At 38.1% G+C, this 52,499-nt stretch carries 45 protein-coding genes and 1 pseudogene; 13 read left to right on the forward strand and 33 right to left on the reverse strand.

Annotated elements, in window-relative coordinates; translation table 11 throughout:
- Positions 1–721 precede the first annotated feature (721 nt).
- On the forward strand, positions 722–865 hold the full coding sequence (locus AC27IF_RS18225) for a hypothetical protein (RefSeq protein ID WP_487055776.1): 144 nt from the start codon (positions 722–724) through the stop codon (positions 863–865).
- A gap of 73 nt (positions 866–938) precedes the next feature.
- On the opposite strand, the gene sucD is transcribed toward AC27IF_RS18225, so the two are convergent.
- From sucD to sdhC, 8 genes are all read right to left on the reverse strand, one after another.
- The gene (sucD, locus tag AC27IF_RS18230; RefSeq protein WP_487055777.1) at positions 939–1,811 is read right to left on the reverse strand and encodes a succinate--CoA ligase subunit alpha; all 873 of its coding nucleotides are present in this window, start codon (positions 1,809–1,811) and stop codon (positions 939–941) included.
- Positions 1,811–2,977, reverse strand: a complete 1,167-nt coding sequence (gene sucC, locus AC27IF_RS18235) for an ADP-forming succinate--CoA ligase subunit beta (RefSeq protein ID WP_487055778.1) — start codon at positions 2,975–2,977, stop codon at positions 1,811–1,813. The genes sucD and sucC overlap by 1 nt, the downstream gene beginning before the upstream one ends.
- A gap of 187 nt (positions 2,978–3,164) precedes the next feature.
- Positions 3,165–4,634, reverse strand: coding sequence for a 2-oxoglutarate dehydrogenase complex dihydrolipoyllysine-residue succinyltransferase (gene odhB / locus AC27IF_RS18240; RefSeq protein WP_487055779.1), 1,470 nt, complete (start codon positions 4,632–4,634; stop codon positions 3,165–3,167).
- A gap of 98 nt (positions 4,635–4,732) precedes the next feature.
- Entirely contained in the window at positions 4,733–7,534 is a 2,802-nt protein-coding gene (sucA, locus tag AC27IF_RS18245) for a 2-oxoglutarate dehydrogenase E1 component (RefSeq protein ID WP_487055780.1), read from the reverse strand.
- Positions 7,535–7,706: 172 nt separating this feature from the next.
- Entirely contained in the window at positions 7,707–8,414 is a 708-nt protein-coding gene (locus tag AC27IF_RS18250; protein WP_487055781.1) for a succinate dehydrogenase iron-sulfur subunit, read from the reverse strand.
- Between the two features lie 12 nt (positions 8,415–8,426).
- On the reverse strand, positions 8,427–10,196 hold the full coding sequence (gene sdhA, locus AC27IF_RS18255; protein WP_487055782.1) for a succinate dehydrogenase flavoprotein subunit: 1,770 nt from the start codon (positions 10,194–10,196) through the stop codon (positions 8,427–8,429).
- The gene (gene sdhD, locus AC27IF_RS18260; RefSeq protein ID WP_487055783.1) at positions 10,197–10,544 is read right to left on the reverse strand and encodes a succinate dehydrogenase, hydrophobic membrane anchor protein; all 348 of its coding nucleotides are present in this window, start codon (positions 10,542–10,544) and stop codon (positions 10,197–10,199) included.
- Positions 10,538–10,912 carry a succinate dehydrogenase, cytochrome b556 subunit gene (sdhC, locus tag AC27IF_RS18265; RefSeq protein WP_487055784.1) on the reverse strand — a complete coding sequence of 125 codons (375 nt, stop codon included), beginning with the start codon at positions 10,910–10,912 and terminating at the stop codon, positions 10,538–10,540. The genes sdhD and sdhC overlap by 7 nt, the downstream gene beginning before the upstream one ends.
- Positions 10,913–11,579: 667 nt before the next feature.
- Between sdhC and AC27IF_RS18270 the strand changes: the two genes are divergently transcribed.
- Positions 11,580–12,866, forward strand: coding sequence for a citrate synthase (locus AC27IF_RS18270; RefSeq protein ID WP_487055785.1), 1,287 nt, complete (start codon positions 11,580–11,582; stop codon positions 12,864–12,866).
- Between the two features lie 260 nt (positions 12,867–13,126).
- Here AC27IF_RS18270 and AC27IF_RS18275 read toward each other — a convergent pair whose 3' ends face one another.
- Positions 13,127–14,113, reverse strand: a complete 987-nt coding sequence (locus AC27IF_RS18275) for a GlxA family transcriptional regulator (protein ID WP_487055786.1) — start codon at positions 14,111–14,113, stop codon at positions 13,127–13,129.
- Between the two features lie 140 nt (positions 14,114–14,253).
- Between AC27IF_RS18275 and AC27IF_RS18280 the strand changes: the two genes are divergently transcribed.
- The gene (locus AC27IF_RS18280) at positions 14,254–14,517 is read left to right on the forward strand and encodes a hypothetical protein (RefSeq protein ID WP_487055787.1); all 264 of its coding nucleotides are present in this window, start codon (positions 14,254–14,256) and stop codon (positions 14,515–14,517) included.
- Positions 14,518–14,584: 67 nt separating this feature from the next.
- Entirely contained in the window at positions 14,585–15,409 is an 825-nt protein-coding gene (gene tcdA, locus AC27IF_RS18285) for a tRNA cyclic N6-threonylcarbamoyladenosine(37) synthase TcdA (protein WP_487055788.1), read from the forward strand.
- Positions 15,410–15,450: 41 nt separating this feature from the next.
- On the opposite strand, the gene AC27IF_RS18290 is transcribed toward tcdA, so the two are convergent.
- On the reverse strand, positions 15,451–17,169 hold the full coding sequence (locus AC27IF_RS18290) for a SufS family cysteine desulfurase (RefSeq protein WP_487055789.1): 1,719 nt from the start codon (positions 17,167–17,169) through the stop codon (positions 15,451–15,453).
- 170 nt (positions 17,170–17,339) lie between these two features.
- Here AC27IF_RS18290 and AC27IF_RS18295 point away from each other — a divergent pair, with 170 nt between their 5' ends.
- On the forward strand, positions 17,340–17,615 hold the full coding sequence (locus AC27IF_RS18295) for a hypothetical protein (protein ID WP_487055790.1): 276 nt from the start codon (positions 17,340–17,342) through the stop codon (positions 17,613–17,615).
- A gap of 27 nt (positions 17,616–17,642) precedes the next feature.
- Here AC27IF_RS18295 and AC27IF_RS18300 read toward each other — a convergent pair whose 3' ends face one another.
- The 3 genes from AC27IF_RS18300 to pnp all read right to left on the reverse strand — a co-directional run bounded on the left by AC27IF_RS18300 (position 17,643) and on the right by pnp (position 22,417).
- Positions 17,643–19,133, reverse strand: coding sequence for a tetratricopeptide repeat protein (locus AC27IF_RS18300; protein WP_487055791.1), 1,491 nt, complete (start codon positions 19,131–19,133; stop codon positions 17,643–17,645).
- Between the two features lie 66 nt (positions 19,134–19,199).
- Positions 19,200–20,126 (reverse strand): lipoprotein NlpI, encoded by a 927-nt coding sequence (gene nlpI, locus AC27IF_RS18305; RefSeq protein ID WP_487055792.1) that lies wholly within the window; start codon positions 20,124–20,126, stop codon positions 19,200–19,202.
- 167 nt (positions 20,127–20,293) lie between these two features.
- Entirely contained in the window at positions 20,294–22,417 is a 2,124-nt protein-coding gene (gene pnp / locus AC27IF_RS18310; protein WP_487055793.1) for a polyribonucleotide nucleotidyltransferase, read from the reverse strand.
- Positions 22,418–22,823: 406 nt separating this feature from the next.
- On the opposite strand from pnp, the pseudogene AC27IF_RS18315 reads away from it, so the two are divergent.
- Positions 22,824–23,038, forward strand: a pseudogene (locus AC27IF_RS18315) (hypothetical protein).
- A 9-nt stretch (positions 23,039–23,047) separates the two neighbouring features.
- Here the strand turns inward: AC27IF_RS18315 and AC27IF_RS18320 are convergent.
- Together AC27IF_RS18320 and AC27IF_RS18325 are read right to left on the reverse strand one after the other, a co-directional pair.
- The gene (locus AC27IF_RS18320) at positions 23,048–23,482 is read right to left on the reverse strand and encodes a VOC family protein (RefSeq protein WP_487055794.1); all 435 of its coding nucleotides are present in this window, start codon (positions 23,480–23,482) and stop codon (positions 23,048–23,050) included.
- A 28-nt stretch (positions 23,483–23,510) separates the two neighbouring features.
- Positions 23,511–25,358 (reverse strand): serine/threonine protein kinase, encoded by a 1,848-nt coding sequence (locus AC27IF_RS18325; RefSeq protein WP_487055795.1) that lies wholly within the window; start codon positions 25,356–25,358, stop codon positions 23,511–23,513.
- 102 nt (positions 25,359–25,460) lie between these two features.
- On the opposite strand from AC27IF_RS18325, the gene AC27IF_RS18330 reads away from it, so the two are divergent.
- On the forward strand, positions 25,461–25,994 hold the full coding sequence (locus AC27IF_RS18330; protein ID WP_487055796.1) for an SRPBCC family protein: 534 nt from the start codon (positions 25,461–25,463) through the stop codon (positions 25,992–25,994).
- Positions 25,995–26,064: 70 nt separating this feature from the next.
- Here AC27IF_RS18330 and AC27IF_RS18335 read toward each other — a convergent pair whose 3' ends face one another.
- The 7 genes from AC27IF_RS18335 to seqA form a co-directional block, all read right to left on the reverse strand.
- Complete coding sequence (locus tag AC27IF_RS18335) at positions 26,065–27,324, reverse strand: 2-oxo acid dehydrogenase subunit E2 (protein ID WP_487055797.1); 1,260 nt, start codon at positions 27,322–27,324, stop codon at positions 26,065–26,067.
- A gap of 22 nt (positions 27,325–27,346) precedes the next feature.
- On the reverse strand, positions 27,347–28,324 hold the full coding sequence (locus AC27IF_RS18340; protein ID WP_487055798.1) for an alpha-ketoacid dehydrogenase subunit beta: 978 nt from the start codon (positions 28,322–28,324) through the stop codon (positions 27,347–27,349).
- Between the two features lie 2 nt (positions 28,325–28,326).
- Positions 28,327–29,508: a thiamine pyrophosphate-dependent dehydrogenase E1 component subunit alpha gene (locus AC27IF_RS18345; protein ID WP_487055799.1), complete on the reverse strand. Its 1,182-nt coding sequence runs from the start codon at positions 29,506–29,508 to the stop codon at positions 28,327–28,329.
- Between the two features lie 363 nt (positions 29,509–29,871).
- The gene (locus AC27IF_RS18350) at positions 29,872–30,210 is read right to left on the reverse strand and encodes a DUF3718 domain-containing protein (protein ID WP_487055800.1); all 339 of its coding nucleotides are present in this window, start codon (positions 30,208–30,210) and stop codon (positions 29,872–29,874) included.
- 464 nt (positions 30,211–30,674) lie between these two features.
- Positions 30,675–31,763 (reverse strand): succinylglutamate desuccinylase, encoded by a 1,089-nt coding sequence (gene astE, locus AC27IF_RS18355; protein WP_487055801.1) that lies wholly within the window; start codon positions 31,761–31,763, stop codon positions 30,675–30,677.
- 83 nt (positions 31,764–31,846) lie between these two features.
- Entirely contained in the window at positions 31,847–33,511 is a 1,665-nt protein-coding gene (gene pgm / locus AC27IF_RS18360; protein WP_487055802.1) for a phosphoglucomutase (alpha-D-glucose-1,6-bisphosphate-dependent), read from the reverse strand.
- 65 nt (positions 33,512–33,576) lie between these two features.
- Positions 33,577–34,149 (reverse strand): replication initiation negative regulator SeqA, encoded by a 573-nt coding sequence (gene seqA / locus AC27IF_RS18365; RefSeq protein ID WP_487055803.1) that lies wholly within the window; start codon positions 34,147–34,149, stop codon positions 33,577–33,579.
- A 141-nt stretch (positions 34,150–34,290) separates the two neighbouring features.
- On the opposite strand from seqA, the gene AC27IF_RS18370 reads away from it, so the two are divergent.
- The 5 genes from AC27IF_RS18370 (at position 34,291) to fur (ending at position 36,893) form a co-directional block, all read left to right on the forward strand.
- Positions 34,291–35,058: an alpha/beta fold hydrolase gene (locus tag AC27IF_RS18370; RefSeq protein WP_487055804.1), complete on the forward strand. Its 768-nt coding sequence runs from the start codon at positions 34,291–34,293 to the stop codon at positions 35,056–35,058.
- A 150-nt stretch (positions 35,059–35,208) separates the two neighbouring features.
- A complete protein-coding gene (locus AC27IF_RS18375) occupies positions 35,209–35,430 on the forward strand; it encodes a DUF2788 domain-containing protein (protein WP_487055805.1) in 222 nt (73 codons plus the stop codon).
- The gene (gene ybfE / locus AC27IF_RS18380) at positions 35,430–35,711 is read left to right on the forward strand and encodes a LexA regulated protein (protein ID WP_487055806.1); all 282 of its coding nucleotides are present in this window, start codon (positions 35,430–35,432) and stop codon (positions 35,709–35,711) included. The genes AC27IF_RS18375 and ybfE overlap by 1 nt, the downstream gene beginning before the upstream one ends.
- A gap of 31 nt (positions 35,712–35,742) precedes the next feature.
- Entirely contained in the window at positions 35,743–36,267 is a 525-nt protein-coding gene (gene fldA / locus AC27IF_RS18385; RefSeq protein ID WP_487055807.1) for a flavodoxin FldA, read from the forward strand.
- 182 nt (positions 36,268–36,449) lie between these two features.
- The gene (fur, locus tag AC27IF_RS18390; RefSeq protein ID WP_487055808.1) at positions 36,450–36,893 is read left to right on the forward strand and encodes a ferric iron uptake transcriptional regulator; all 444 of its coding nucleotides are present in this window, start codon (positions 36,450–36,452) and stop codon (positions 36,891–36,893) included.
- 91 nt (positions 36,894–36,984) lie between these two features.
- On the opposite strand, the gene AC27IF_RS18395 is transcribed toward fur, so the two are convergent.
- The gene (locus AC27IF_RS18395; RefSeq protein WP_487055809.1) at positions 36,985–37,554 is read right to left on the reverse strand and encodes a PhnA domain-containing protein; all 570 of its coding nucleotides are present in this window, start codon (positions 37,552–37,554) and stop codon (positions 36,985–36,987) included.
- Between the two features lie 217 nt (positions 37,555–37,771).
- Here AC27IF_RS18395 and sstT point away from each other — a divergent pair, with 217 nt between their 5' ends.
- Positions 37,772–39,007 (forward strand): serine/threonine transporter SstT, encoded by a 1,236-nt coding sequence (gene sstT, locus AC27IF_RS18400; RefSeq protein WP_487055810.1) that lies wholly within the window; start codon positions 37,772–37,774, stop codon positions 39,005–39,007.
- Positions 39,008–39,151: 144 nt separating this feature from the next.
- Here sstT and tilS read toward each other — a convergent pair whose 3' ends face one another.
- The 10 genes from tilS to bamA all read right to left on the reverse strand — a co-directional run bounded on the left by tilS (position 39,152) and on the right by bamA (position 52,471).
- A complete protein-coding gene (gene tilS / locus AC27IF_RS18405) occupies positions 39,152–40,513 on the reverse strand; it encodes a tRNA lysidine(34) synthetase TilS (RefSeq protein ID WP_487055811.1) in 1,362 nt (453 codons plus the stop codon).
- A 56-nt stretch (positions 40,514–40,569) separates the two neighbouring features.
- Entirely contained in the window at positions 40,570–41,526 is a 957-nt protein-coding gene (accA, locus tag AC27IF_RS18410) for an acetyl-CoA carboxylase carboxyl transferase subunit alpha (protein ID WP_487055812.1), read from the reverse strand.
- Between the two features lie 73 nt (positions 41,527–41,599).
- Positions 41,600–45,142 carry a DNA polymerase III subunit alpha gene (gene dnaE, locus AC27IF_RS18415; protein ID WP_487055813.1) on the reverse strand — a complete coding sequence of 1,181 codons (3,543 nt, stop codon included), beginning with the start codon at positions 45,140–45,142 and terminating at the stop codon, positions 41,600–41,602.
- Entirely contained in the window at positions 45,135–45,773 is a 639-nt protein-coding gene (gene rnhB / locus AC27IF_RS18420) for a ribonuclease HII (protein ID WP_487055814.1), read from the reverse strand. The genes dnaE and rnhB overlap by 8 nt, the downstream gene beginning before the upstream one ends.
- A 4-nt stretch (positions 45,774–45,777) precedes the next feature.
- Positions 45,778–46,962: a lipid-A-disaccharide synthase gene (gene lpxB, locus AC27IF_RS18425; protein WP_487055815.1), complete on the reverse strand. Its 1,185-nt coding sequence runs from the start codon at positions 46,960–46,962 to the stop codon at positions 45,778–45,780.
- 5 nt (positions 46,963–46,967) lie between these two features.
- The gene (lpxA, locus tag AC27IF_RS18430) at positions 46,968–47,738 is read right to left on the reverse strand and encodes an acyl-ACP--UDP-N-acetylglucosamine O-acyltransferase (protein WP_487055816.1); all 771 of its coding nucleotides are present in this window, start codon (positions 47,736–47,738) and stop codon (positions 46,968–46,970) included.
- Between the two features lie 33 nt (positions 47,739–47,771).
- Entirely contained in the window at positions 47,772–48,254 is a 483-nt protein-coding gene (gene fabZ, locus AC27IF_RS18435; RefSeq protein ID WP_487055817.1) for a 3-hydroxyacyl-ACP dehydratase FabZ, read from the reverse strand.
- Positions 48,255–48,334: 80 nt separating this feature from the next.
- Positions 48,335–49,411 (reverse strand): UDP-3-O-(3-hydroxymyristoyl)glucosamine N-acyltransferase, encoded by a 1,077-nt coding sequence (lpxD, locus tag AC27IF_RS18440; protein ID WP_487055818.1) that lies wholly within the window; start codon positions 49,409–49,411, stop codon positions 48,335–48,337.
- On the reverse strand, positions 49,412–49,930 hold the full coding sequence (locus tag AC27IF_RS18445) for an OmpH/Skp family outer membrane protein (RefSeq protein ID WP_487055819.1): 519 nt from the start codon (positions 49,928–49,930) through the stop codon (positions 49,412–49,414). It lies immediately after the preceding gene.
- A gap of 66 nt (positions 49,931–49,996) precedes the next feature.
- Positions 49,997–52,471: an outer membrane protein assembly factor BamA gene (gene bamA, locus AC27IF_RS18450; protein ID WP_487055820.1), complete on the reverse strand. Its 2,475-nt coding sequence runs from the start codon at positions 52,469–52,471 to the stop codon at positions 49,997–49,999.
- Positions 52,472–52,499: the final 28 nt, after the last annotated feature.

Below are 52,499 nucleotides of genomic sequence, written 5' to 3' on the forward strand. Positions count from 1 at the left end.
GTAATTCACTCACTGAGATGGGTATAGGGTGTTTTTGGAAACAGCAGCGTGCACCACTACCACCATCCTTATTTGGATTGCAATAAAACAAAAGACAAAAACAAAAACAAAAATTTACTACCCCTTCCCTAACCACAAACTCCAACGTCTGCGTGTACAAACGCTGAAATGAACGAAAGTGTTCACGTATGTTCATCATGGATGATGAACAAAGCGATGTAGGGCATGGATGCCCGTTCAGCGCTGTTACGTCGAAAACACTTGAGGGAATGAAAGATCACGTTTGGATCGCAGCGTCGGGGGAGTCCAGAGGGGGCTCGGCGTTAAGCCCCCTCTGGGTGCTGTCGCCACCGCGACAAAGGTAAAGCAGATATAAATATTGTTAATGGATTTTTCTAATTGAATCTAACAATTAGAAAAGTTCAAAAAACATACAAACATATATTTTAGCTTATTGTATGGATAGGCATACAGTAGTATAATGGAAATTGACTTATTGAGCTTTAGGCTTGCTATGCTCATATACGAAAAAACCCTAAGTGACGCCAATCACAAAGGGTTGATATACCAAAACCTACGACGGTGATGTATATGACGCAAAGTTTACTAAATTTAATAAACTTTGCAAGTTTAAGTTTACTTTAAGTTAGAAAATAGCCACAAGACTAAGCAACGATTATTGCTAGTTCTGTGAAAACTAAACTTTATTAAGGTAAATAAAATGACTAAGAAAACAAATGTCAAAGTAGTTAAAATTACTCGAGGAAGAGATTCCAAGACTGGGCAATTTATTCCAATTAAAACAGCAAAAAGAAGAAAAGCTACTGCCACTGTTGATAATATGAAGCGGATAATAATAGACTAATTTTTTAAACTCCATAAAAAAACCCGCTAGATAGCGGGTTTTTTATTAAGATTTACAAGCTATAAGCGTTAGCCTACCAACCTGTTTTCTCTGTAAGTGCTTTACCGATATCCGCTAAAGAACGAACCGTCTTAACACCAGCCGCTTCTAAAGCAGCAAACTTCTCATCAGCCGTACCTTTACCACCAGCGATAATCGCGCCAGCGTGACCCATACGCTTACCTTCTGGTGCAGTAACACCAGCAATGTAAGATACTACAGGTTTAGTAACGTTAGCTTTGATGTACTCAGCAGCTTCTTCTTCTGCAGTACCACCAATTTCACCAATCATTACGATTGCTTCAGTTTGGTCATCAGCTTGGAACATTTCTAATACGTCAATGAAGTTAGTTCCTGGGATAGGGTCACCACCAATACCTACACAAGTAGATTGGCCAAAACCAGCATCAGTAGTTTGTTTTACGGCTTCGTACGTTAACGTACCAGAACGTGAAACAATACCAACTTTACCTGGCTTGTGGATGTGACCTGGCATGATACCGATCTTTGTTTCGCCCGGAGTGATAACACCTGGACAGTTAGGACCAATCATGCGAACGCCAGATTCGTTAAGCTTAACTTTAACGTCAACCATATCTAAAGTTGGGATACCTTCAGTGATAGTTACGATAAGCTCGATGCCAGCATCGATAGCTTCTAAGATAGCGTCTTTACAAAATGGAGCTGGAACGTAAATAACAGTTGCTGTTGCGCCAGTAGCTTCTACTGCTTCACGAACTGTGTTAAATACTGGTAAACCAAGGTGCGTTTGACCGCCTTTACCTGGGCTTACGCCACCAACCATTTGTGTACCGTAGTCAATTGCTTGCTCTGAGTGGAAAGTACCTTGACCACCAGTGAAACCTTGACAGATAACTTTAGTATCTTTGTTAATTAATACAGACATTATTTGCCCTCCGCAGCTGCAACAACTTTGTTCGCTGCATCTGTTAATGATTCAGCAGCAATGATATCTACGTCAGAGTTTTTAAGTACTTCACGACCTAGTTCAGCGTTAGTACCTTCTAAACGTACAACAACTGGCACTTGAACACCAACTTCTTTAACTGCACCGATGATGCCTTCAGCGATCATGTCACAACGAACGATACCACCAAAGATGTTAACTAAAACAGCTTTAACGTTGTCGTCACTTAAAATGATTTTGAATGCTTCAGCAACACGTTCTTTAGTAGCACCGCCGCCAACATCTAGGAAGTTAGCTGGCTTGCCGCCGTGTAAATTAACGATATCCATTGTACCCATTGCAAGGCCAGCACCGTTAACCATACAACCAACGTTACCGTCTAGGGCTACGTAGTTTAATTCCCATTGTGCAGCATGTGCTTCACGCTCATCTTCTTGAGATGGATCATGGAAAGTACGGATTTTAGGTTGACGGTATAAAGCATTACCATCGATACCAATTTTACCGTCTAAACAGTGAAGGTTACCTTCGTCTGTAATAACTAACGGGTTGATTTCAAGTAAAGCAAAATCATGATCGTTGAACATGTTTGCAAGACCCATGAAGATCTTAACAAATTGCTTCATTTGTGTAGGGTTTAAACCTAACTTGAAGCCTAACTCACGTGCTTGGTAAGCTTGTGGGCCTACTAGTGGATCAATTTCAGCTTTGTGAATTAATTCAGGTGTTTCTTCAGCAACTGTTTCAATCTCAACACCACCTTCGGTAGAGGCCATGAAAACAACTTTTTGTGAAGCACGGTCAACAACAGCACCAAGGTATAATTCGTTAGCGATGTCTGTACAGCTTTCTACTAAAATTTTAGAAACTGGTTGTCCGTTCTCATCTGTTTGATAAGTAACTAAGTTCTTACCTAACCAATGTTGAGCGAAATCTTTGATCTCTTCTTTAGTTTTAACTAGCTTAACGCCGCCAGCTTTACCACGGCCGCCCGCGTGTACTTGAGTTTTAACAACCCACATATCGCCGCCAATTTTGTCAGCAGCTTCTGCAGCTTCTTGAGGGGTATCGCAAGCGAAACCTTCAGAAACTGGTAAACCATATTCAGCGAATAATTGTTTCGCTTGATACTCATGCAAATTCATGGTGTTTTATCCATTTATCTGTAAATGAAAGCTAGCGTTATCTCTTCTATTGATTAAAACTAAAAAAGTTAACAAGAGCCAATGAAAAGTTGACAAATTATAGTATAAAAGCTCTAGTGACGGTAGCCAAAAGAGCTAATACTATAGTCTACTTAATACTTATTTTTGCCTGCAATATAGCTAAATGCTATACATCTAAAAGCAGACGAGTTGGATCTTCTAGTAATTCTTTAATTGTCACTAGGAAACCAACTGATTCTTTACCATCAATTAAACGATGATCGTAAGAAAGCGCTAAATACATCATTGGCAAAATTTCTACTTTGCCATCTACAGCCATAGGTCTGTCTTGTATTTTGTGCATTCCTAAAATACCAGCTTGAGGTAAATTTAGAATTGGTGTTGAAAGTAGTGAACCAAATACACCACCGTTTGTGATTGTGAAGTTACCGCCAGTCATATCAGCCATAGCTAATTTACCGTCACGGCCTTTAATCGCTAAGTCACGAATACCATTTTCGATACCCGCCATACTTAATTGATCAGAATCACGTAATACTGGAGTCACTAGACCACGAGGTGTAGAAACCGCAATAGAGATATCGAAGAAGTTATGATAAACAATATCATCACCGTCAATTGAAGCATTTACCGCAGGGTAGCGTTTTAGTGCTTCTGTAACAGCTTTCACGTAGAAAGACATGAAACCTAAACGTGTATCATGAGTTTTTTCAAAGATGTCTTTATATTGCTTACGTAAGTCCATGATAGGCTTCATGTTAACTTCGTTAAAAGTGGTTAACATTGCCGTTGAGTTTTTCGCTTCTAATAAACGTGTGGCAATCGTTTTACGTAAACGTGTCATTGGAACACGTTTTTGAGTGCGCTCACCTAAATCTTGTGCTGCTGGAGCTGGTGCAGCTTTAGCTGGTGCAGGAGCTGCTTTTGCAGCTAGTGCCGACTCAACATCTTCTTTAGAGATACGACCGCCTTTACCTGAGCCTTTAACATCGCTTGCAGATAAACCTTTCTCCGTCATAAGACGACGAACAGATGGGCTAGCTAAATCATCAGAGCTTACAGCATCTTCAGAAGTTGCTGTAGCAGTAGTGTTAGCCGTTGCGCCAGCATTTAGTTCACCAATTTTTTGTGCACCTAAAACCGTATCGCCTTCAACGTGAATAATTTTTCCAATTACACCGCTTTCTTGAGCAACAACTTCAAGTACTACTTTATCAGTTTCAATATCAACTAAATTTTGGTCAACTGATACGCTATCACCTTCAGCTACATGCCATGAAGCAACGGTTGCATCAGCAACTGATTCCGGTAATACCGGTACCACGATATCAATAACTTTAGTTGCGCCAGTGCTTGCAGCAACTGGAGCTGCAGCAGGAGCTTCTGCTGGTGCTGCGCCACCTTCTGAAAAAGTACCAATAACTTGGTCGCCTAATACAGTAGCACCTTCAGCTTGACTGATATCTGTTAATACGCCATCAGCAGTAGCAGGTACTTCAAGCACTACTTTATCAGTTTCAATATCTACTAATACTTGGTCACGGCTAAATTTTTCACCTACTTGAACATGCCAAGTAGCAACAGTCGCATCAGCAACTGATTCTGGTAATACCGGAACTTTAATTTCGGTTGTCATTTTTTTTATTCCTTACAAACTTTCGTTGTACACTAAAGAGTTAATCTAATCTTATCTAACATTAGCGCTTGAGTACCAAGCGCTGATTTTATTTAATGTTAGTCCAATGTTAACGCTTGAGTGACAAGCGCTTGTTGTTCTTTCACATGCATAGACATATAACCACACGCTGGTGCGGCAGAGGCATTACGGCCGGCATACGTCAAATACGTTCCTTCAGGGATAGCTGCTCTAAAATGATGCTGAGAACAGTACCAAGCACCTTGGTTTTGCGGCTCTTCCTGACACCAAACAAATTGCTTCACGTGTTGATAATCTTTTATCGCCGCTTGAAGTTCTTGTTCAGGGAATGGGTATAATTGCTCAATACGAATAATGGCAATATTGTTAAGCTCGTTTTTACGACGTTGTTCAAGTAATTCGTAGTAAACCTTACCACTACAAAAAACAACACGTTCTACGGCTTTAGGATCTAATTCATCAATTTCACCAATGACATTTTTAAATTCACCTGTTGCTAATTCTTCTAATGAAGACACAGCTAACGGATGACGTAATAATGACTTAGGTGACATCACGACAAGAGGACGACGCATAGGACGAACCACTTGACGGCGAAGCATATTAAATACTTGCGCTGGTGTTGATGGTACACAGACTTGCATGTTGTGATCAGCACAAAGTTGCAAGAAGCGTTCTAGTCTAGCAGATGAATGCTCTGGTCCTTGACCTTCATAGCCGTGTGGTAAAAGCATAGTTAAACCACATAAACGGCCCCACTTTTGCTCACCTGAACTAATGAATTGATCAAAAACGACTTGCGCACAGTTAGCAAAATCACCGAATTGTGCTTCCCAAATTGTTAAACCAGCAGGCTCTGCTGTGGTGTAACCATATTCGAAAGCCAGTACAGACACTTCTGATAATACTGAGTCATGTACATCGAAAGGACCTTGTCCTTCACGGATATTTTGTAATGGCAAGTAAGTGCTAGCATCTTCTTGGTTATGCAATACAGCATGACGATGGAAGAAAGTACCACGACCGGCATCTTGACCAGTTATACGAACTCGCTCACCTGCATCAACGATTGAAGCATAAGCAATGTTTTCAGCCATACCCCAGTCAATTAACTTTTCACCAGTGGCCATTTTCATGCGATCATCATAGATCTTTTTAACACGAGAATGCACTGGGTGGCTGTCAGGGAAACTTGAGACTTTAACAGCTAATTCTTTTAGCTTATCTAGGCTAATTTCTTTCGAGTAATCATCATCCCAATCGTGACCAAGATAAGGTGTCCAATCTACTGAATGCTCAGTCATCGGGCGCCATTGCTCTACTGTACACTGACCTTCGTCAAGTAACTTACGGTAATAAGCAGTTAACTCGTCAACTTTTGCTTTAGGTAAACTACCCTCACCAATTAATTGATCAGCGTATAATTGACGCGGTGTTGCGTGCTTTTTAACGATTTTATACATTAGTGGCTGTGTAGCACTTGGCTCATCAGCTTCGTTATGACCATGACGGCGATAACACACTAAATCGATAACTACATCACGCTTAAATTCATTGCGATAGTCTAAAGCAATTTGTGTCGCCAAGATAACCGCTTCTGGATCATCACCATTAACATGAAGTATTGGTGCCTGTACCATTTTAGCGATTTCAGTACAGTACTCGCCACTGCGAGTATCTTCCGCTTTTGAAGTAGTAAAGCCAACTTGGTTGTTGACAACTATTCGTACCGTACCACCCACTTTAAATGCACGCGCTTGCGACATATTAAAGGTTTCTTGTACAACACCTTGACCAGCAATAGCTGAATCACCATGAATGGTAATAGGTAGTACTAAATCACCTTGATTACAGTCACGTCTGTCTAAACGAGCACGTACTGAACCGATAACCACAGGGTTAACAATTTCAAGATGAGAAGGGTTAAATGCTAAGGCTAAATGGACATTGCCGCCTGGGGTAACAAAATCAGACGAATAACCTTGGTGATATTTAACGTCACCAGATCCTAATGCTTCATCATGTTTACCGCCAAACTCATCAAATAATTTTGACGGGTTCTTGCCCATAACGTTCACGAGAACATTTAAGCGACCACGGTGAGCCATACCCATTACTACTTCTTTAGTGCCTGCAGCACCTGCACGAGTAATAAGCTCTTTTAACATAGGAACAAGTGCATCTCCGCCTTCTAATGAGAAGCGTTTAGCACCCGGGAATTTTGCACCTAGATATTTTTCTAAGCCATCAGCAGCGATTAAACCTTTTAAGATTTCAGTTTTTTCATCAACACTTAAAGTTAACTGTGATTGAATAGATTCAATGCGATTTTGCAACCAACGTTTTTCGTCAGTTGAAGTGATGTGCATATATTCTGCGCCTAGAGAACTACAATATGTCTTTCTCAGCGTTTTATATAACTCACCTAACTTCATTGAATCTTGACCAACCGCTAATGAACCGACGTTGTACTCTTTGTCGAAATCATTTTCTGAAAGATCATGATGTGATAGCTGAAGATCGCGGACTTTATCACGCTGCCAAAATCCTAAAGGATCTAAGTTAGCGTTTTGATGTCCACGAACCCTAAAAGCATTGATAAGTTGTAAAACTTTAACTTGCTTGGCGTCACCGCCAGAAGACACAACCTGTTTCTTCTGTTGCTTAGCTAAAACTTTAAATTCATCGCGAATAGTGCTGTGGCGATATTCCACTTCACTACCTTCAACTTTAGGAAGTTCTGAAAAGATTTCTCGCCATTCTGCTGAAACAGAATCAGAGTTATCTAGGTATGATTCGTACAATTCTTCAATATAAACGATGTTACCACCGTTTAAGTGGGAAGACTCTAGCCAAGCCTTCATTACACCTTCTGGCATTGCCTTTTCCTTTGATCGGGGGGTAAAGCAACTAAAATAAATAACCACCAAATTCAAGCGGCTACGGTTAAATTGTAATAACGCGTGTTTATTAAAGTAAACACGCAAAAACTTTATAACAATACCTAAACAGTTCGCAAAGGTATTTCCTCTATATTGTTACGCTGAACAGTTAAACTGCTCGGCTTAATAACATAGATTTTATGTGGCCAATGGCTTTAGTTGGGTTTAATCCTTTTGGACAAACATCAACACAGTTCATAATGCCATGACAACGGAATACACTGTATGCATCTTGTAAACCATCTAAACGTTCTTCGGTTGCAGTATCACGGCTATCAATTAAGAAACGATAGGCATGTAGTAAACCTGCTGGACCGATGAATTTATCAGGGTTCCACCAAAATGATGGACAAGATGTTGAACAACAAGCACATAAAATACACTCATAAAGACCGTCTAATTTGTCACGCTCTTCAATAGATTGTAAGTTTTCACGAGCAGGCTGCTGAGCATCGTTAATTAAGTATGGCTTAATTTTTTCATACTGCTCATAAAACTGACTCATATCAATGATTAAGTCACGTACTACCGGTAAACCAGGTAAAGGACGTAAGATGATTTTCTTCGCCTTTAATTCTGATAATGGTGTAATACAGGCTAAACCATTTTTGCCATTCATATTTAAACCATCAGAGCCACAAACACCTTCACGACATGAGCGACGGAATGATAAGCTTGAATCTTGTTCTTTTAGAAGAATAAGTGCATCAAGTACCATTAAATCAGAGCCATCTGGGATCTCTAATTCATACTCTTTCATGTAAGGTTTAGCATCTACATCAGGATTATAACGGTAAATCGAAAATATCTGTTTCATCGTTCGTACCCCTTAGTAAACACGTGCTTTCGGAGGGAAAGCTTCGCGGTGAACAGGTTTCATATTAACATCACGCTTACTCATCTCTTCACTTTCAGGAGTGTAGATTGAGTGACATAACCAGTTTTCATCATCACGTTCTGTGAAATCTTGTCTTGCATGAGCACCACGAGATTCAGTACGGTAATTTGCAGCTTTAGCTGAACAGAAAGCAGTTTCCATTAAGTTATCTAATTCTAAACATTCAATACGTTGAGTGTTAAATTCAGATGACTTATCGTCTAATTTAGCATTTTGAAGGCGTTCACGAATTTCAGTTAATTCCTTCATACCTTGTGCCATTGCTTCACCTTCGCGGAATACCGAGAAGTTCATTTGCATACACTGCTGTAAATCTTTACGAATCTGTACTGGATCTTCACCTGTAGTTGATGACTCCCAACGATTAGTACGAGCTAGAGAGGCTTCTAAATCAGACTCTGAAGCATCTTTACCGTTTTGAGTATCGTTTAAGTAAGTACCTAAGAAGTTACCTGCTGCACGTCCAAATACCACTAAATCTAGTAATGAGTTACCACCTAAGCGGTTAGCACCATGAACTGATACACAAGCAATTTCACCAACGGCAAATAAACCTTCAACGATTGTTTCTTTACCATCGCTGCCAATATTAAGCGCTTGGCCATTTACATTACAAGGCACACCACCCATTTGGTAGTGACATGTAGGTATAACCGGGATAGGTTCATCTGCTGGGTCAATATGAGCAAACGTTTTAGATAAATCACAAACACCTGGTAGACGTTTGTATAACGTTTCACGGCCTAAATGATCAAGCTTAAGTTTGATATGAGGACCATACTGTGGATGGTCACAACCACGACCTTCACGTATCTCTGTCATCATTGAACGAGCAACAACATCACGACCGGCTAAATCTTTAGCATTTGGTGCGTAACGTTCCATAAAGCGTTCGCCATCTTTGTTAAGAAGGTAACCACCTTCTCCACGACAACCTTCAGTTACTAGCACACCAGCACCTGCGATTCCCGTTGGATGGAACTGCCACATTTCCATGTCTTGCATTTGAATGCCAGCACGAAGTGACATACCAACACCGTCACCCGTATTAATATGAGCATTAGTCGTTGATGCGAAGATACGACCTGCACCACCTGTTGCTAATACCGTTGCACGGGCTTTAAAGTAAACTACTTCACCTGTTTCAATACAAATAGCTGTGGTACCAACTACAGCGCCGTCGCTATTTTTAACTAAATCTAAGGCGTACCACTCAGAGTAAACGTTAGTTTTGTTTTTAACATTTTGCTGATATAAACAATGCAATAATGCATGGCCTGTACGGTCAGCTGCTGCTGCTGTACGAGCGGCTTGTTCACCACCAAAGTTTTTAGATTGACCACCGAAAGGACGTTGATACACTTTGCCTTCTTCGGTACGAGAAAAAGGTAAGCCCATTCTCTCTAATTCGATTACTGACTCTGGGCCAGTTTTACACATGTATTCAATTGCGTCTTGGTCACCGATATAATCAGAGCCTTTAACGGTATCGTACATATGTTGTTCCCAATGATCTTCATGTGCATTACCTAAAGCAACGGTAATACCACCTTGAGCTGATACTGTATGAGAACGAGTTGGGAAAACTTTAGAAATCAAGGCACATGATTTGCCTGACTCTGAAATTGCTAATGCTGCGCGCATACCTGCGCCGCCTGCGCCAATTACTATGGCGTCAAATTCACGAATTGGAACGCTCACTTACACACCCCACACAATTGAGAAGCCAAACACTACGTAGGCTAATAACAAAACTGAAAAGAAAAACTGCAATGCAGCACGTAAGAACGCTGGTTTGATATAATCTGACAATACTTGCCAAACACCAATTTTAGCGTGCACAAGTAGCGCTAACAAGGCTAACAATGTGGCGATTTTTACGGGCATACAAGCAAAGAACCCTTGCCAAACATCATAAGTAACACTTGGTGTTATTACAAAAAAACCAGCAAGTAGTAAGGTGTATAGTACAAGTATAATTGCACTAGCTCTTAAAAGTATAAAATCATGCACACCATTTCGGCCTGCTGAAGCGACGACATTTACCATAACCAAACTCCTATCACTGCCGATACAGCTAACCAAATAACGATAATTAATTTGGCACTCGTATTACCTGAAGTTAATTCTTCAAAATGACCTAGGTCCATTAACAAGTGTCGAACACCCGCTAAGACATGGTAAGTCAATGCTGATAAGCAGCCAAAGATAATAAATTTAAAGAAAAAGCCTTCAAGACATTCTTGAATGCTAGCAAATCCTTCAGCAGAAGAGAGAGAGGTTGAAAGGGTCAATAATAAGATGCCAATTGCAAATACCATAATTACACCAGATATACGGTGTAAGATTGAAGCATTAGCAGCTGGGTGCATCTTTATTGTAGATAGATCTATATTTACAGGACGTTGTTTTTTCACAATTGTTGCCTAAAGAGCTCGAAAGCCTTCAACTTTTATTATTGTTACTCATGAACTACCTTTTAGAATTTAGTTTTCATTTCAAATGACGCAAAATAAATACTAAAGAGATTACTAATAAGTAATTCCCGAAATGAACGGTAACTGCTTTTATCAATAACAGCGACTAGGCCGTATTATAGTTCACAGCCGCACTAATATTAACGAATATCAGTTTGCTTAGCTAAGAATTTCTATTAATACTTTCGTATAAGAAAAAAGTAATAATTAATAAATATTCATTCTTAATGAATAAGAAGTTCACTTCCTATTTTTCAGTAATTCGCTAAGCAATAAAAAACAATCACAGAACGGGCTAGATTATATAGCCGATAGTCAATAAATACAATTTTCCTGCAAGAGTAATAACTTGTGTTTTAAACTAACGGTTATTTTTTAATCTATTTTATGACTGTCATCAAACTTTAGTCTAATGGCTATTACAATTTATTCTAGAATTAAGGTAGAATGTCGGCAGTTTGATTTACCCAAGCGACGTTATAAAACTGACTAATTTTTCATTTTTTTTGAATTTAGTACTAATATTCTTTTAATCAGTGAAGTACTAACTCGTAAGTCAGATTGTCACAAATAAATTGCAAATTAAAATTGATAGGGGATAAAAAATATGGCTGAATCTAAAGCCTCACTAAGTATTGACGGTAAAGAAATTACCGAACTGCCCATTCTTAAAGGCACCGCAGGTACTGATGTAATTGATATTAGAACCTTAGGTGGTCATGGCTTTTTCACTTACGACCCTGGCTTTTTAGCAACTGCTTCATGTGAGTCGTCAATCACATTTATTGATGGTGGTAAGGGTGTATTACAACACCGTGGTTATCCTATTGATAGCTTAGCTAAAGAAGCTGATTACTTAGAAGTTTGTTACATTCTACTTAATGGTAATGCACCTACCCAAGATGAATATGAAGAGTTTAAAGGCATCATCACTAACCATACAATGGTGCATGAAAAGCTAGTACATTTCTTCCAAGGTTTCTTACCTGATGCACATCCAATGGCTATGCTTTGTGGTGTTGTTGGCGCGTTATCTTCTTTTTATCACAGTGACTTAGATATCACTGATAATGAGCAGCGTAAACGTAGCGCACACCGCTTAATTGCTAAAATGCCAACTATTTCAGCAATGGCGTATAAATACAGTGTAGGGCAACCTTTTGTATACCCACGCAACGACTTAACCTACGCTGAAAACTTCTTACACATGATGTTCTCTGTGCCTGCTGAAGAATACAAAGTAAGCCCTATCGTTGCTAGTGCAATGGATAGAATCTTTACTCTTCATGCTGATCACGAGCAAAACGCTTCAACGTCAACAGTACGTTTAGCCGGCTCTTCAGGTGCTAACCCTTATGCTTGTATAGCAGCAGGTGTAGCTTCATTATGGGGCCCTGCACACGGCGGCGCAAATGAAGCATGTTTAACTATGCTTGAAGAAATTGGCAGCTTAGACAGAGTTGATGAATTCGTTGCAAAAGCCAAAGATAAGAATGACCCGTTCCGCTTAATGGGCTTTGGTCATCGTGTTTATAAAAACTTTGACCCTCGTGCGACAGTAATGCGTGAAACATGTCATGAAGTATTGCAAGAGCTTGGTATTAACGATCCGTTACTTGATGTTGCAATGGCATTAGAAAAAGTTGCATTAGAAGACCCATACTTCATTGAGAAGAAACTTTACCCGAATGTAGACTTCTACTCAGGTATTATCCTTAAAGCTATTGGTATCCCAACCAGTATGTTTACGGTAATCTTCGCTATGTCTAGAACCGTAGGTTGGATTGCTCATTGGGATGAGATGTTATCTCAACCAGGACAAAAAATCGGTCGTCCTCGTCAAAAATATACTGGCGAAATCAATCGTGAGTTCGTACCTTTATCTAAAAGATAAAAGTAGATCACATATATTATTACCAATTTAAAAATTTGGTAATAACGCATAAAAAAGGTAGCATTTGCTACCTTTTTTATTGCCATAATTTTATAATTATTCACTTTAAAATACGGAAACCACACTTACAAAGGTTGATTTTTAATCAAAAATAGAGGGGAAATCCGCCAAAAAGACTATAGTTTTTATTTATTAGAGTAATAACTACTATTCACAAAAGAAATACATAAAAGTATTTTTTCACAAGAAAATTGATTGTTTTAGCTAAATTTTTGCCGATAACCTTTGGGTGTTAAGCCTGTAAAGCGTTTAAAAAGCTGTCTAAAACTGCTGATATCTTCATAGCCTACTGACCAAATTATCTGATTTATACCGTCTGTGGTTTTTTCTAACTTGTCCTTTACCTGCTCTACACGGATCCTTTGTAGGTAATTGATAGGGTTTTCATTAGTCGCTTGCTTAAACCTACGCTTAAAAGTACGCGTCCCTAAGCCAACCTTCTCTGCCAGTGCATCCATAGATATATCACTATTATAGTGACGTTCAAGCCAATCCTGAGCAGCTAGAATAGCTTTATCCTCATGCTTCTTTTGTGCTTGAAAGGTAAGATAGGGTGACTGCTTTTGTCTTACCGGATCAAAAACCAAGAACTTGGCACAATCAGAAACAATGTCTTTTCCTAGGGTTCTATCGATAAGATACAAAGCAAGATCAATGTATGACATTGAGCCTCCAGAGCAAATGATATCGTCATTATCGATGATTAATTGATCACAATCTAAGCGTATATAAGGAAATACACGTTTAAATAGATCGGCACTACGCCAATGAGTGGTTGCCGTTTTTCCAGCTAATAGCCCAGAGGAAGCTAATAAGAATGCACCGGTACAAAAGCTTGAAATAATACTTCCCTGCTTTTTGCAATGTGTTAACCATTGCTTAATAGTATCTTTATCATCAATTTCAATATCATCTTCGCAACAATCTATCAGTACTTCGACAGAAGCAGATAAAATAATAATATCTGGTGCATCTGCAACATTTAAATGCTGAGTGGGTTTTATTTCAATGCCATTATAGCCATGAACACCTTTGTTTTTCATGGTGACAATTTGGCAATCAAAGTTATCAATAACACCTTCACCATAACGACGGTTTATACAATAGTTTGCCGTATAAAAGACATCTAATACCCCATACACGGCCGATACCATGCAGTTTTCGGTGGCTAAAACTAATACTTTCATAATTACTCCATGAGTTTACCCAAACCAACAGTGACATATTTGACATTAAGTATGGCAAATATGCCACCTTACAAAAATATTCTCAAGCGTTAATATTTATTGCTCGCTGTACTTGTTAAATTTCAACAAAGGAAATATTCATGGAAAATACTTTAAAGTTATTTCGATTAGTTCACAGAATATCGTTAGCTGCCTTTTTATTATTAATCGCATTCGTTCCATTAACATCTGAGGTCAATGAAATTACCGCTTTTGTGATTTTACCGAGCTTTTTAATTTTTATATTTTCAATAAGCATTATCGTTGAACAAAAATTAGATAAGCTTTCTTTGAGAAAAAATACTGTTAATAAACCTCAAACTTGCTTAATTAAAAAGTGTTTCCACAAAAGTTGCTTAAGTTAGTTTTAATCAATAGCGCTATCTCGGTATAATAACGATAGTTTTATAATACCGTTTAAGCGCTTTTTTCATGTCTGATTACTCTTTACGATTTGGTGGTATTGCCCGCCTTTACGGCACTCAAGGTGCCCAGTTACTACAAAAATCTCATTTTTGTGTTGTTGGTATAGGAGGTGTTGGCTCCTGGGTTGCCGAATCATTAGCTAGAAATGGTATTGGTCAAATAACCTTAATCGACCTTGACGATATTTGTATGAGTAATATCAATCGACAAATTCATGCACTAACTAACACTGTTGGCATGAGTAAAGTTGAGGTGATGCGTGACCGTATCATACAAATCAACCCCGGTTGCCAAGTAAATATAATTGAAGACTTTGTCACTATTGATAACTTAGCTGAATTGCTCTCTGCTCAAGATATGCCAAGTAAATATGATTATGTCATTGATGCTATTGATGCGGTTGATATAAAAACACGAATTATTGCTTACTGTAAGCGAAATAAATTACCTGTTATAACGATAGGTGGTGCTGGTGGTCAGGTAGATCCTAGCCAAATTGCGATTACGGATTTAAGCAAAACTTACCAAGATCCATTATTAGCTAAAGTTAAAAATCAACTTAGACGAGAGTTTAACTTCCCTCGTGCTGATATAGCTAAAGCAAGTAAACGAAAATTTTCTGTCGATGCCGTATTTTCAACTGAGCAACTACGTTACCCTGATGAAACAGGTGGTGTTTGCTTAGCTAAACCTGATGCTAGTGAAAATGGTGGTGCAGCTACTCGATTAGATTGTAGTGGTGGCTTTGGTGCCACAACTCATGTTACTGCTACATTTGCATTTTTTGCTGTGGGTAGAGCTATTGATAAATATTTGAAGAAGGCTTCCTAAGCTTTGTACTTTAGAGCGGCATAAACCATTTCTTCCACCTTTTATAATGTAGCTAGCGCACTTTGTTTGATTTTTTCGACAATTGCCAACACGCCATTCCCTCTGGACGGGCTTAACTGTTGCATTAAGCCTAACTTTGCAAAGTAACTTTCAACATCAAAGGCTTGTATTTGCTGAGCCGTTTTACCATTGAAGGCGGCAAGTACTATCACCAGTAAACCGCGAATTACTTTTGCATCGCTATCAGCTTGAAAGTACAACTTTCCTTGCTTTGACGGCACGGTTAACAACCAAGCTAAGCTTTCGCAACCTTGAATAAGTGTCTCATCATTTCGCAAATCCTTCCCTAATCGGGGCAGTTGCTTGCTAAGTAGCATAATTTCCCGATGACGATTATGCCAACCTGCAGATTTAGCAAACTGATTAATAATATCATCACTATTTAACTCGCTCGTTGGTATCACTTGCTGAGCCAAAATTTTTGTATCAGGTTTGCTCTCGCCGCTAGTTATTGTTTTTAAACTAGCAATAAAATAATCTATTTCTTCAAAGGTATTGTATGGCGCCATAGATACACGTAAACAGCCATTAGCTTTAAAGTACTCCATTAAAGGCATTGCACAATGATGACCGCTACGAATAGCTATATTAAAACTGTCTAAAGCGCTGGCAATATCATGGTTGTGATGATCTGCTATGCTAAAAGCAATAACAGGGATATCAGGAATACCTGGCGTGAGAAATCTTACTTGTGAAATATTCGTTAAGGCTTGAAAACAGTATTGAGTGAGCTGGAGCTCATACTGCTGAATATTTTTATCATGGTATTGATTATTGAAAGCTACTGCCTGTGAAAAAGCTATAACACCTGCAATATTGGGTGTTCCCGCTTCCAATTTAAAAGGTAATTCATTGAAAGTCGTCGCTTGGTTAAAGCTTACTTTTTTAATCATTTCTCCGCCCGCCTGATAAGGAGGCAGGGTATCTAAAATAGGCAGCTTTCCATAAAGCACTCCGACCCCAGTTGGACCATACATTTTATGTGCGGAAAACACATAAAAGTCGCAATCTAGTGCTTGTACATCAATAGGGAAATGCGCTACGGCTTGCGCGCCATCAATAACCGTTATTGCCCCGACCTGCTTTGCTTTTTTGACTATAGCGTCAATAGGATTAATTTTACCTAATACGTTAGATACGTGAGCACAACAGACCAATTTAGTGCGTTCATTCAGTAATGTTTCATAAGCATCAATATCAATTTGACCATTTTCTTCTAGCGTTAACACTCTGATAATGGCGCCGGTTTGCTCTGCTATTAACTGCCAAGGCACAATATTGGCGTGATGTTCACTTACTGAAATGATAATTTCATCGTTTAGGTTTAGTATTTGTTTACCAAGGGTATTGGCAATTAAATTAATACTTTCAGTCGCCCCCTTTGTCCAAATAATTTCTTTCTCGGATTTCGCATTTATGAATTTTTGAACATTCTGCCTTGCTTGTTCAAAAGCCAAAGTTGCTTTTGCGCTGAGAGAATGGGATGCACGATGTACATTAGCATTATAGTGTTGATAATACGCTTGATAGCTATTAATAACACAGTGTGGTTTTTGCGTTGTTGCTCCATTATCAAAATAAATAACGGGCTCAACTTTACTTTGTTTAGCTTTTTGTTCGCTATCAAGATGAATACTTGGCTTACTACCGCAAAGTAGTGGAAATTGCAGTCGAAACTTATTTACATCAAAACTCGTCATGGTTCGCTATTTAAAATAAAAACATCATAATTTGATCACAATTATACCTTATATTAATCACTTAGTATTTATAGTGAAAATAAAGCAGCAACAAAGCTTAAAAATTGAGATTTCTAGCGGCTTTTACGCTATTATTAATAAAATGTTAACAGATTCAAAGGAGGAATTGTATGGCATTGTATTCTTGGTTTGTAGCAGCAAAACGAAAGATAAATAAGAATAGTAAATTTATTGGCAAGGAATCTAAAGAATTAACTATTAGAGATAAATATTTAGAAAGCTATACCATGTGGCCAATAGCTAAAGTTATACAAGGAGAGCAAGTTACGCCTCCGGTAAAAAAGAGTCAAAATACTCAGCTGAATGAAAAAGCACTATTTAACTCTGAAAGTAAAACATCTCTATGCACGGTGTTAACCGTAAAAGACACAAAAAAAGCGGTATAAGCACTCCAATACTTATTTACAAGGTAATCAAAAGTTGCCTTGTAAAATCATTTCCCGTCTATGCTGTTTATCTTCCCATTTTGCAGACTGTTTAAGCCAGTAACCCGCTTCCTTTATATTCCCTGAGGTAAAATGTGCTAGCGCAATATTATAATGAAAACTTGGCATCAAATATTTCATTGAGCCTGTTTGTAAAAAATGTAGATACTCACGAGGAAAGTCTAGTGAAAAATATTGCATTTTAGTGGTTTTATTTAGCGGGCTATATGCTGAAAAACCAACACTACCCTCACCTTGCCTTTGATTACTTCGCTGACAAGTCTTCCCTTTAAATAGACCTATTTCGTGCTGAAACTTTGTTGGTGTGCCCAATCGCCACTTATCCTGAGTCGATGTACTACTATTTTTAACCGGCTGTAAAATTGGCGTAGTTTGTTTAATATGTTTCCCCCAAGCCAATTGCGATAATATATTAGCTCGAACTTCTCTTCGATTTCCCTGATATTGCTCAGCTAATACAGCAACATTTTCTGAAAATGCTTGCTGTTGAATACTTTGACACGCTTTATGCTCTACAGCTAAAGGATACTCATCGACAAAACCCAATAAATGGCTTATCTCATGAACAAAAACATCAAAGTTATCAGCAGCATCAATATATAAAATACCTAAATGCACATTCGCACCTCCTTCTGGCAATAAGGCTCCAATAAACCGAGTATCTACACTCTGTGCAAGCGCCTTCCAGCTCTTTTCGTTACATTGAATGCTTTTCCCCGTCTCTGCGGTGCAAGCCAATGTATCAATGGGCATATAACGTACTGGTGTAAAACAGATATATTGACTTAATGGGTGTTCTTCAAATTGTCCAATTAGCTCCTCAAGGTGCTGTAAATGTGAAAATCGTGTAGCAAATAGTTGCATACTTTGAGGGCAAGTAGGCAATTTAGTGATATTGTTTTCAACAGCTAATACTTGATAATGATTTATTTGGGCTAATAAAGAATTGCCTTTCGCATCTGCAGAAATTAACCCTCTATATTCAGCAAGCTTATTTTTAACAACTCCAAGGCTCCCTTGTGTTATTGCTATCTTTATTTCCAGAATTTGAGCTGCTATTAAAGCTTGCTCATCATTAAGTAATGCAAGTTTAGTTAACAGTTCACTCGCTAATTCAAAATTATCTTGCTGGTAATAATACTGAGCTAGAGCAATATACGCAGACGGAAATCGTAAACGGATACTTTGTTGATACCAAGTAATAGCTTGTGGGATAAAATTTTGTGTTTGATAAAATAAGGCTAATTGATAAGCCGCCTCACCATGCGTTTTCGCTAACCTTTTGGCTAACAACTGCCATGTTAAGCTATGTTTGTCTGATTGCTGCCATGCAAAGTTTAACGCTGCTTCATTATTTTGCTCTAAAGCATAGCTTAGTTGTGCTGAGGTATGTTTATGATTACTAATTTTCTTGGTTAAATAAGTAGCTAAAAAGAATGAGCTAGATGGCAGCACCATTAAAAAACATATCAATATGACAATACGAATCCAAAGGTGCTTTAGCGTGATAACCATTATGAGGAATTAGCTAGGCTTCTGATCTTTAGTTACCGTTACTTTTTTAATTCGCATTAAGTCTAATTCTAGTTGTGAGTATCTGTGCTCAACAAACTCATAAACATTAGTGCTAATTGATAACTTGAAAAAATTCATTGCGGCGCCAGGGTAGCCTTTCATTTGATTATATTTACCTAAATAAAAGTATGCTTCACAGAGTCTGTCAGTTAATGCCTTACTTGAAGTAACACCACGTGTTAAACCACTGATAAATTCTTCTTGGCTAATTTCACCTAAATATAAATGAATAACTTGTTTTGCCCAATTATCATCGGCAATTAAATCCCCCTTTGTAGAGAGAGTCGTTTTAGCTTGTTCCGGGTTTAACTGATACTGAGCAAGGTAAAGCCATAACAAGCGGTAAGGATCATCAAGTCTTCCATTGGCAAACACCTCAAAGTCTTGCGTTGCTAACTCTGGTCTATCACCGTAATAAAGCGCTATTCCGCGATTTAAATGTACATATTCATGCTCTGGCTCTAAATCTAACACTGAATCAAACTTCTCATAAGCTTGAGAAAACTCACGTATTTGAGTGAAGTATATCCCTAAAAAGTTATACGCGTCCGCAAGTTTATTATTTTGCTGAAGTGCTTGAGTGAAATCGATTCTTGCTAATGTACGTAAACCGACACTGTCATAGAGTACACCACGATCGAATAAAATTTTAGCTGATTGCTCATCAGTTAGTTTTGCACGTGTAAGAAAATCTGAATAGCGGGCTATCGCGATTTCGCTTTTAAAATTAATTGGCGCTGGCTCAGCGATAATTAACTGCTCTAAACCCACAGAGGTTGAACTTTTGCTAGAGCTTGATAACGTTGAACAGCCTTGTACAAATAGTGTTGTACAAATCAAAGCTATTTGGCTGATTTTATATAAAGATGAATTCACTAAGTTGCCTTGCTAATGATAAATAAGAAGATGGACTAATACCAAGGACATAATTGGTATAAACATCATTCGATTGTACTTCACTTTACCGCTAATCACATAATAAAAAAGGAGCCAACAGGCTCCTTTTTCAACTAATTACACGCTAAAGTGCTTTTTAAACAATATTACTCAGCAGCAGGTGCTTCTTGAGCTTCTTCAGCTGGCTTTTCAATCGCTTCTTTTATGCTTAAACGTACACGACCTTGTCTATCAACTTCTAGAACTTTAACTTTCACTTCTTGACCTTCAGATAACACGTCACTTACATTGTTAACGCGCTCTTCAGAAATTTGTGAAATATGTACTAAACCATCTTTACCAGGAAGAACGTTAACGAACGCACCAAAATCTACGATGCGAACAACTTTACCTGTGTATAGTGTACCCACTTCAATTTCAGCAGTTAGCGCTTTAATGCGATTGATTGCATCTTCAGCTTGCTCACCAGATGTTGCAGCAATTTTAACTGTACCGTCATCATCGATTTCGATTGTTGTGCCAGTCTCTTCAGTCAATTGGCGAATTGTTGCGCCACCTTTACCTATGATGTCACGAATCTTATCTTGGTTAACTTTCATAGTATGAATGCGTGGTGCAAACTCAGAAATTTCTGTTCTATGGCCACCAATCGCTTCATCCATTACAGATAAAATATGAGTACGAGCTGCTTTTGCTTGGTTTAAAGCAATTTGCATGATCTCTTGTGTGATACCTTCAATTTTGATATCCATTTGTAAGGCAGTAATACCACCGGTAGTACCTGCTACTTTAAAGTCCATATCACCTAAGTGATCTTCATCACCTAAAATATCAGAAAGAACAACAAAGTTATCACCTTCTTTCACAAGACCCATTGCGATACCTGCAACAGAAGCTTTGATTGGAACACCAGCATCCATTAGCGCTAGAGAGGTACCACATACAGAAGCCATTGAAGATGAACCATTTGATTCAGTAATTTCAGATACTACACGTACAGCATACGGGAATTCTTCAATGGTAGGCATTACAGCTAACATACCACGTTTAGCTAGACGGCCATGGCCAATTTCACGACGCTTAGGAGAGCCAACAAAACCAGTTTCACCTACACAGTATGGAGGGAAGTTATAGTGAAGCATAAAGGCATCAGTTTTCTCGCCTAAAATACTGTCAATACGTTGTGCATCACGTTGTGTACCTAAAGTAGCAGTAACTAATGCTTGTGTTTCACCACGTGTAAATACAGAAGAGCCATGAGTACGTGGTAATACGCCAGTCATCACGTCTAAAGCACGGATTGACTCAGGATCACGACCATCAATACGAGGGCTACCTTGAGTAATACGACCACGAACAACAGTTTTCTCTAAGTCGTGAAATAACTCTTTTGCTTCAGCAACATTAAGATCTTCATCAGCAGCTAATAATTGTTCAACAACTGAGTTGCGGATTTCAGCAATTTTTTCATAACGAACTGCTTTTTCAGTAATTTGATATGCTTCGTTTACTTGCGCTTCAGATAGCTCAGCAATTTTTGCTACTAGCTCAGCATTTTTCTCTGGTGCAGTCCAATCCCATGCAGGAGTATTAACATCAGCTTTAAATTCTTTAATCGCATCAATTGCAACTTGCATTTGCTCATGACCATACACTACAGCACCAAGCATAACTTCTTCTGATAAAACATCAGCTTCAGACTCAACCATTAATACCGCAGAATCAGTACCAGAAACTACTAGGTCTAATTGACTTGTTGGTAATTCAGATTGTAATGGGTTAAGAATGTATTGACCTTCATTGTAACCAACGCGCGCTGCGCCAACAGGACCACTAAATGGTACGCCAGCAACAGCAAGTGCAGCAGAAGCACCGATAAGAGAGATAATATCAGGGGCAATTTCAGGGTTAACAGAAACAACGGTGATAATAACTTGCACTTCGTTAGTAAACCCTTCTGGGAATAATGGACGAAGTGGACGGTCAATTAAACGTGCAATTAGTGTTTCTTCTTCTGAAGGACGACCTTCACGCTTGAAGAAACTACCTGGAATTTTACCAGCAGCATAAGTACGCTCTTGGTAGTTAATTGTTAATGGGAAGAAATCTTGCCCTTCTTTTGCTTCTTTTTTAGCAACAACAGAAACTAATACGCAAGTATCGTCCATGCTTGCCATAACAGCAGCAGATGCTTGACGAGCAATTGCGCCCGTTTCAAGCGTTACGGTATGTTGACCGAATTGAAATTTTTTAGTGATTGGATTTAACATCTAATGTGTTTCCTTTAATTTATACATATCACATGTAAGGTATTGATATTCTAATCAATCTGTACAATTATTTATTCACTTAGACACTCATTCTATGGTGTAAGTAGAACAAAAAATTATACAGTTTGATTGATTATTTTCGTTAATTTTTTGCTCAATATCCTCCTGCCCAACGTGATTAAAATAATTAGGCAAAAAAAATAAGCACGCATATTATACTGACCTGAGCGCTATTTACTAGCAAGAATAGTGAGTTAAGTTGGATTGACTACAAAAAAGAACATTCGGGTATTTATTAAGCTAGGGGTTGTTGAACTTTCGCGGTTAAATTTTGTTCGAGATAAAAGCGTTTTAATCGCGGCGAGTAGTTTTTAGCCTAGTCATTCTAAGCAAATACTACTCAACAATGAGCAAAGCGCTTTTAGCCGAATCCTTCGGACAGCGTTTGTTGGACATTTTTACGGCGTTATCGCCTTTTTATGTGACGTCACATGGATGTGACTTATTAGATAATGCAGGAGCAATTATCCTGAACAACCACATGACAAAGGCTCTGCCTTGTATAAATACCCAACAATTCGCTGCAAAAACAATCTCAAAAGATCAACAGCCCGTAAATAAATAGCGAGATTAAGGATTAATATGCTTTTGATATAAAGCGCTTTGGGCTCCTGCAGGATCCTTGATCACAACATACTTATCATCTCCCATCGATTTAATGTTAGTCACTAATGCGCCTCCTTGTGCTTCTACAGTGGTAACTGCCAGTTCAATATCAGCCACTAAAAAATATGGTAGCCAAACTGCTGGCATATCCTCATTAGCCCCCTTAGCATGACAAACGCCGGTAACGAATGAGTTACTCTGTGCATCAGTTTGTTCAGTATCATTGTTTTCTGTAGTTTTAGCGCTCATAGCAAAGTCAGCATAGGGCTCACCGTTACAGCTCATATTGACAGCTTCACTTTGCCAACCTAATACCTGTATATAAAAGTTTTTAACTTGCTCTGCATTAGGCACAGATAAATCCATCCATGCCATATCACCTATCTGATTACCGTACATAAGATTATCCTTTAACCGTTTTTAAAATTTACATCAATTTTGGATTTTTTGGATAAAAGCGCTCTGGTAAGGCACTAATATGTTCAAAAAAACGTGTGTCTTTATAAGGTAGCTTCATAAAGCCAGATATGCCAAGACCATCGATAGTTGGTAGTAAGGCTAAGATTTCAGCTAGGCATTGACTGAACTCGGCTTTTTTATCGTGGTTTAATAACATCAAATAACTGTGAATTTTTAAATGGGTTGGTAACACTTCAAAAATAATGCAGCCGGTATGATGAATTAGATTTAACCTAGATAATACCGCCATCATTTCATCAGGCAGATATAAATATTCATCGGGATCTTTGCCATCTTCAAAATAAGAATGGAGCTTAGTGATATCATCAATATCAGCAACATCACTTACTTCAAAAGCAATTTCCTGCTCTGCATTAGCAATAAATGGTTTAGTGGCGTTGTCACGTTCAACATGCAGGGTGTTTCGAGCATTAAACAAACAACTTTTGAACATACCAATACGAAAAATCCCTTGCGCCAAGTGGATCATGTTATTTACTGAGCTTTCAAATGAGGCTTTTAAACTGGCATCAAATAAGGTCAAATTAGAGTCGATATAAACGCCCTCTTTTGCCCAACGAATAGCTAAACCACCTACAACAGGAAAATTACCTAAACGACTCAAAGCGGCGATAAATGCTTTTTCATTATCCCCCATTCCCATCAAGTAATTCTTGTAATATTTTTCTAACTGCACGTCATCAATATCACTAAGTTTATCTGCGTCAGACTCCTCACGTAAAAAAGATTTTCGAGAGCCATAAACTACGGTATCTATTTCTTCTTTTTGGCCAGTTACATGACGTTTTACCCACACAGGTATCATTGGCTCAGTTTTGTTAACTGTTGCTGTATCTGATAACACCAATTGTTTTAAGTAAGATAAATTATTAAAAAAATAATCACCCGCCTGATTGCGCTTCTTTTCATCATCACATAACATTGCCGTCAATACATTTGCTAGCATCTTAGGCAAACCTAGTGAACTTGGCGGAATAATTTGACTTCCATAGCGACATGATTGTCCGGATGCTATGGCATATAAAGTTGCGGCTAACCCTTGCTCGTCAAACCGTGGTGAAGATAAACCGCCGTTGATTTGTTCCGGCCCGATAAAATAAACATCACCTAAGCGAGCATTACTGTTTTGTAAGTCGCTACTCATTAAGTCCATAACATTATTACTGGTACTCTGCCCATCAACATCAAGCTGAGCAATAACTGCTGAGCCCCAATCAATAAGCTGTACTAAACCTGTACTGTCATCAAAAACAACATTCGAAGGTTTAATATCACCATGGACATAAGGTTTATTTTGTGGATGGGCATTAGCATCACGTAAATAAAGTAAAATATCGGCTAATTGAATAGCAATACTGACGACAAGCTCTGGTGCTAAGGGGCCTTTCTGATGTGAGAGTTTTTCTAAATCTATACCTGGTGCTCGGCTCATTTGTAAAATGGATTGCCGTTTGATTTTTTGATAATCAATCACTCTTGGTATTTGCAAGTGACTTAATTGCCCTTGAATATCGGCTTCTTCACTTAGTCGGTCTTGCACGTGTTGAGGTAAATTTGAACGTGAAAACTTAAATACAACATCTTCTCCATCACTATTGATTGCCGAGAACACAAAACCATAGGCGCCTTTACCTAAGAGTGCTATTTCTTTATAACCTAAGCTTTTAAGTTGCTGTTGACATAAATCTACCCACTCTTTTAATTTAGTAGCATCTTCATGATTCAATAAGTAAATAGATTGTTCTTCGGCAATATAAAAATGCTGAAGTTGCTTATCTTGAACGTTTTCAGACAAATTTGAACTCACTTTTCTGTCAATAAAATCAATTTTCAATCAAAATGGTATAAATTAATATTACCTTTATAATGAATTAAACATAACTAGTTGGATATAAAAATGATTAAAAAACTCTCCATCATTATTGCTGCAATTATTGCGCTACCTTTCATCATCGCCCTTTTTGTTAAAAGTGACTATGCAGTTGAGCGACAAGTTACCATCAACAAACCTATTTTTGAGGTATTTAGTTATATCAAACACCTCAAAAATCAAGATAATTATAGTAAATGGGCGTTAATGGATCCTAACATGACAAAAACCTTTAATGGTACCGACGGCACGGTTGGCTTTATTTCCGCTTGGGATAGTGAAAACGAAGAAGTAGGAAAAGGTGAACAGGAAATAATGAGTATCATCCCTAATAAGCGAATAGATTATGAGTTACGATTTTTAGCGCCATTTGAATCAACCTCTCCCGCTTATATGACAGTGATGATATCGACTAATAATACAACCACTGTCGCTTGGGGTTTTGAAGGTCGTATGGACTACCCAACAAATTTAATGTTTTTGTTTATGGATTTTGAAAAAATTATTGGTGATGACTTACAAACAGGACTAAATAACTTAAAAGTAATTATGGAAAAATAACCCTGAGTTTGATGAAATTTGGCTTGCTGAAGCGCAAGCCAAATTTTGTAACCAAACGGGTTAATAACGTTTAGCTCATATGAACTAACATATTACTAGGCTTTTCTAGATAGGATTTCCATAAATTACAAAACCTGGCAATACTGCCGCCATCGATAACTCTATGATCTCCAGACCAACTTACCTGCATAATACTACGTGCTTCAACCTCACCTGCAGCGTTAAACCTAGGCAGAGTTTGTAGCTTTCCTAAAGCAACAATAGCCGATTCAGGCTTATTAATAATAGGCGTTGCAACCGTACCACCAATAGCGCCAATATTTGAAATCGTAATTGTTCCGCCTTTTAAATCACTACTTTGTACTCTACCACTGCGGGCATCAAGGGTTAGTCGACTAATATCAACGGCTAAATCTAATATAGACTTCAGCTGCACTTGCTTCACATTAGGTACAAGCAAGCCTACTTTTGAATCAACCGCCATGCCAATGTTATGATCATTGAAATAGGTTAATTCACTACAGTCTTCATTTACTTGGCTATTAATGACCGGATATTCTTTTAACGCTAGCGACATTGCTTTCATAAAAAACGGCATCATGGTGAGCTTAATGTCTTGCTTTGCCATCTCTTTAACTACGTCTGACTCTTTAAGCGACAAACGTAACTGGATTAGCTCAGTCATGTCTATTTCTTCACAATAAGTAAAATGTGGAATAGTACTTACTGACTCAACCATAGCCTTAGCCATGACGGCTTTAATCCCTTTTATTTTTTCAACGTGACTCATTGCTGTCGTTATGTTTGAAGTTTGTGAAGTAAGTTGAGCATTTTTTCCACCTTGCTCAAAAGCAACAACATCATCTTTATATACTCGCCCTTTTTTACCTGAGCCAGCAACTTCACAAATATTAACATCTAATTCGCGAGCAACACGGCGAACAGCAGGGCTAGCAATAGCTTTACCATTCGCGGCCTTTTGTACAGGTTCAACACTTGATTCAGCTTTTTCTGGCTTTGTGGTCTCACTAGTTACCGGCGCTTTATCAACACTTGTTTCAACAGCCTTTTCTACCGTGTCTTTAGTATCACCTTCAGGGATCATAGAAAATAACGGTGCGTGTACTTTAGCTATATCCCCTTGCTTGTAGAACAATTTATCTATCACGCCAGAGTGCATCGCAGGGATTTGTACTAAGGCTTTATCTGTCATTACATCAGCGATTGGCTGATCTTCTATAATATTGTCGCCTTCTTTAACTAGCCACTCAACCAGTTCACACTCAACAATACCTTCACCAATATCAGGTAAAATAAAATCAATACTCATATTCTTTTCCTAGCGTTTATGGTTAGTAATTTATGCTGCGCTTTATGGCTTCATATATTTTAAGGTGATCTGCCACATATTCTTTTTCAAGTGCTAATGGATAAGGGGTATCTAAACCACACACTCGCTCAATAGGCGACTCTAAATGTAAAAAACATTCTTGTTGGATCGTGGCGGCAATTTCACTAGCAAAACCTGCCGTTAGTGGTGCTTCTTGACTCACTAATAAACGCCCTGTTTTCATCACGGAATTGGCAATAGTTTCAATATCCCACGGCACAATAGTTCTTAAATCTATAACCTCACATGAGATACCATCATTAGATGCTAGATCCGCTGCTTTTTGTAGTAGCTCCATTTGAGCTCCCCAAGCGAGCAATGTGATATCACTTCCTGTTTGTACAACTTCTGCTTTTCCTAGCGGTAACTGGTAATCTTCTTCTGGTACTTCGCCAACAGATGCTCGATATAATCGTTTTGGCTCAAAGAATATCACCGGGTTATCATCACGAATCGAGGCTAACAATAAGCCTTTGGCTTGGTATGGATTTCGAGGAATGACAACTTTCAAACCAGGAGTATGAGCAAAATACGCTTCTGGTGATTGACTGTGATATAAACCACCGGCAATTCCACCACCATAAGGTGAACGAATGGTAAGTTTACCCACATCAAACTCATTACCACTACGATATCTAAATTTAGCCGCTTCATTAACAATCTGATCAAAAGCAGGAAAAATATAATCGGCGAATTGAATTTCAGCGATAGGACGAGAGCCTTGCGCCGCTAAACCATTGGCAAAACCAATAATGCCTTGTTCAACTAATGGAGTATTGAAACAACGTATTTTACCGTATTTATCTTGTAAGCCTGACGTTGCACGAAAAACACCGCCAAAGTGACCAACATCTTCACCAAAACATAGGGTGCTATCATCTTCTGCCATGGCGATATCTAACGCATTATTAATGGCATGTAACATGTTCATTTGTGCCATAACTAGAATTTCCCCGCAGTAAATGGATAGGCTTGTGGATATTTATTTACGTGTTCTTTAACTTCTGCTAACTGCGCTTCAAGCTGCGCAGATGGAACATCGTAAACATCGGTAATTAAGGTATCTATATGTGGTTTATTGATTTTTTCTGAAACTTTTACAGCGGCAAGAACCTCTTCTCTATACTTTTCAAAAAGCGATTTTTCTTGATCTTCATTCCACCAGTTTTGAGAAATCATCCAGTTTTTCATTCGCAAAATTGGATCATTTTCCTGCCACTTAGCTTCTTCTTCACGGGTTCGATAACCAGAAGGATCATCAGATGTAGAGTGTGCCCCTAAACGATAAGACATAGCTTCAATTAGTACGGGTGCATTTTCAGCTAAAGCATATTTACGTGCTGTTTGAGTGGCTTTTATGACCGCCAATATATCATTACCATCAACACGTAAGGTTTTAATACCATAGCCAACACCACGTGAAGCAATACCATTGCCTTTAAATTGCTCGTCAGACGGTGTTGAAATAGCATAACCATTATTTCGACAGAAAAAAATCACCGGTGCTTCTTGAACCGCAGCCATATTTAAACCGGCATGAAAATCACCTTCTGATGCAGCCCCTTCACCGAAATAACATAAGGTGACTTCATCTAATCCTTGAAGTTTCTGACCGTAAGCATAACCTGTTGCCTGTGGAATTTGTGTGCCAAGCGGTGAAGAAACCGTCATATAATTCAGTTCATTTGAACCATAATGAATAGGCATTTGACGACCTTTACCAAGATCTTTCTCATTAGAAAACATTTGGTTCATAAAGTTTTCTAAACTAAAGCCACGGAACATTAAGGCGCCCTGTTCACGATACTGACTCATGATCATATCTTGTGACTTCAAGCCTGCCGCACCACCAACACTTGCAGCTTCTTCACCTAGCGCAGCCATATAAAAACTTAATCGACCTTGACGTTGCGATGCCACCATACGCTCATCTAAGACACGGTGGAAAGCTAAAGTTTCATATACTTTAACGGCAAGCTCTTCATCCATATCAGGCATGTCACTTCCTTCATATATGCTTCCGTCTTGCTTTAAAATTTTTAATTCTGGGATCTCAACGCTGGAGCCATCAATAAAGGTAGGTTTATGTACTACCGGCCCATCATTATAAAGTTCACTACTCATAACTTTCTCTTATTTAGTTACACTTGCGGATACAGGCTTTTTCTTTTTTTTAGTATAGCCAACAATTATTATATATCCCGCAAACATTACCTTTACGTTAACTGCAGTTCAAGATTATCGTGTAATGATGTTAAGTTGAATTGGAAGAAAGTGAACAGGAATGTTTACATTAACTAACCTGAAATCGGTTTAAGAGATATTTAACTTATTGAAATAAAGTGACAAATTACTTTATATATATCTAGCTTGATAGTTTTAGTTAATGCTAGGCAAATTTCGCGTCAATAGCTGGCCTATTGCAAGAGAAATTAATGCATAAGTCAATAAAAGTAGCTTCTAGAGAAACATGTCTATTAAGTAGTATTATTCAATACGCTTGTTAGCAATGGAAATGACCGCTTCGGTTGATAAAGTCGGTATGATAGCTTTGACCTTTTTTTTGGGTAACTTAGAAATAAGTAGGCTAACGGTTTCCATGGCGTTCCTATTTTCTGCAAAAGCGACTAGGTTTTTACCGTTACAACTAATACCATCAAAGATTTTACGGATTTTTAGCCTTTTCGCTTTAAGAAAACTTCGAAGGCGTTTCTTATCATCGACGGCAATATATTGGCAAATATTTTGCGCTACGTTTTCTTCGGAAAGAGCAACTGTCGACGGCAATATTAATCCTAAACAAATTACTAACAATAAATATTTCATAACCTTGGCCTAATTAATTTAACTCATTAACATGAGCTGATGATGTAACTGTAATAGGCGCATCACACATTAAGGTATACAAGAATTTAATACCTTAAACTCCATCCATAGCATGGTGTTTTTGCGTTAATTATTTTAACTCGGTTGCTTTCAATGTTTCTTATACTTTCTCAGTTAACTATAGACAAACACTTTGGATAGTTCCAAGTTTGTCATGGAAGATATTAATTAGTTAAGTATTTTCCATCACCACTGTTAACAAGAAGTAGCAAAATCAAAATGTTAAAGCATGTTAAGCAGTTATTTAAATTAGGAGCTCGCCACTAGGCTGATTGATTTAGAATAGTGCACTGGAGGATGATAGGTTATCAATGAAAAGCAAATATATTGGCTTTTACAGATGTGTCAGAACTATCAAAGCTCATTAAGTTAATCAACTTTGATAGTTTGAGTTATAAGTAGCTTTATTCAGCAGAGATTTCTACCGGGATAACGGTGAGCATAGCCCGTTGACCAATAGCAACATTGGCATTGGGGAAAATGATAGCTTCACCTTCCTTCAGTGTTTTAATCTGCTTATCGCCATCAGTAGCAATTACGGTGCCCACAGGAAAATCAGTAAAATTCTCAACATCATCGGCAAAATGTAAAGAAAACTCTTGATGATGGCGATCAATAATTTGATCTATTTTGAAAAAGCTAAAATCTGTTTCGTCATAGGCGATAACTTGTATTGCTTGTCCTGAAATTAAGGCCGTTAAACTATCACTTACCTTAGCAAAATTATCTCTATCATTTTCGCCAAATGGCTTTACTTTACCTAGCTCTACAGTAAAGGCATGAGCACCAAATTCATTAGAAGAAAAATAACTAAAGGTTGTGGTAGCAGAGTTTGAAAACAAGATTGTATTAACGCCACAAGCAAGCATAAATTGTAATTGCGCTTTCACCCAAGGCTTATTATGTCTAAAAGGATAAACGGCAAACTTATCATTTTTTGAGCCTCTAATGGCAGTATGTAAGTCATAATGAAAACGTTCACCTTGACCCGCTTCAAAAAAATCTCGTACCGTGTTTTCTAATAACAGGGCTCGATGCCGCTCCTTATTAATCAAGCCCGCACCTTGACCTTGATCTTGTGAGTGACCACCAGAAAACAAGCGATTTAAGTTCTCTTCAACAAAGCGCTGACCAATATTAATAGAAGCTGGATTACCAAACAAAAACAGTACTCTATGCTGAAGCGTTAACTCACCTAAAATGAGTTGTTTGATTAAATCGCTGCAAATTTCAATTGGCGCCGTTTCATTACCATGAACAGCACTAGAGAGTACTATATCTTTAGTCGATACGGACTCAAGCGGTTCAAAAATCATAATCCCTGTATCAAGTACTGACACTTTACTTCGGGCAAGACTTTCTTTATTAACAATTTCAAAACTAAAGGCAGGCATATGAAACTCATGACTACGAGTTAAGTGTAAAAAATCACCCGTCGCCAACAATTGAGATTGTAATTTCGCTGCTGATAATTGTTCTTGTGGGTATGGCATAACGCCCCTTAAATTTAGCTTTTGAGAGGTAAAACACACCGACTGACTATCAGTGTGTTTTGATATTTATTCTAGAGAGGAGGTTATAATCCCGCAGATTTGAATACTGTACTAACAATCTCTTGTGCTTCATTAATGATAGTTTGCAAATGCTGTTCATCAATAAAACTTTCTGCATAAATTTTATATATTTCTTCTGTGCCCGATGGACGAGCAGCAAACCAGCCATTTTGTGTGGTGACTTTAATACCACCAATCGCCGCATTATTTCCAGGCGCATGAGAAAGTACTTGATTAATTTTCTCACCGGCAAGCGTATCAGCCAAGATATCGTTACTAGATAATGCCGTTAGCACTTTTTTCTGCTCAATTGATGCAACAGCTTCAACTCTACCATAACATGGCTGACCTAGTTCGCTCACTAGTTCAAGATAATGTTGGTGAGGGTCTTTACCTGTTACCGCAAAAATTTCAGCCGCTAAAAGAGCCATAATAAAGCCGTCTTTATCTGTAGTCCAAGTGCTACCGTCACGTGCAATAAAAGCAGCACCGGCACTTTCTTCACCGCCAAAGGCATAACTTGCATCATTTAAACCATCAACAAACCATTTAAAACCTACCGGTACTTCTGAAAGAGGACGGTTTATTTTATCCGCTACACGATCAATTAACGAACTTGAAACTAAGGTTTTCCCTATTTTACAATCTTTTGGCCAATCTCTATTTGTCATTAAATAATTAATAGCGACTGCTAAATAATGGTTGGGATTCATTAAGCCACCAGACTTAGTGACAATGCCATGTCGATCAAAATCAGGATCATTACCAACACTAATGTCAAAATCGTTTTTCATGGCGATAAGCCCTGCCATCGCATAAGGCGACGAACAATCCATGCGAATTTTTCCATCTTTATCCAACGGCATAAAGGCAAAACTTGCATCAACGACAGGGTTAACAATGTTAATATTTATGCCATATTTCTCAGCAATTACTGGCCAATAAGCGATACCAGAGCCACCAAGCGGATCTACACCAATGGTAACCCCTGCTTTAGCTATGGCCTTCATATCAATTACTTGTTCAAGCTGGCTAACATACTGTTCAATGAAATCTTCTTTCGTTAATAAACTCGATAACAGTGCTTGCGTATAAGGTACTTTTTTAACCTCAACCAAACCCGATTCAATAAGCTCATTAGCACGTTGCTCTATCTGTTTAGTAATATCGCCTTCTGCAGGTCCACCATGAGGAGGGTTGTACTTTATGCCACCATCCGTTGGAGGATTATGAGAAGGAGTAATAATAAGACCGTCAGCAATCGAATTATCATCATGGGTATTATTATGACTGATGATTAAGCGAGAAATAACCGGTGTTGGGGTAAATCCACCACCTGATAAAGCATCATTTTGAATAACAACATTTACACCGTTAGCGATAAGTACCGAGATGGCACTAGCAAAAGCCGGCTCAGATAACGCATGGGTATCTTTACCTAAATAGAGTGGACCATTAATGTTTTTTGAAGCTCTGTATTCTGCTACCGCTTGGCATATGGCGGTAATATGATATTCATTAAAGCTAATTTTTGTGGCGTTACCTCGATGCCCTGAAGTACCAAAGCTCACTTGTTGAGCTGTAATAGCCACATCAGGAGTTTGTAAAAAATAGTCACTAACTAATTGACCAATATTGATTCTATCTTCAGGTCTTACCGGTTTACCGGCATGAGGATGCACAGACATTATATTTCCTTGCTTTGTAATTTAACTGCTAGCTTAATATTAAGCATATATTGTTGGTGAAAACATTATAATAAATCGCGTATTTTTTCGACTTCAGTTACATCATAACCAAGTGATGTCGCTGCTTTAGTAAGCATCATTTTTTTACGGGTAGTGTTTGAGTTAGTCATCACCCAAAATGGGCTTTCTGGTATTTGTTTTGGTTTAGTGCTGCTGCCACTTGCCGCTAACTCTGCTTCGCTATGAGCAAAATATAAACGATCTCGACCACAGATTTCAGTTACAACAGTAAATGTATCTGGATTAGCTCGATATAAAGCCGCTAAAATCAATAAGAAGCGGCCAACAGCGCCCCGTTGCATTGCTAACTCTTCTTTATTAATAAAATTAAAAACACTTTCGCGACTGACTTCCTGATTTACAGGAGCGCTTTGTTTACTTACTTGAGTATCTTCATTCGCATTTTCATTTTGAGATGATGGCGTATCTTGTTTTGCTACTTGCTCGGTAGTTGCATTATTAGTCACTACATTCAATTCCAGCATACGACGCAATATGCTAGAAGCACTTTCACCTATTGCTTGAGTATTCGATACAATATATTGATAAAGCTCTTCATCTATTTCGATATTTTTCATTAATAATCCCACTACTAACAGCAAAAGTTTAATTGCGGCAAGATTATACCCAAACTACCTTTTATTTCATGATAAAATTGCGATAAGTTAAAATATTTTTTTATATTTGGTATAAATAAACAAATGACAAAGTGTAACTCAATGGACCTGCTTAATTATCAGCAACTTGGTGAAGGTGAACACCTTATCTTAATACATGGGCTTTTTGGCAGTTTAGAAAATCTCAATATGGTTGCGAAAACCCTCGCTAAGCATTACTGCGTTACCAGTATTGATGTTAGAAATCATGGTAACTCCTTTCATAAGCCAAGTATGAGTTATGATGAATTAGCATCAGATGTAATTAGCTTGTTAGATCATTTAGCAATTAAGGAGTGTATTGTTCTTGGCCACTCAATGGGTGGAAAAATTGCCATGCAACTTGCACTAAACTACAGTGAAAGAATTCAAAAACTTATTATTGCGGATATTGCCCCAGTAAAATACCCAGATCACCACAAACACATAATCGCAGGCTTACAAAGTATAGACTTCAATAAAGTAAGCAGTCGTAAAGATGCCGATCAACAACTAGCCGAATATGTTGACAACATTGGTGTTAGACAATTTTTACTTCGCAATATCACCAGTGTTCTAGAAGGGAAATTTCACTTCAAATGTAATATTGAAAATATTTCTCAAGCTTACCCACAGATAATGCAAGGCATAGAGAGTTCACATTCATTTAATGGTAGCACCTTGTTTATCAAAGGTGGAGAGTCTGATTATATTTCAGCTAAGCATCAAGCCGTTATAACAACACTATTTCCTAATGCTAAAGCTAAAATAATTCAAGGAGCTGGCCACTGGCTTCATGCTGAAAAGAGCGTTGCTTTTAATAAAATTGTCGTCGACTTTTTATCAAGCTAACCCTCTAATTTAATACTTTTGATGGAGATCAAAAAATTTAGCAAGGGTTCAGGTTAAAATTTTTATCTACAAGTATTATGAAAGTAAATGAGTTTGTTTTAACACTATGCTATAGTGCCGCCAATTTTTTAGGCTTAAACACATACTTGCATGCTAGCTGAACATTTAGAGCTGATAGAAGCTATCGGTCTCAATTTATTTTTTCTTTTTATTTTCGGTTTCATTGGTTTATCCATTCATGATGTGATGAACAAAAATGATGTACCTAAAATGGGCAAGTTAGTTGTATATTTTGTATTATTTTTAGGTTGTGCTGGTTTTATTGCCAAAGGCATTATTCAATTCGTCTGGGAAAGTCAGGGGGTTGGCTAATGGCAAAAGAAATTAGTGATTTAACTACGATTGACTTATTTCAAGATGAGAAACGTCCGGGTCGCCCAAAAACGAGCCCACATTCTCGTGATGTACAAATTAGAATAAATAAGCGCAATCAAGTTAAAAGAGACAAAAATAAAGGTTTAAAGCGAGTAGAGTTTAAAATACATCAAAGCTTATTTGAACAATTAGAGCACTTGGCTAAAACTAAAGGGGTTAGCCGTAGCGAATTAATCGAATTGTTATTGATAGAATCATTAGCAAATGAACAAAATTAATCAAAGTTAAACGAAGTAAAGGTAATTTCCCATGGCAATCGTAGGTTTATTTTTCGGTAGTGATACCGGTAATACTGAAGCTATAAGCAAAATGATCCAGAAAAAGCTGGGTAAACAAATGATCGATGTTAAAGACATCGCTAAAAGTACCAAAGAAGAAATCGCAGAGTTCGATATGCTTATTTTGGGCATCCCTACTTGGTATTATGGTGAAAACCAGTGTGATTGGGATGATTTTTTACCTGATCTAGAGGAAGTAGATTTTACCGATAAATTGGTGGCAATTTTTGGCTTAGGTGATCAAGAAGATTATGCTGAGTATTTTTGTGATGCTATGGAGCCTTTACGTGACATTGTTGAAAGTAAAGGTGGTATTGTTGTCGGTAACTGGCCAACAGCAGGTTATGAATTTGAAGCATCTAAAGCCCTAGTCGATGAAAATACTTTCATTGGATTGTGTATTGATGAAGACAGACAACCAGAGTTAACTGAAGAGCGTGTTTCTCAATGGGTTAATCAACTTAATGATGAGATGTGCTTAGCAGAATTATCTTAATAAACCTTATAAAACACAAGGTTATTAGCGCTATTAGTGCCAACAAAAGCTCATTATTTGGGCTTTTGTGCTTTTTATTGCTAAAAAATGTCTAATTAGTTAAACAAACACTTTCACCAAAGTTAATAACATCCTATACTTTTATTTTTATCGCTAATACCTAAAATAGAGAATTTATCTACATGGCAGATCAAAACGAAGAATTAAAAAGAGCCGGATTAAAAATCACCCTGCCACGTATTAAAATTTTAACTATTTTACAAAATCCAAACAATCAACATATTAGTGCTGAAGATGTTTATAAAATTTTGCTGGAGCAACATGAAGAAATCGGCTTAGCAACAGTTTATCGCGTATTAAACCAATTCGATGATGCAGGTATTGTTACTAGACATCATTTTGAAGGTGGTAAGTCAGTATTTGAATTAGCTCACAAGAAGCATCATGATCATCTAGTCTGCTTAAAGTGTGGCAAAGTGGTTGAATTTGAAGATGATGTTATCGAGCAAAGACAATCTGATATTGCTAAATCTCATAAGATTCATCTTACTAACCACAGCTTATACCTATATGGTGAATGTGAAGATAAAGAGGCTTGTGAAACATATCGAAAAGATAACTTATAAAAATAAGTTAACTTAAGAAAAAAGGCTATTCCCTTTATCAGGTAATAGCCTTTTTTATTGCCATGTACATAATGAAATAACTAAAAACGATTTACGCTTTTTTCAAATACGCGGCTACTAATACAATACGCGTACCATTAACTTTCCCTTCAATATGCTCTGGGTTTTCAGTTAATGAAATCCCACGTACCATAGTCCCCTGCTTAGCAGTAAAGTTGGCACCTTTTACTTTTAGATCCTTTATCAAGGTGACATTATCGCCATCTTGTAATTCAGCGCCATTGCTATCACGTGTTGGACCATTTGTTTGCGCTGCGGCAATACCTTGCTCTGCCCATGTTCTCACATCATCTTCAAGATAAATCATCTCTAAAGCATCTTGCGCCCAACTTTCCGTAGATAATTTATGTAACATACGATAAGCCATGACTTGTACAGCAGGCTCCTGATTCCACATACTATCGGTTAAGCAGCGCCAGTGATTTATATCTATTTCACTTTCCCCTTCAATTTGACTTTGACAGGTATGACAAAGATAAACACTTTGTTGAGCGCTCAAGTCGCTAGTTGGGGGGACAGGGTAAACAGTGAGGTTATCTGTTGATGTACATAATTCGCAGCTATTATTACTTCGTTGCTGTATAGCTTGTTCGCTAGGCATAGTTTCTCCAACCAAAGGGGAACAGGATTAATATGCGGCAATTGTACCTTAATTTAAACTGGGTTTTGATGGAAAAAACAAATAACTATCTTATATCGTCAAATAATATTGCCAATAGCCCCCATGCCCTAATACAAGCTGTTTACCCTTAATCACTAGACAAAGTCGCGAGGCAATGTTAAAAAACGGCTCATAACTATTATAATCAGGCGCAAATATGTCAAATAACCAAACCGCAACGTCAAACACCTCTCTATTTACTAAACTGCTCTCACTAGGCTTAGTCTCTCAAATAATCATAGCCATCGTTATAGCGTCAATCTTCGCGACAATAGCACCTGAGGTAGCCAAATCATTTTCAGTATTAGGGCAACTTTTTGTTAATGCTTTAAAAGCGGTCGCGCCAGTCTTAATTTTTATTTTAGTCATTTCATCGATTGCCAATCAAAAACAAAATAATGACGCCAAAGTAAAACCTATTATCATCCTATATTTAATAGGTACACTCAGTGCTGCTTTTGTTGCGGTTATATTGAGTTTTATGTTTCCTACTTCATTAACCTTAGATATCGCGGGGGCAACAGCTAATCCCCCACAAGGACTAGGTGAAGTACTAACAACATTGGCATTTAAAATAGTAGAGAACCCCATCCAAGCTATTATAAATGGTAACTTTATTGCGGTGTTAGCATGGGGAATAGGCTTAGGTATAACGCTGAAAAAAGCTAATGACAGCACAAAATCTATGGTGCATGATTTTAGTGAAGCAATAACGAGTATTGTAAGGCTTGTTATTCGTTTTGCACCGCTAGGTATTTTTGGTTTAGTTGCCAATACTATTGCTAGTACAGGCTTTTCAGTATTTTCTGAGTATGCTCAATTACTAACAGTATTAGTCGGCTCTATGCTCATTATCGCTTTAATCGTAAACCCAGTAATTGTTTATCTTATTACTAAAACTAACCCTTACCCATTAGTTTTCACCTGTCTTAGAGAGTCGGGGATTACGGCATTTTTCACTCGAAGCTCAGCGGCCAATGTGCCAATTAATTTAGCCTTATGTAAAAAACTTAACTTACATGAAGATACTTACTCTATTTCGATACCTTTAGGATCAGCTATTAATATGGCAGGCGCTGCCATTACCGTAACGGTATTAACATTAGCAACAGCCAATACCTTAGGCATAACTATTGATTTCCCAACAGCATTATTACTCTGTGTTGTAGCGTCAATTTCAGCTTGTGGCTCTTCAGGTGTCGCTGGTGGCTCGTTACTGCTTATTCCGTTAGCGTGTAGCCTTTTTGGTGTGCCTAATGATGTTGCAATGCAGGTAGTCGCGATTGGTTTTATTATTGGCGTGATTCAAGATTCAGCAGAAACTGCACTCAATAGCTCTACGGATGTGGTATTTACTGCTGCAGCTTCTCATCATATAACAAGGAACCAATAATGATACTATTTCGCATAAAGAAGTAAGCACTTTCTTATGTGGATTGGTATCAATGATAAGTAGCGAGATATTAAATAACACACTCGGTATTGTGAAGTATTAATATCTTGCTACTTTCTTTTTATTAGTCATACCAAGCGCTGATTAGTTAATAATTTCTATGACTTCCTCACCAACCTTTGGTAAATAAGGTTGGCAAACAAAATATCCTAACGCCGCAACAAGTACCTCATCATAATATAAAAACGGCACACGTTTACGTTGCCAAGGTGGTATGTTGAGCTCTTGTAATACTTTCTTCAAACTACGGGAATGATTGCGATAATCTGGCTGACAAGTGGGATTGTTATGGCTAAATTTAATCGACACTTTACAATCTTTTGTCGGTGCTGCCACAACGCATACATTTAGTTCAGCATTATTTTCCTGTTCGCTACACCCTGCTTGTTTTTTAATTATTGATATATTCTCAAGGTTATCTGGTAAGTTAATAATCTGATTATTAACGCTCAAGTCGATATCCGTTTGCCAGTGACTAATATCGCTAAGCTCTTCAGTTAAATATATCACCGATTTATAGCGCCTAAAGTAACACTCCCCTACTTTAACGCTTGGATTTTTATCTTTCTCAGCGCCAAGTTGTTGGTGTAGTTGAGTTAACTGCTCAGTACTTGGCATTAAACAATGGCGTATACTTAGATAATAACGAATAAGGTTTTTAAACCTAGCCATTGATAATTGACTTAATGCTACTACACATAGGCCATCTTTATCATGTTGACACAAGCTGAGATCTTGCATCGCTAATTCGTCTAATAATAACTGCCCTTCTTGGCAATGCTCACTGCTACGATTCATCGTATTAGCAATACTTGGCCAACGCTTTGTCAACAGCGGCATAATATCATTGCGGATGAAATTTCGATCAAAACGATTATCGCTATTCGATTCATCTTCAACCCAAGTTAATCGATGCTTTTTAGCATAATCAACAATTTGTTGGCGACTAATATTGAGTAAAGGACGTACAATCAGATTGTTGCCATGCTTCACTTCACTAGCCATTGCAGATAGCCCTTTTATACCTGAGCCACGTTTCAAAGCCAGTAAGAATGTCTCTGCCTGATCGTCACTATGATGACCTGTAATAATAAGTGAAGGAGTTGATGAAATAGTCGTTAGTGCTTGGTACCTAGCATCACGAGCAAGCGCTTCTAGTGACTGTTGCGCTTGCGGTTTGATATTTACTTTACAAATTGTTAAAGGCAATGAATGAAGCTGACATTGCTGTTTAGCGAACTCTTGCCATTGCTGGGCATTTGTACTCAGACCATGATTAACATGGCATACGCTAATAGGATTTAAAAGTAAGGATTGTCGTTTTAATGACGCTAAAGCATGGAGTAATACTTGTGAGTCGACACCACCACTAAAGGCAATAATGATAGGAGTGTCAGTTTGCTTTTTAATAGCAAGAAGTAGTGCTTGTTCTATTTCATTCATCATAAAAGCAAGAAGCTACAAATAATTGTAGCTTCATCTTATCATTTCGAAACTGATGATCAACAATAACCAAACGACATTAATCTATCGTAACGTTTTTCAATCAATTGTTCTTTGTCTAACGCTTCTAGCTCAGTTAAATCGTGCTTAATTGCTTGTTTTAACATCGCAGCCATTTGATCCATATCGCGATGCGCGCCACCTAGCGGCTCTTCAACAATATTATCAATTAACTCTAATTCTTTAATGCGCTGAGCAGTAATTCCCATCGCGGCAGCTGCGGTTGAAGCTTTTTCAGCTGTTTTCCACAAAATAGAAGCACAACCTTCAGGAGATATCACTGAATAGGTTGAGTATTGCAACATGTTCACTCTATCACCAACACCGATAGCTAAAGCACCACCAGAGCCACCTTCACCAATAACAGTACAAATAATTGGCACAGAAAGACGTGCCATAACTTTTAAATTTTGTGCAATCGCTTCACTTTGGCCACGCTCTTCAGCACCAATACCTGGATAAGCTCCAGGAGTATCAATAAAAGTAATTATTGGCATATTGAAACGTTCAGCCATTTCCATTAAGCGTAATGCTTTACGGTAACCTTCTGGACGAGGCATACCAAAGTTACGTTTTACTTTTTCTGATGTTGAGCGCCCTTTTTGATGCCCTATAACCACAACAGGTTTACCGTCTAATCTTGCAGTACCACCAATAAGTGCGCTGTCATCTGCGTAAGCTCGGTCACCAGCTAATTCATCAAACTCAGTAAAAATACGTGGCAAGTAATCAAGCGTATAAGGACGCTGTGGATGGCGAGCAACTCGAGCTGTTTGCCAAGGATCCAAATTAGCAAAAATCTTTTGGGTTTGCTCTTTGTTTTTTTCACGTAACTGAGTAATTTGTTCTTCTAAATCAAGATCTAACTCTTGACCTGTATTAACAAGTTTAAGCTCTTCTATTTTTGCATCAAGCTCAGCAATTGGTTGTTCAAAGTCTAAAAAGTTTAATGACATAGTTTTCTCTGTTCCTAGTAATTCTATATTTAGGATGCTTTGTTAAGATGTTTAGTTTAAGTAAACCTGTTCCTTACTTAAACTGTAAGGTGACATTATCTTCACCTAATAATTCTTTTAAATCATATAATAACATATCGGCAGGCGAAACTCGCCATTGTACACCAAGTTCTAACATACCTCTTGCTTCTTCACGCTGATAAAAAACTCTTACCGGGCAAGTGCCTTCTTTATGCGGTGTTAAAGTCTGGGTAAACTGCTCGATAAAATTAGGACCTATTTGGGTTTTATCAACCCGTAAATCAAGTGATGTAACATAGTTTTCTCTTGCATCAGCTATGGTCATGATATCTCGGGCGGTCATTGTATTACCTCCGGAGTAATCATCAAAGCTGACCTGTCCACTACAGACTAAAATAGCATCAGTTTCAAGCAATTCTGCAAAAGTATCATAATCATCGGGGAATAAACGTACATCCATACGGGCACTTTTATCATCTAAAGTGACTAATGCCCAACGACGACCACGTTTATTCACCATTACGCGCACGCCTAAAACCAATCCAACGGCTACAGCTTGTTTATCGCGCCCTGTTGGCTGCATGCCCACTAAACGACTAGTGGCGTATTTCTTAATTTCAGATAGATAACGGTTTATTGGATGACCCGTTAAGTAAAGCCCCAACGTTTCTTTTTCACCATCAAGCCAAACATCTTCAGGCCATTTTTTAACTTCTTTAAAGGCTTGTCGTGAGTCGGTTTGTTCATCATTGATCAATCCGAATAAATCATTTTGTCCTAATGCTTCAGCTTTGGCATGTTGCTCAGCCGCTTTGATAGCTTCAGGCAAGGTTTCAAATAATGCCGCTCGATGAGGTAAATCTTTACCGTCTTCACTAAGTTTATAAGTAGGGCCTAATGCATCCATAGCCCCTGACTTTATCAGCTTTTCTAGTACACGCTTATTGGTTTTCTTTAAATCTAAACGGGCACAAAAATCAAATAAATCACTGAAAGGACCGCCAGATTGACGAGCAGCAATAATGGCCTCAATAGGTCCTTCACCCACACCTTTTACCGCGCCAATTCCGTAGACAATTTGATTATCATCATTGACAGTAAATTTATACTGACCGGCATTAACATCAGGGGGTAATAAATCTATTCCCATATTGCTACATTCATCAACGAGAGTAACAATCTTTTCTGTGTTATCCATATCCGCAGACATAACAGCTGCCATAAAAGGGGCTGGAAAATGAGTCTTCATCCACAAGGTTTGATAGGATACTAAAGCATAAGCTGCAGAATGCGATTTGTTAAAACCATAACCAGCAAATTTTTCTACCAAATCGAAAATCTTCATGGCCAATTCGCCATCAACACCACGTTCGATTGCACCTTTCTCAAAACCAGCACGCTGTTTAGCCATCTCTTCTGGCTTTTTCTTACCCATTGCACGGCGAAGCATATCTGCGCCACCAAGTGAGTAACCGGCTAATACCTGAGCAATTTGCATTACCTGCTCTTGGTATAAAATAATGCCGTAAGTTGGCTCTAAAACAGGTTGTAAATCTTCATGTTGCCACGTTTCATCAGGATAACTAATTGCTTCACGGCCATGCTTACGTTCAATGAAGTTATCTACCATGCCTGATTGAAGTGGTCCGGGGCGAAATAGTGCTACCAGTGCAATAATATCTTCAAAGCAATCTGGCTTTAACTTATCGATTAAAGATTTCATACCACTTGATTCCAGCTGGAACACCGCGGTAGTTTGTGAGGCAAGTAACACCTTAAAGCTGGCTTTATCTTCAAGATCAATTTTGGTGATATCAATAGGCTCTTTGCCGGCTTTTAACAATTTTTCATCGGCCATTTCAATGGCCCACTGTAAAATGGTTAGCGTCCTCAAACCTAAGAAATCGAATTTGACTAAGCCGGCATCTTCAACATCGTTTTTATCAAACTGAGTAACCGGATTATTGCCTTCATCATCACAATAAAGTGGTGCGAAATCGGTTATTGTTGTTGGGGAAATAACAACACCACCAGCATGTTTACCGGCGTTTCTGGTTGTGCCTTCTAAGATTCGACACATGTCAATAAGGTCTTTAACCTCACTGTCTTGCGCGTAAACTTCTGGTAACTTAGGCTCTTCTTCAAAGGCTTTTGCTAATGTCATACCAGGTGTTGGTGGGATCAGTTTCGAAATTCTATCAACAAAACCATAAGGATGACCCAGCACTCGGCCAACATCTCGGATAACGGCCTTAGCCGCCATAGTACCAAAGGTAATAATTTGAGATACCGCATCACGACCGTAAAGCTCTGCTACGTGATCAATAACTTCATCACGTCTGTCCATGCAAAAGTCGATATCAAAATCTGGCATAGATACACGTTCGGGATTTAAGAAGCGCTCGAACAGGAGATCATACTCAAGTGGATCAAGATCTGTGATATCTAAGGCATAAGCCACTAGAGAGCCAGCACCAGATCCACGACCAGGACCAACAGGAATATTGTTATCTTTACTCCATTGAATGAATTCCATTACAATCAAGAAATAACCGGGAAAGCCCATGTTATTAACAACTTCCAGCTCAACCTTTAAACGCTCATCATAAGGTTTACGTATTTCAGCAAAATCATCCGCGCTAGTATCAAATAATTGTTTTAACCTTTTTTCTAAGCCTTCTTTAGAGACTTTAATGAAATAGTCATTTATTTCTAAACCTTCCGTTGGAAAGTCAGGTAAAACATATTCCCCCAAGGTAACGGTGACATTGCAACGTTTGGCTATTTCTACTGAATTAGTTAAAGCCTCAGGAATATCACTAAATAACTCACACATTTCATCAGTAGAGCGAAGGTACTGCTCAGCACTGTAACGTTTAGGGCGACGCTTATCATCTAAGGTAAAGCCATCATGTATCGCTACCCGAATTTCATGAGCATCAAAATCTTCTGGAGATAAAAACATCACTTCATTAGTGGCGACAACCGGGAGTTCATATTGGCTGGCTAACTCTACTGCTTGATGAAGATAGTTTTCTTCATCGTTACGACCTGTTCTAATTAACTCAAGATAAAAGCAATCTTTAAAATAGGTTTGATAAAAGCTCACCATTTCAGAGACTAAATCGTGATTACCCTTAAGTAAAGCTTTGCCTATATCACCTTCTCTGCCACCAGAGAGTAGTATTAAGCCTTCTTTGTACTGTATTAACCAGTCTTTATCGATCACCGCTCTATTTTGAAGATGGCCACGCATATAGGCTTTGGAAATAAGCTCGGTTAAGTTTTTATAACCGGTATTATTGGTAGCAAGTATCACTAGGCGAGAAAGCTCGCTTTCTAAAACATCACTTTTCACCCAAAAGTCACAACCAATAATGGGCTTTATACCTGCGCCATGGGCTGCATGATAGTACTTAACTAAGCCGCACAAATTAGTCTGATCGGTTAACGCTAGCGCAGGCATTGTTAATTCAGCGGCTTTAGCGACAATTGGCTTAACTTTTTTTAAGCCATCGCACATCGAAAAATCGCTATGAATACGAAGATGAATAAACTTAGGGTCTGTTTGCTCAGTGACTGCAATTTCAGTCATGACGAACACCTTGCGCGATAACACGGGCTACCGGTTTAAAACTTTGCCTATAACAAGCTAACACGCCATGTTCGATGATCTTCTCTAAATGCAATTTAGTGGGATAGCCTTTATGTTTGGCAAAACCATATTCGGGATGTAAGGCATCAAGCGCGATCATCTCATCGTCTCTTGCAACTTTGGCTAATATGGAGGCTGCGCTTATCTCACTAACGCGATCATCTCCCTTCACCACAGCTTGACTATTAATATTACCTTGCTCACTAGAAAATGTTGGAGTACGGTTACCATCAACTAAAACGAAGTCAGGTATTACTTCCAATCCTTGCACTGCTCTTTGCATGGCGAGCATTGTTGCATGAAGAATATTCAAGGTGTCTATTTCTTCTGGGCTAGCGCGGCCAATTGACCACGCGATAGCTTTTTCTTTGATTTCAACACTTAATAAAGCGCGTTTTTTTTCAGATATCTTTTTTGAATCCATTAAACCCTCAATAGGATTATCGGGATCTAAAATAACGGCTGCAGTTACCACGTCACCTACTAATGGACCACGTCCAACCTCATCAACACCCGCGATACAGTAAGCGATAGGATATTCAAATGGGGGAAATAGCTTTGTTTTTGTCATAATGTTAGCTAGTTTTTAATAATTCTTTAGGGAGTAAGGCAATAACTGCTTTCGCTGATTGTGCACTTGCATCGCATTTTAACTGCTGATGTATGTCGATATAACTTTCATTTAATTGACTTTGGTCTTGATAAAGTCGTTCTTTAACCAGAGGAACAATGTTTTCAGGACACACAGCATCTTGCAATAATTCTGGAACCAGTGATTTATTCATTAATAAATTAGGCAGTGAAAACCACTTTAATTTCACTAAGCCTTTACCTAAAAAGTAGGTTATCGGACTAAACTTATAACAAATAACCATAGGTCTTTTAATTAATGCGGCTTCTAACGTCACTGTACCCGAAGCCGTTAATAGACAGTCACTAGCTGCCATAACACCTTGTGTCTTTTCTATGATTAACGTGATATTTAGATCCGGTGCTAATTCTGCTCTTAGCGCATTGAATTGTTCTGCCCTTTTATCACTAACCATTGGCGCAACTAATACTAAATTTTCATCTTCTTTCTGTAGTTGCCTTGCGCTATTGAAAAACGGCTCAAGTAAACGTGATAATTCACCGCCACGGCTACCAGGCATTAATGCTAAAATTTTAGCTGAGTGCGGTAAATTGAGTGTTGCTCTTGCTTGATATTTATCATTTAGCATTGGAATATCATCGGCTAATGGGTGGCCGACAAAAGTGCAAGGAACTTGATGCTTATCATAGAAAGCTTTTTCAAAAGGTAAAAGTGATAGTACCATATCAGTCGCTTTGGCTATTTTGAAAATGCGTTTCTCACGCCATGCCCAAACAGAAGGACTAACATAATGAACAGTTTTTATTGCTTTAGCTTTTAAACGTAGTTCTAGACCTATATTAAAATCTGGGGCATCAATACCAATAAAAACATCTGGTTTATTATCAGTAAAGTAATTAACTAGAGACTTTCTAACATAGAGTAAACGACGAAGGCGTCCAAGTACTTCGACTAACCCCATTACCGCTAGCTCTTCCATTGCAAATAAGCTTTCAAAGCCAAGTTTTTGCATTTTTGGACCGCCAATACCCACAAATTTAGCATCGGGGTATTGGCTTTGAAGTGCTGACATTAAGCCAGCACCGAGTGTATCGCCAGAGTGCTCGCCTACTACTATGGCAAAGATAGGAGCTCTAGAAATTGAATTAGATAGTGATTCAGCTACCATTAGGATTAACGGATAATACCGCGTTCAGAGTTTTTAACTGAATCGGTAAAAGCGGCAAGTTCTACAGAGGAGTCACCTTGAAGTTCAATCGCCGATAATGCATCTTCTACCGATAACTTTTTACGATAAACATTCTTATATGCACGCTTAATAGACAGAATAACGTCACTGGCGAAGCCTCGACGTTTTAAACCTTCGCTATTTAAGCCAAAGGGTTTTGCTGGGTGGCCAGATGCCATGACATAGGCAGGAACATCTTTTAATACCAAGGCATTAGCGGCAATAAAGCTATGAGGGCCAATATGACAAAATTGATGAATACCTGACATACCACCAATAATAACGTGATCGCCTACGTGAACGTGACCGGCAATAGAAGCATTGTTCGCCATAATACAGTTATTACCCACAATACAATCGTGTGCAACATGAGTATAAGCCATAAATAAATTGTTACTGCCAATTTGCGTCAAACTATTATCTTGAATAGTGCCTCGATGAATAGTGCAGCACTCCCTGAACGTATTATTGTCACCAATAATAAGCTCAGTAGGCTCACCAGCAAACTTTAAATCTTGGCAGTCTTCTCCAATACTGGCAAATTGAAAAATTCGATTACCGCGACCAATTTTTGTCGGACCGTTAATCACTACATGAGAGCTAATTTCACAATTATCACCAATAACGACATTACTAGAGACATAGGTCCAAGGGCCGATCGTGACATTATCACCAATTACAGCACCAGGCTCGATAATCGCTTGAGGATGGATCATAAATTTACCTTGTATATTGGGTAGGCAATTGCCTTACATTTCTCTGCGGGCACACATTAAATCGGCTGAACAGACAACTTTGCCATCCACTTTAGCTTCACCGTAAAATTTCCACATACCGCGGCGCTCTTTAATAAATTCCACATGCAAGTGCATAGTGTCACCAGGTAAAACAGGTTGTTTAAAACGGGCTTTATCAATAGAAGCAAAAAGATACATCTCTTTTTCATCGCGTCCTTCGCTACTTTTAAAGCCTAAAATACCCGTCGCTTGTGCTAATGCTTCAAGAATTAACACTCCAGGGAAAATAGCTAACTCGGGGAAATGCCCCGTAAACACTGGTTCATTGATAGTAACATTCTTAATCGCGTGTAAAGTTTTACCGGGCTCATAATCAACAACCTTGTCAACTAACAACATAGGATACCTATGTGGAATAAGATCCTTGATTTCGTTCAATGAGATTGGTTTTTTAATAGTGTCCAAATGATTTATCCTTTCATTGGCTGAGCTCATATATCAGGGGGTACATGAGCGCAAGAGAATTGCGTTATAATATTTTTATCTATTATTTTAGCGAATAAGTAGCCATACAGCTACTTATTTTCAAGAAGTTTTTCTAGCTCTTTCACACGCTTAGTCAAGGTGTCTAGTCGTTTTACTCTGGCATTGGTTTTATGCCATTTACTGTTTGGCTCAACTGGCATACCAGATGAATATGCACCTGCTTGAGTAATACTTTTTGTGACCATAGACATACCGGTAAATACACAGTTATCGGCAATATTAATGTGGCCATTAATACCAACTAGTCCTGCAATGGTACAGTTTTTACCAATGACAGTACTACCAGCAATAACGCTACAAGCTGCCATCGCGGTATTTTCACCGATAATGACGTTATGGGCGATTTGAATTTGATTATCGAGAATAACACCATCTTTAATAACAGTATCTTCTAAAGCACCTCGATCAATGGTTGTACTAGCCCCTATCTCAACTTGATCACCAATAATGACACGACCTAGTTGAGGTATTTTATGCCACTTATAAGTTTGATTGACAGGAGCATATCCAAAACCATCTGAGCCAATAACAGTATTTGCTTGTATCAAGCAGCGTTCGCCGATACTCACTTCATGGTAAATACTGATATTACTCCATAGTCGAGTGCTCTGGCCAATAGTGACATTTTTACCAATGAAACAACCGGCACCAATACTGACATTATCTGCAAGCTTAACACCTGCTTCTATCACCGTATTAGCTCCGATATTGACATTTTCACCCACAACTACATCATCATGTATTGTAGCGCTCGCATGAATGCCAATAGCCGTTTGAGGCGTTGTATCAAGTAAATTTGCTAACAATGCATAACCCATATATGGATTATCCATCACTAAGGCTGCTGTTTTACAATCAGCTAGCACTTGAGGAGCAATAATGACTGCACTGGCTTTGGTGGAGGCAAGTTGTGTGGCATATTTGCTATTAGCAAGGAATGCCACTTGACCTGTTTTCGCATTAGCAAGGGTAGCTAAACCAGTAACCTTTGTATTTTCGGTTGAGACATCATTATCTAATGACTTGTTATCATCAACAGTTAATACTAGCTCAGCGCCAATTTCTTTAGCAATATCAGCTAAAGTAAAATTTGATACTGTAGTCAATTAGTTAAGCTTACTAACTTGCTCAACAACTTTTGAAGTGATGTTATGATCTGGTTTTGAAAACATCACAGCTTGCTTTGAAAGTACAAGATCATAATCTTCTTTCGCCGCAATAGCATCAACTGCTTGAGTAACTAAAGCAAATAACTTATTTGTTTCTTCATTTTTACGTTGAGCTACTTTTTGTTGAAACTCTTTTACTTTAACTTGGTAGTTTTGATATAAACCAGCCATTTTAGTTTGTAATTCAGTCTTTTCTTTTTCATTCATTAAAGAGCCATTACGCTTAAGGTTCTCATCTTCAAATGATAAATCTTTTTGTAATTGAGCAATCACAGCTTTTTCATCTTTAAATTCTGATTCTAACGTTTGCATTAATGCAGCTGATTGAGGAATTTGGTTGATCGCTTCTTGTACATTGACAACAGCAATTTTTTGTTCAAAAGCCATTGCGCTACTTGCTAATAACAATGATGAAGCAGCTGCGGTTAATGCCATAGATTTAATAATTTTATTCAATTTAAGTTCCTCTTTATTCTTCTATTATTTTGTTAATCTCACTAAAATATTTAGCAAGCAGTTAAGTTAAAAAGTTTTACCTATATTAAAGCTAAAGAAGGCTGTGTCATCATCTTCTTCTTCTTTAATGGTTTTTGCAAAGTTAAATATCATAGGCCCCATTGGCGATAGCCATTGGATAGACAAACCACCTGAGGCTCGAAAACGCCCAATATCAGAGTAATCATCGAGTTTAGCATATTCTTCTGGTGCTAAATCTTCATAATCAGCTAGGTTAAATTCGGTATCCCAAACGGTACCAGCATCAACGAAGAAACTCGTTCTAACGCTATTACTATAACTTTCATCTAAAAACGGTGTTGGTACAATTAATTCTATACCACCAAGCGCTACAGCATTGCCACCTACTGAACGCGGTGACACTTGAATATAATCATGATCAGGCCCTAAACAACAAGCGCTACCACCGGTAGGGTTTGGTGTGCCACCAATTTGTGTAGGATAACGATATACCGCTTTAGGACCAACGGTATTGTTTTCGAAACCACGTAAAGTATCAGAACCACCCGCTCTAAAGTTTTCCCAAAATGGTAGTAATTGATCATGACCATTCACTGTTCCATAACCGTTACCATAACCTAATTGCAATCGAGTTAATACTGTCCAGCGTTGATTACGTGTTAATGGAAAATAAAATTTTGTATCTAAATTAACTTTAAAATATTGCACATCTGATGTATTAGGTGTGGTCATTTTATAGGTAAGGCTTTGCTGAGAGCCTGCCGTAGGGAACGTACCACGGTTTAACGTTGAACGTGAAATACTAGCACTAACATCAAAATTTCTAAAAGGTGTTAATGTTCCCGGATCATCAGGGTCAGAATGTAAATCATAAAAAGTTTGAATTTGCTCATAAGTTTCTAATGAAGTGATTTCATTATGCTTATAACCAACACCGAAACCAAGACGAATATATTCATTAATTGGGAAGCCCCAGTTTAAACCAACACCATAAGTTTTATTATTGTATTGTTCTAAGTTGGCACTACCAGCATCAAAGGCTTGATAAAATATTTGTCCGCCCAATGACACTGCATCTACGGTAAAATAAGGGTCGGTATAAGAAATACTTGCACTTTTTGAATAGGTATTGGTATTAATATTAAAACCTAAGCGGTTACCTGTTCCTAAAAAGTTATTTTGTTGTACACCGGCATTTAGGCTTAACTTTGTCGAGTCACCATAACCAACACCTGCAGTGAATGAACCTGAGGCTTGTTCTTTAACGGTAAAATCAACATTAACTAAGTCTTCTTCACCGGAAATTTGATTAGTTTCAAATTCGACAGTTTCCATATAAGGAAGACGGGATAGACGAGCTTTTGAATGTTCAACTAAACTATTTGATAACCAAGCACCTTCCATTTGACGCATTTCTCGTCGAAGAACATTATCAGCCGTAACATGGTTACCACTAAAGTTAACTTTATTTACATAAATACGTTTACCTGGGTCTACCGAAATAGAAAGCTTTACCGTGTTATCTTCATCGTTAATTTCAGGAATAGTGGTAACTTTTGGATAAGCATAACCAAAACGCCCTAAGAATTTACTGATTACTTCTTCGGTGTACGTCACTTCTGCGCCATTATATAGGTTGTCAGCACGAAGTGGATTGATAGCACGAATGGTCTGTTCAAAACCTGCCATATCACCAATAAAGTCTACCTCTGAAATACTATAGGTTTCACCTTCAGTAACATTTAAAGCGATATAAACTGATTGTTTGTCTGGTGTCATCGAAACTTGCGTAGAATCTACTTTAAAGCGTAAATAGCCACGATCTAAATAATAACTATTGATCGTTTCCATATCACCTTGAAGAGTTTGTTTTTGATATCTATCTTGCGCCATAAAATCCCACCATGGCGAATCAAAAGTTAACTCTATTTTATCGAGTACTTGTGCATCCGTAAAAATTTCATTACCGACGATATTGATCTGTTTTATCGCTGCAGCATCACCTTCAGTAAAAACAAACTCAAGGTTGACACGATTTCTAGGTAAATGCGTAATCGTTGTTGTTACATCTGCATTGTATTTACCTACACTATGATAAAAATCTTCTAGCCCCATCTCGATACCCGAAATTACGGTACGATCGAGTGTTTCACCAACACGAATATTACTACCATCTAAACTTTCAATCAGCTGCTCGTCTTTTAAGTCGCTATTACCATCGAAAGTTATTTCGCTAATTGTTTCGCGCTCTCTAACACGATAGATGATTCGGTTACCATCACGGTAAACTCGAATATCATTAAAGTGACCTGATTTATATAAGGCTTTAATAGATTGTGAAATCCTAAACGGATTTAATTGATCACCAACATTAAACGGAATGTGCGTTAATGCGGCACCTAAAGCAACACGTTGTAAACCCTTTACTTCGATATCTTCAACCTGAAATTCTTCAGTTGCTTGTGCTGTGGTACCTAAAGCACCTAATAATAAGGCAAAGGCTAATTTTTTAATTATCATAAATATTTACTTTGTTACTTCTTTTATT

Source organism: Colwellia sp. KS18-150 (genome assembly GCF_057551365.1).

What these genes read in the sequence shown, in the direction of transcription:
- AC27IF_RS18225 (WP_487055776.1), top strand. Translation starts at nt 722, where the DNA reads ATGACTAAGAAAACAAATGTCAAAGTAGTTAAAATTACTCGAGGAAGA.
- sucD (WP_487055777.1), bottom strand. Translation starts at nt 1,811, where the DNA reads ATGTCTGTATTAATTAACAAAGATACTAAAGTTATCTGTCAAGGTTTC.
- sucC (WP_487055778.1), bottom strand. Translation starts at nt 2,977, where the DNA reads ATGAATTTGCATGAGTATCAAGCGAAACAATTATTCGCTGAATATGGT.
- odhB (WP_487055779.1), bottom strand. Translation starts at nt 4,634, where the DNA reads ATGACAACCGAAATTAAAGTTCCGGTATTACCAGAATCAGTTGCTGAT.
- sucA (WP_487055780.1), bottom strand. Translation starts at nt 7,534, where the DNA reads ATGCCAGAAGGTGTAATGAAGGCTTGGCTAGAGTCTTCCCACTTAAAC.
- AC27IF_RS18250 (WP_487055781.1), bottom strand. Translation starts at nt 8,414, where the DNA reads ATGAAACAGATATTTTCGATTTACCGTTATAATCCTGATGTAGATGCT.
- sdhD (WP_487055783.1), bottom strand. Translation starts at nt 10,544, where the DNA reads ATGGTAAATGTCGTCGCTTCAGCAGGCCGAAATGGTGTGCATGATTTT.
- AC27IF_RS18270 (WP_487055785.1), top strand. Translation starts at nt 11,580, where the DNA reads ATGGCTGAATCTAAAGCCTCACTAAGTATTGACGGTAAAGAAATTACC.
- AC27IF_RS18275 (WP_487055786.1), bottom strand. Translation starts at nt 14,113, where the DNA reads ATGAAAGTATTAGTTTTAGCCACCGAAAACTGCATGGTATCGGCCGTG.
- AC27IF_RS18280 (WP_487055787.1), top strand. Translation starts at nt 14,254, where the DNA reads ATGGAAAATACTTTAAAGTTATTTCGATTAGTTCACAGAATATCGTTA.
- tcdA (WP_487055788.1), top strand. Translation starts at nt 14,585, where the DNA reads ATGTCTGATTACTCTTTACGATTTGGTGGTATTGCCCGCCTTTACGGC.
- AC27IF_RS18290 (WP_487055789.1), bottom strand. Translation starts at nt 17,169, where the DNA reads ATGACGAGTTTTGATGTAAATAAGTTTCGACTGCAATTTCCACTACTT.
- AC27IF_RS18295 (WP_487055790.1), top strand. Translation starts at nt 17,340, where the DNA reads ATGGCATTGTATTCTTGGTTTGTAGCAGCAAAACGAAAGATAAATAAG.
- AC27IF_RS18300 (WP_487055791.1), bottom strand. Translation starts at nt 19,133, where the DNA reads ATGGTGCTGCCATCTAGCTCATTCTTTTTAGCTACTTATTTAACCAAG.
- pnp (WP_487055793.1), bottom strand. Translation starts at nt 22,417, where the DNA reads ATGTTAAATCCAATCACTAAAAAATTTCAATTCGGTCAACATACCGTA.
- AC27IF_RS18320 (WP_487055794.1), bottom strand. Translation starts at nt 23,482, where the DNA reads ATGTACGGTAATCAGATAGGTGATATGGCATGGATGGATTTATCTGTG.
- AC27IF_RS18330 (WP_487055796.1), top strand. Translation starts at nt 25,461, where the DNA reads ATGATTAAAAAACTCTCCATCATTATTGCTGCAATTATTGCGCTACCT.
- AC27IF_RS18335 (WP_487055797.1), bottom strand. Translation starts at nt 27,324, where the DNA reads ATGAGTATTGATTTTATTTTACCTGATATTGGTGAAGGTATTGTTGAG.
- AC27IF_RS18340 (WP_487055798.1), bottom strand. Translation starts at nt 28,324, where the DNA reads ATGGCACAAATGAACATGTTACATGCCATTAATAATGCGTTAGATATC.
- AC27IF_RS18345 (WP_487055799.1), bottom strand. Translation starts at nt 29,508, where the DNA reads ATGAGTAGTGAACTTTATAATGATGGGCCGGTAGTACATAAACCTACC.
- AC27IF_RS18350 (WP_487055800.1), bottom strand. Translation starts at nt 30,210, where the DNA reads ATGAAATATTTATTGTTAGTAATTTGTTTAGGATTAATATTGCCGTCG.
- astE (WP_487055801.1), bottom strand. Translation starts at nt 31,763, where the DNA reads ATGCCATACCCACAAGAACAATTATCAGCAGCGAAATTACAATCTCAA.
- pgm (WP_487055802.1), bottom strand. Translation starts at nt 33,511, where the DNA reads ATGTCTGTGCATCCTCATGCCGGTAAACCGGTAAGACCTGAAGATAGA.
- seqA (WP_487055803.1), bottom strand. Translation starts at nt 34,149, where the DNA reads ATGAAAAATATCGAAATAGATGAAGAGCTTTATCAATATATTGTATCG.
- AC27IF_RS18370 (WP_487055804.1), top strand. Translation starts at nt 34,291, where the DNA reads ATGGACCTGCTTAATTATCAGCAACTTGGTGAAGGTGAACACCTTATC.
- AC27IF_RS18375 (WP_487055805.1), top strand. Translation starts at nt 35,209, where the DNA reads ATGCTAGCTGAACATTTAGAGCTGATAGAAGCTATCGGTCTCAATTTA.
- ybfE (WP_487055806.1), top strand. Translation starts at nt 35,430, where the DNA reads ATGGCAAAAGAAATTAGTGATTTAACTACGATTGACTTATTTCAAGAT.
- fldA (WP_487055807.1), top strand. Translation starts at nt 35,743, where the DNA reads ATGGCAATCGTAGGTTTATTTTTCGGTAGTGATACCGGTAATACTGAA.
- fur (WP_487055808.1), top strand. Translation starts at nt 36,450, where the DNA reads ATGGCAGATCAAAACGAAGAATTAAAAAGAGCCGGATTAAAAATCACC.
- AC27IF_RS18395 (WP_487055809.1), bottom strand. Translation starts at nt 37,554, where the DNA reads ATGCCTAGCGAACAAGCTATACAGCAACGAAGTAATAATAGCTGCGAA.
- sstT (WP_487055810.1), top strand. Translation starts at nt 37,772, where the DNA reads ATGTCAAATAACCAAACCGCAACGTCAAACACCTCTCTATTTACTAAA.
- tilS (WP_487055811.1), bottom strand. Translation starts at nt 40,513, where the DNA reads ATGATGAATGAAATAGAACAAGCACTACTTCTTGCTATTAAAAAGCAA.
- accA (WP_487055812.1), bottom strand. Translation starts at nt 41,526, where the DNA reads ATGTCATTAAACTTTTTAGACTTTGAACAACCAATTGCTGAGCTTGAT.
- dnaE (WP_487055813.1), bottom strand. Translation starts at nt 45,142, where the DNA reads ATGACTGAAATTGCAGTCACTGAGCAAACAGACCCTAAGTTTATTCAT.
- rnhB (WP_487055814.1), bottom strand. Translation starts at nt 45,773, where the DNA reads ATGACAAAAACAAAGCTATTTCCCCCATTTGAATATCCTATCGCTTAC.
- lpxB (WP_487055815.1), bottom strand. Translation starts at nt 46,962, where the DNA reads ATGGTAGCTGAATCACTATCTAATTCAATTTCTAGAGCTCCTATCTTT.
- lpxA (WP_487055816.1), bottom strand. Translation starts at nt 47,738, where the DNA reads ATGATCCATCCTCAAGCGATTATCGAGCCTGGTGCTGTAATTGGTGAT.
- fabZ (WP_487055817.1), bottom strand. Translation starts at nt 48,254, where the DNA reads ATGAGCTCAGCCAATGAAAGGATAAATCATTTGGACACTATTAAAAAA.
- bamA (WP_487055820.1), bottom strand. Translation starts at nt 52,471, where the DNA reads ATGATAATTAAAAAATTAGCCTTTGCCTTATTATTAGGTGCTTTAGGT.